Below are 55263 nucleotides of genomic sequence, written 5' to 3'. Positions count from 1 at the left end.
CGGGCGCGGCATTCGTTCGCCGAGCACGCTCGCCAGGGCCAACAACCGGTCGTGGTCGGCAGGTGCCTCGGACTGCTCGGCCGCCGGGTCCGGTTCTGAAAGATCGGACGGGGTCCGTTCCTCCAGGGCCTGGGCGAAGGCGTTCGCCCGCCGGTGCGGAGTCACGTTCGCGATCACTGGCGGCACCTCCTCTCGTCATGACGATCGACTCCCCAAGGTGTCCGGAAGGTTGCCTTCCTTGAGCACATCCACCCTTTCGAGTGAGCGGCTTCGGGCAGGGCGTGTCCACAGGGAGCCTGCATCCCGCACAACGAGCGGCGCGGCAGTTGGGTTACGGACGAAGGATGATCGGACCACAGCGTCATCGAGGGGTCACCGGTTGTGTGGATGGAGGGATTCAGCGGGCGGCGCCGTCAGCGGGCGTCGTCCGGGAGGAGGCGGGCCAGGGTGCGGACCGCCCGGTACTGGAGCGTCTTGATGGCGCCCTCGTTCTTCCCCATGACGCGCGCCGTCTCCGCGACCGAGAGGCCCTGGAGGAAGCGCAGGGTCACGCACTCCTGCTGCTGGGGGTTGAGTTTCCGTACGGCTTCCAGCAGGGCCGCGTTGGAAAGGGACTCCAGGACGGAGTCCTCGGGGGAGCGTTCCACCTCGTTCGCGTCGAGCATTTCGCCTGTGGTCACTTCCAGGCGGAACCGGCTGGACTTGAAGTGGTCGGCGACCAGGTTGCGGGCGATCGTCACGAGCCAGGCGCCGAAGTCGCGGCCCTGCCAGGTGAAGGTGGAGATGCGGCGCAGCGCGCGCAGGAAGGTCTCGCTGGTGAGATCCTCCGCGGTCGCCTTGCCGCCGACGCGGTAGTAGATATAGCGGTAGACCGTGTCGCTGTACTGGTCGTACAGGCGGCCGAAGGCCTCGGCCTCGCCGGCCTGGGCGCGTTCGACCAGGTCCATCATGCGGGCCTGGTCGCTGTCCGCGGTGGGGCGGCGGGCGGCGGGCGCGGCGGTGCCGGCGGCGCCGGTGCTCGAACCCGAGCGACCGCGTCTGCCCACCGTCGCTCCGCCGTCGGTCAGGGCATAGCAAGGACCGGCCGGACCGTGGCCGGCAGGGACCGCGGTGGCGAAGGCGGGGACGGCGTACGCGGTGGGGACGAAGCCGCGCAGGTGGTCGAGGACCGTTGCGCGCAGCGTAGCCAGGCCCGAGGCGTCAACCCCGACAGGTGGGTACACGGGACTCCCAGAGGCAGAGCTTCCATCACGTGCAGTGCGGGACCGTTCACCTGTCGTGGCGACAGATGGCCGGTGGCATGCGTTTGAGGAGAATAACGCTTCGTACAGGCGGCGCTACACCCAGTTGCTCAAATCACCGGTTCCGACACTTCTGTTGCGTGTCGAGGGCATATTCAGTCGCAGTTGGTGATCGTTTCTTGATCGGTTGGATGCGCGGAATGGCGGCTTCCAGCGCGGCTCGCGACCGAGTCGGGCATGCCCGAGTGCCGCGCCGGGGGCGCGGGTAGGGGGGAGCGAATGCCGGTGCCCCGGCTCGGCGGGCGGGAGTCCGGGCCGGAGCCGGTGCGGGGCCCGGCGCGGGGGCCGGCGCGGCTACTTGCGGCGGCGGTGCAGGGCGATGGCGGCGGCCGCGCCGCCGGCGATGGCCCCGACTCCGGCGGCTGCCGGGACGCCGACCTTCACGGCCTTGCGGCCGGTCCGATAGTCGCGCAGCCGCCAGTCGTGGGCGCGGGCATGCTTGCGCAGTTTTGTGTCGGGATTGATCGCGTACGGATGTCCGACCAGCGACAGCATCGGGATGTCGTTGTGCGAATCGCTGTACGCGGCGCAGCGTTCGAGGTCGAAGCCCTCGGCCGCGGCCAGGGCGCGGACCGCCTCCGCCTTGGCGGGGCCGTGCAGCGGCTCGCCGACCAGGCGGCCGGTGTAGATGCCGTCCACGGACTCGGCGACGGTGCCCAGGGCGCCGGTCAGGCCGAGCCGGCGGGCGATGATCGTGGCCGTCTCGACGGGCGCCGCGGTGACCAGCCACACCTTCTGGCCGGCGTCGAGGTGGGCCTGGGCCAGGGCGCGGGTGCCCGGCCAGATCCGCTCGGCCATGTACTCGTCGTAGATCTCCTCGCCGATGGCCATGAGTTCGCAGACCTTGTGGCCCTTGACGATGGACAGCGCGCTGTCGCGGGCGTCCTGCATGTGGTCGGGGTCCTCGACGCCGGCGAGCCGGAACCAGGCCTGCTGCCAGGCGAAGCGGGCGAGTTCGCGGCGGCGGAAGAACTCGCGCTTGTAGAGGCCGCGGCCGAAGTGGAAGATCGCGGCGCCCTGCATGACGGTGTTGTCGAGGTCGAAGAAGGCGGCGGCGAGGTCGTCGCCGGCCACGGGGAACTCGACTTCCTCCTCGGCCCGCGCCGCGTCGGGCGCGGCCGGCTCCTCGGTGAAGGGCGGGGCTTCGGCCTGCGCGGTCTTGCGGGCGGCCTCGGCCGAGGCCTCGCCTGCCAGCACGCTCCGCGCGGTGGCGGAGCGCCTACGGGGGGTGAGCCATCCCAGAGCGGCCATGACGCGAGCATAGCCACTGTGTTCGGGAGTTCCCGAACCGATGGGATGCGGGGGCGTGAACTCTGCGGGGCGAGGGTGTTAAGGGCCCGGCGCGGGAGAATGGGGGCATGAGCCCTTTGCTGCGCCGTAAGGAAAAGAAGCGTCCCGACGAGCGGGTGGTCACGCTCATCGGGAAGCCGGGCTGCCATCTGTGCGATGACGCCCAGGAAGTGATCGAGAGGATCTGCGCCGAGACCGGTGCGCAATGGGAGAAGAAGGACATCTCGCAGGATGCGGAGCTCTACCGGCTCCACTGGGAGCAGATCCCCGTGGTGTTGGTGGACGGCGAACAGCACACCTTCTGGAGGGTGAACCCTGACCGGCTCAAGCGGGCATTGGGGGCCTGACCCTTCCGCCGGTTATGATCATGGGCGATTTGTGGGGTTCGGGGGCGTATCGATGAGGAGTGTGTACGGTTTTGCCCCCTTCGGGATTTGAACGGGTTCGGCGTAGTTCCGGTTCCCGCGCAGGGCGGCCGGGCTGCGTGACCCCGGTCACTTTGCTCGGACAAACCGGACACAATCTTTGTGCACGCGTTCACAAAGACATAGCCTGCTTCCGACGGGGCGGTCTTGGGACAAGTGACCGCCTGCAGCCCCGCTCATCCCGCAGGAGCATCGTGGCAACTGGCCGAACTCACCGACCGGCGACCCGCAGCCGAGGTATTCCCGAGGCCACTGTCGCCCGGCTTCCGCTGTACTTGCGCGCTCTCACCGCGCTCTCCGAGCGATCGGTGCCCACGGTGTCCTCCGAGGAGCTCGCGGCCGCCGCCGGAGTCAACTCCGCGAAGCTGCGCAAGGACTTCTCGTACCTCGGCTCCTACGGGACGCGCGGCGTCGGCTACGACGTCGAATACCTCGTCTACCAGATCTCCCGCGAGCTCGGGCTGACCCAGGACTGGCCCGTCGTCATCGTCGGCATCGGCAACCTCGGCGCCGCCCTGGCCAACTACGGCGGCTTCGCGTCCCGCGGCTTCCGGGTCGCGGCGCTCATCGACGCCGACCCGGCGATGGCCGGCAAGCCGGTCGCCGGCATGCCCGTGCGGCACACCGATGAGCTGGAGAAGATCATCGAGGAGAACGGCGTCTCGATCGGCGTCATCGCGACGCCGGCCGGGGCCGCCCAGCAGGTCAGCGAGCGGCTGATCGCCGCCGGCGTCACCTCCATCCTGAACTTCGCCCCGACCGTGCTGTCCGTGCCCGAGGGCGTCGACGTGCGCAAGGTCGACCTGTCGATCGAGCTCCAGATCCTCGCCTTCCACGAGCAGCGCAAGGCCGGGGAGGAAGCCGCCGCGGCCGCCTCCGCCAGTGGCTTCGACGAGGGTTCCGACTCCGGCGCGGGTGCGGCTCCGGCCGCCGCCGTGGTGCCGCCCGCCGGGCGGGCCACCGCCGTCGCACGCAAGGGCAACCCCGAGGGTGACGTCCCGGCGGTGATGCCGGCATGAGTCTGCTCGTCGTAGGGCTGAGCCACCGCAGCGCGCCGGTGAGCGTGCTGGAGCGGGCCTCGCTGTCCGCCGACGCCAAGGCCAAGCTGCTGCACGACACGCTGGCCGCGGAGCCGGCGGCGGAGGCGGCGGTGCTCGCCACCTGCAACCGGATCGAGCTGTACGCCGACGTGGACAAGTTCCACGCCGGTGTCGCCGAGCTGTCGACGCTGCTCGCGCAGCACAGCGGTGTCGCGCTGGAGGAACTCACCCCTTACCTGTACGTCCACTACGAGGACCGGGCGGTGCACCACCTCTTCTCGGTGGCGTGCGGGCTGGACTCGATGGTGGTCGGCGAGGGACAGATCCTCGGGCAGATCAAGGACGCGCTGGCGCTGGGGCAGGAGCTCCACACGGCGGGCCGGCTGATCAACGACCTCTTCCAGCAGGCGCTGCGGGTCGGCAAGCGGGCGCACTCCGAGACCGGGATCGACCGGGCGGGGCAGTCGCTGGTGACGTTCGGGCTGGAGCAGCTGGCCGGGGCGGCCGTGCCGGTGGGGGTGTGGGCCGCGGGGAAGCGGGCGCTGGTGATCGGCGCCGGGTCGATGTCCTCGCTGGCCGCGGCGACGCTGGCGCGGGTGGGTGTGGCCGAGGTCGTGGTGGCGAACCGGACCGCCGAGCGGGCGGAGCGGTTGGCCGGGATTCTGGTTGCCTCAGGCACGGGTGTGCGGGCTTCGGCCGTGCCGATGGCTTCTGTCGCCGATGAGCTGACACGAGTCGACGTGGTCGTCTCGTGCACCGGGGCGACCGGGCTGGTGCTGACCGCCGATGACGTGCGCGCCGCCGTGTCCTGGGGCGCCGCCGATGTGCTCGCGCACGCGGGGCTGAAGGATCGGGGCTCCGCCCCGGATCCCGCGCCTCAAACGCCGGCGGGGCTGGATCTGGCTCAGGCCGGACTGGATTTGGCTGCGGCCGGGCTGGATCCGGATGTTGTGGCGCGGCTGGCCGCTGCTGCTCGGGACGGAGGCCGGTTGGCCGATGCCGGGGCCGCTCGGACGCTTACCGCCGAGCCCGACGGGTGTCCCGTGGGGCCGGAGGGGCGGGTCGCGCTGACCGGGGTGGACGCCAACTCGCTCGAACTGCACGGGACGTGGGCCGATCAGGGCGAGGCCGCCGCGCAGCGGCAGCCTCGGAAGACGGTGCGGAGCCAGGACGGTTCGCCCGTACGGCTCGCGCTGCTGGACCTGGCCATGCCCCGGGACATCGACGCCGCCGTGCACCGGGTCCCGGGCGTGCGGCTCGTCGACATCGAGTCGCTCGCCGAGGCGTCCGCGGACGCGCCGATGGCCGCCGACGTCGACGCCGTGCGCGGCATAGTCGCCGGCGAGGTGGCCGCCTTCGGGGCCGCCCAGCGGGCCGCGCACATCACGCCCACCGTGGTCGCCCTGCGCGCCATGGCCGCCGAGGTCGTCGCCATGGAAGTGGCGCGGCTGGACGGACGGGTCCCCGACCTCGACGAGCGGCAGCGGTCCGAGGTCACTCAGACCGTCCGGCGCGTCGTCGACAAGCTCCTCCACGCGCCGACCGTGCGCGTCAAGCAGCTCGCGAGCGAGCCCGGCGGCGCCGGGTACGCGGAGGCGCTGCGCGAACTCTTCGATCTCGACCCGCAGACGGTGGCTTCCGTCAGCCGGGCCGACGAGGCTGACAAGAACCACGACTCAGGACGGGCATCATGAATCCACGTCTCGACCAGCCACTGCGGCTCGGCACGCGGCGCAGCAAGCTGGCCATGTCCCAGTCCGGGCATGTCGCCGAGGCGGTACGGGCGGTCACCGGCCGGTCCGTCGAGCTCGTGGAGATCACGACCTACGGTGACGTCTCGCGCGAGCACCTCGCGCAGATCGGCGGCACCGGGGTCTTCGTGACCGCGCTGCGCGACGCCCTGGTGCGCGGCGAGGTCGACTTCGCCGTGCACTCGCTGAAGGACCTGCCGACCACGCAGCCGGACGACCTCGTGATCGCGGCCATGCCGCAGCGCGAGGACGCCCGGGACGCGCTCGTCGCGCGCGACGGCCTGACCTTCGAGCAGCTGCCCGACGGAGCCCGGATCGGTACCGGTTCGCCGCGCCGCACGGCCCAGCTGCACGCCTACGCCAAAACCCTCGGCAAGGTCATCGAGACCGTCGCCATCCGCGGCAACGTCGACACCCGGATCGGCTTCGTGCGGGCCGGCGAGCTCGACGCCGTCGTCCTGGCCGCCGCCGGTCTGAACCGGATCGGCCGCGCCGACGAAGCCACCGACCTGCTCTCCGTCGACAACGTGCTGCCCGCTCCGGGCCAGGGCGCGCTCGCCGTGGAGTGCCTCGCGTCCAACGCGGACCTGATCGCCGCGCTCGGTGAACTCGACGACCCGTACACCCGGGCCGCCGTGACCGCCGAGCGTGCCCTGCTCGCCGCCCTGGAGGCCGGCTGCAGTGCCCCCGTCGGGGCGCTCGCCGACCTGCTGGCCGATGGGCAGACTGTCAATGAAATGCGCCTGCGCGGCGTCGTCGGCACGCTCGACGGCTCGACGCTGGTGCAGCTGTCCACCACCGGTCCCGTACCCCAGTCGTACGACGAGGCCATGGCTCTCGGCCGTGAACTCGCCGACGAGATGCTGGCTAAGGGTGCGGCCGGTCTGATGGGGGAGCGGTCGCTTTGAACCCCAAAAGTCCCACCACTCCCGCTTTCGCGGCCTTCGCGGCGCACGGGCACGTCACCTTCCTCGGTGCCGGCCCCGGCGACCCGGGTCTGCTGACGCTGCGTGCCGTCGAGGCGCTCGCCGCGGCGGACGTGCTGATCGCCGAGCCCGAAGTGCTCGACGTCGTACGGGCGCATGCGCGCGCGGGCGTGGACACGCCACAGCTGACGATTGCTGACGAAGTGTCAGCAGCCGCCGGTGTACCGGTGATCCGGGACGCCGCCAATCTTGTCATGGAAGCGGCACGTTCCGGCAGGCGGGTCGTGCGTGCCGTCACGGGCGACCCCGGGCTCGACGGGAGCGCGGCCGAGGAGATGCTCGTCTGCGCCGCCGAGGGCATCCCCTTCGAGGTGGTTCCGGGCATCCCGACCGCCGTCGGCGTCCCGGCGTACGCGGGTGTCCCGCTGCGCGGCAAGCGGGGCGACGACAACGGCGTGCGGTTCGTGGACGCCAAGAGCGCCTCCGCGCGCTGCTGGACCGAGGTCGGCGCCAGCGACGGCATCCTCGTCGTCTCCGCGACGCTGGAGACGGTCTCGGCCGCCGCCGCCGAGCTGGTGAGCGCCGGGCGCAAGCCCGACACCCCGCTGACCGTGACCGTGGCCGGTACCACGACCCGCCAGCGCACCTGGAGCGCGACCCTGGGCACCATCGCCCAGGTGTTCAAGCAGGGCAAGGTGCTCCCGTCGCCCGAGGGCGCCCGGCCGGTCATAGCCGTGGTCGGTGAGCACGGCGCCGCCGCGCGGCGCGAGGAGCTGGCCTGGTTCGAGTCGAAGCCGCTGTTCGGCTGGCGGGTCCTCGTACCGCGTACCAAGGAGCAGTCCGCCTCGCTCTCCGACCAACTGCGTTCGTACGGCGCCGTGCCCCACGAGGTGCCGACCATCGCCGTGGAGCCGCCGCGCACCCCGCAGCAGATGGAGCGGGCCGTCAAGGGGCTCGTCACCGGGCGCTACGAGTGGATCGCCTTCACCTCGGTCAATGCCGTGAAGGCCGTCCGGGAGAAGTTCGAGGAGTACGGGCTCGACGCCCGCGCCTTCGCCGGGATCAAGGTCGCCGCCGTCGGCGAGCAGACCGCCGCGGCGCTGGTGGAGTTCGGCGTGAAGCCGGACCTGGTGCCCAGCGGCGAGCAGTCCGCGGCCGGGCTGCTGGAGGACTGGCCGCCGTACGACCCGGTCTTCGACCCGATCGACCGCGTCTTCCTGCCGCGCGCCGACATCGCGACCGAGACGCTGGTCGCGGGCCTGATCGAGCTCGGGTGGGAGGTCGACGACGTCACCGCCTACCGGACCGTGCGCGCGTCGCCGCCGCCGGCGGACACGCGTGAGGCGATCAAGGGCGGCGGTTTCGACGCCGTGCTCTTCACGTCCTCCTCGACCGTGCGCAACCTCGTCGGCATCGCCGGCAAGCCGCACAACGTCACCGTCATCGCGTGCATCGGGCCGGCGACGGCCAAGACCGCGGAGGAGCACGGGCTGCGCGTGGACGTGCTCTCGCCGGAGCCGTCGGTGTCGAAGCTGGCGGAGGCCCTGGCCGAGTACGGTGCCGCGCGCCGCGACGCGGCCAAGGAGGCCGGCGAGTCGGTGTACCGCCCGAGCGAGCGGCGGCCGGGGGCGCGCAGGCGCCGTACCACCTAGCGGTGGGCCTAGCGGTGGGCTGAGCGGGAACGGGCCGGGCGGCCGCGGGGCTCCGCGCCGGACCCCGCTCCTCGAACTGGAACGCCGGAGGGGCTGAATTTTCCAGCCCCTCCGGCGTTCTAGGCTGGGTGCGACTGTTCTCGGCTCGGAGAGGCGACTGAAGATGAGCGCGTACGGATCCTTCCCCGGCTCGCGGCCCCGGCGGCTGCGCACCACCCCGGCGATGCGGCGGATGGTCGCGGAGTACCGGCTGCACCCCTCCGACCTGATCCTTCCGGCGTTCGTGCGGGAGGGCATCAGCGAGCCGCTCGCGATCTCGGCCATGCCGGGCGTGGTCCAGCACACCCGTGACACGCTGCGCAAGGCCGCCGTGGAAGCGGTCGAGGCGGGCGTCAGCGGGATCATGCTGTTCGGTGTCCCGGCCGACGAGAACAAGGACGCGCTGGGCACGGCGGGCACCGAGCCGGACGGGATCCTCCAGCTCGCGATCCGCGACGTGAGGTCCGAGGTCGGCGACGACCTGGTGATCATGTCCGACCTCTGTCTGGACGAGTACACCGACCACGGCCACTGCGGGGTCCTGGACGAGCACGGGCGCGTCGACAACGACGCGACCCTGGAACGGTACGCCGAGATGGCGCAGGTCCAGGCCGACGCGGGCGTCCACGTGGTCGGCCCCAGCGGGATGATGGACGGCCAGGTCGGCGTGATCCGCGACGCGCTGGACGAGACCGGGCACGAGGACGTCTCGATCCTCGCCTACACCGCGAAGTACTCCTCCGCCTTCTACGGCCCCTTCCGCGAGGCCGTCGCCTCCTCGCTCCAGGGCGACCGCAAGACGTACCAGCAGGACCCGGCGAACGCCCGGGAGTCCCTGCGGGAGCTGGCCCTCGACCTGGAGGAGGGCGCCGACATGGTGATGGTCAAGCCGGCCGGCCCCTACCTCGACATCCTCCACCGGGTCGCGCAGGCCGTGGACGTGCCGGTGGCCGCTTACCAGATCAGCGGCGAGTACGCGATGATCGAGGCGGCCGCGGAGAAGGGCTGGATCGAGCGCGACCGGGCCATCCTGGAGACGCTGCTCGGCATCAAGCGGGCGGGCGCCGACACGATCCTGACGTACTGGGCGACCGAGGTCGCGGGCTGGCTGCGCACGCAGCGCTGACCGCCGCCGGGTAAGGCAAACACGTACGGGGGAGTACGCCGGCTCGCTTACGCTGACGCAATGGTGAAGCAGCAGCGTGGCGAGGCCACCGTCGAGCAGCTCCTGACCGCCGCACTGCGGGTGTACGCCGAGTCGGGCCAGCAGGGATTCACCGTCAACTCCGTCACGGCGGCCAGCGGTGTGAGCCTGGGCAGCCTGTACCACCACTTCGGGAGTTTCGACGGGCTCGCCGCCGCGCTGTACATCCGGTGCATGGGCCGGCTCTTCGACGGGATGATGGCCGCGCTGGAGCGCTCCCGGACGGCTCGGACCGGCGTACTGGCCCTGGTGCAGGCCTACTTGGACTTCACTCGGGAGAACCAGGACGCCGCGCTGTTCCTGCACGCCTCCGCGTACTCCGGCTACCTGGCCGTGCACGAGGCCGAGATCCGGGCGGTCAAGGAGGAGAAGCTCGCGCCGATGGCGGTGTGGATGTGGACCCGGATGGAGAAGGGCGAGATCCGGCCGCTTCCGGGACCGGTGGTGGAGGTGCTGGTCATCGGGCCGCCGTGCGAGGCCGCGCGGCGCTGGCTGTCCAACACCTACGATCTCGACCTGGACGAGGTCGCGAAGGTCCTGCCGGACGCCGTCTGGAGATCCCTGAGGCCGGAGTGATGTCCGGCCGAGACGGCCCGGTTCTAAAATTGCACTCTAGAAATGCCTCCCCAACCCGGGCTGGGCGCGCCACACTTGGCAGCGCTGGATGCGCCGTGTACGCCCACGGGGCCGCCGCCCTTCCGGGGTCCCGCAGGGGAGGGCCCGGGAAGGCTGCCGGTGGGGTTTGCGGGAGCGGGGGGTACGGGCGCACCCTGGAGGCAGGGTGACCCCCTGGAGGTGATGCACCATGTCCACGCTCGTCGGGTGGCATGCGGAGATCGAATTCACCGAGGAAGGCCACCGCACCAGTGCGGCGGCCATGGTCAGACTCGGGGACGGCTCCGAGATCAGGGCGCACGGCTACGCCATGCGTCATCCGTCCGACCCGGAGCAGCTACGGGTCGGCGAAGAGATCGCCGGCGCGCGAGCGCTGATGGATCTCGCGTCCCAGATGTTGCAGAAGGCCCACACCGAGATCGACGCGGCAACGGGCCGCCACTCCTATCCGCTGACCCATTGAGCGAGCCCCGCCCAGGCGGCGGGGCTCAGGTCGAGCACGGGCCCGTGCGGGACCTTCGAGTCCCGCACGTGGATCGTTTCGCTGCCGCTGTGCCGCGCGGGGAGGGCCACCTCGAGGCACTGGGATCCCTCATCGGCGCTGTAGCTGGACTTGAACCACACCGGTACGGCGGAGGGGGTGGTCATCGCTCTCCTAGCAAACGGTCCAACAGAGTCCGTGTCTCGTCGATGTTGAGGGCCTGGGTCCGCAGCATCGCATACCTCTGGGCGAGGATGCTGACGTCGTCGGGACCGGAGATGATGTTGCTGCAACGCTGGCCCTCGGTGTAGGCGACGTACTGGTGCTGGGCTGTCTCCAGCACGGTGAAGGAGCCTCCCCGGCCCGCGTGGTGGGACGTCCCAGCGGGCAGCACTTGGAATGTGACGTGGGGGAGCCGGGTGCAGGCAAGCAGATGCCTTAGCTGCTCCTTGTAGACCTCGTTTCCACCGAGCCGATCCCGAAGCGCCGGCTCCCATACAACGAAGCTGAGACTCGGCGGCACCTCGCGCCGCAGGATTTCCATCCGGTCCAACCGGTCGCCGGTCAGGCGACCAATCGTCTCCTCGGAGTACGCGGGTACACGGCTGGCGAAGAGCGCGCGCATGTAGCCCTCGGTCTGAAGCAAGCCGGGGATCACCGTGCACTCGAACCAGGAGAAGGTGATCGCCGTACGCTCAAGGTCCATGTACGCCTCGGACCACGGTGGCGACGGGTCTCTGTCAGGCATCTCATTGGCGGCCACGGTCAACAGGCCCGGCAGGCCGAGGTGGAAATCCATCAGCTCGGCTACGTTCGGCATCAGGGCCCGTCGGCCCTGTTCGATGGAGGCGATCGTCTCCTCGTCGAGGTTGACCAGCTCGCCGAGCTGCCTCTGGGTCAGGTTCTTGGCGATCCGGGCGGCGGCCACCTGGCGGCCCACCATCTTCATGGTGGTCGCGTTCGGCCTTGGTCGCTTCTTCGGTGGCATGACTGCGAACTCCCCACACCTGCACGCGAAATACCCCAGGCGGACCCGTACTCAGTGGTGAGTACGGGTCGGCGCTGAGGACCACGCTAGTCACTCCGCGCCACGATGGGCCGGTGAATCTCCATACTCAACCGGCACTTCTGCGGGATCAGTTCTTCCTGCGGTCACGCCAAACCGTGAGCTCAGCGCGACAGTTCACACGTGACACCTTGCACGCGTGGGGGGTGGTGGCCCGGCGGGACGACATGTTGCTCTGCGTGAGCGAGCTGGCCACCAATGCCCTGCTGCACGGGGTCCCGCCCGGGCGGGGGTACCTGCTGCGGCTGCTGACCTTCGACGCCACCGTGCGGATCGAGGTCCACGACAGTGGCCCCGGCGCCCCACGGGTCGGCGGCCGGCCGGGCGGTGAGTCCACCACCGGCCGGGGGCTCATGCTCGTGGCGGCCCTGGCGGACGAGTGGGGCGTGCTCACACGCCACCCGGGCAAGGTCGTCTGGTGCGAGTTCCGCTAGGCGGGCCGGACCGCCCGGCCGAGGCCGTGGAGGCCTTCGACCGGGCGGCGGCCCTGCTCGACGCGGTCGGCGACTCGGGAGGGTCAGGCGGGCTGCTCCGGGGCCGAGGCCGTGATGACGGAGAAGCCGCCGCCCTGGGGGTCGGCGAGGACGGCCATCCGGCCGGCCGCCATGTCGAAGGCGGGGGCGAGGACGCTGCCCCCGGCGCGGACGGCGGCGGCCTGGACGTCGTCGACGCTGTCGACGTGGAAGTACGGCATCCAGTGCGCGGGGACCCCGGGCGGCAGCTTGGAGAGGTCCATCATCCCGCCGACCGCGCGACCGGCGACCTTGAACTCCACGTAGCCCTCGGCGTCCGGCATCTGGGAGGCGGCCGTGGTGACCGGCAGCACGGCGGAGTAGAACGCCGCCGCGGCCGGGATGTCGCCCGTGGTCAGCTCGTTCCAGATGAGGGCGCCGTGCTCGTTGACGATGCCCGCGCCGTCGAAGGTGCCGGCCTGCCACAGGCCCACCGCGGCACCGGTGGGGTCGGTGATCACGGCCATTCTGCCGAGGTCCATGACGTCCATCGCGGGCATCATGACCGCGCCCCCGGCGTCGGTGACCGCCTTGAGGGTGGAGTCGAGGGAGTCGGTGGCCAGGTACGTGGTCCACACGGTCGGGGGCATCGGGTCGGGGGTGGTGCCGTCCGGGTTCATCGCCTTCATGATCCCGGCGACCGGCTTGCCCTTGAGGGTGCAGACCGAGTACCCGCCCTGTTCGGCCGGGCCGATCTCGCCCTGCCAGCCGAACAGGTCGCCGTAGAAGTCGAGGGCCGCCTGCTGGTCGGGGACCATCAGGTCGATCCAGCACGGAGTGCCGGGCTTGTAGGGGCCGTTCATGTCGGGCACGGGGGTCTCCGATGGTGCGTGGGGGAAGGACGGGCCGTCCCCTACCCGGGCCGTACGAGCCGAACCGGGCCGTAAGGGTGACGTTAGATGCGCGTCACACCCACCGTTAGGGCCCTGCGGCAGCGTTCCGACCGAGAAGCGGACCACCAGACAGGGAGACGGTCATGGACGCAACGGTGAAGCGGTACGGGCAGCGGCAGCGGACCGCGCCCGGCCGGCGGATGACGCGGTGCCTGGCCGCGGCGGGGGCCGCCCTGGTCCTGGCCGCGGTGGCGGCCGGCCCCGCGAACGCCGTGGCCCGGCCGGACGCGACGGCGGCGGGGGCGGGGGCGACAGCGACGGCGGAGCAGCAGACCGGCCCGGGGATCCTGGCGGCACGCAGCACCCACGTGAGGCTGGTCAACCTGACGGACCGGCACTGGACGTTCGGGGAGGCCTCGCTGAGCCACGGGATCTGGAGCTCGCGCCTGCCCGAGGTGATCGCCCCGTACTCCGCGGGCGACTGGCAGTCGGAGTCGAACGGGGTCATGACCGGCACCGAGGGGCGCGCGACGTACTCGACGGCCAACGGTCCCGTGGAGGTCCGCTGGAACAACCCGTTCGTCGGCAGCAACACCTATAGCTGCCGGGTGCCGGCCGGCTACTCGTGCGAGCGGTTCGCAGGTTCCGGCGACAACGCCTCGGTGACCTTCGAGGTGCGCGGGGGCTGACGCCGCTCCCCGCGGGCCGGCGCCGGTGAGGGGGCCTCCTCATCGCTGGCCCAGCGCGCGCAGGGCCTTGCCGCGGGTGTCCAGGAGCAGCTCCCGGCGCTCGTCCGACGGTTCGTCGGAGGCGAGTTCCAAGCCCCGCCGGCACAGGGCCAGCGCCTCGTCCGGGCGCCCGGTCGCGAGGCGGTGGGCGGCCAGGTGGTAGAGGGCCAGGACCTCGGTGTGGGGGTGATCGAGGTCCTGGGCCATGCGCGCCGCCCGTTCGCGCAGCTCCCCGGCGCCCGGCAGGTCGCCCGCGCGCTCCAGCGCGATGGCCCAGTTGACCAGGGCGATGACCTGGCCGGGCGGGTCCGCGGCCCGTGAGGCCAGCTCCGGCGCCCGGCTCAGGTGCTCCAGTGCCGCGGTGTGCTGCCCGTTCTCGGTGAGGACCCAGCCGAGCAGCGAGCCCAGCCGCGACTGCGCGTCCGGGTCGCCGAGTGCGGTGGCGGCGGTGAGGGCGCGCTGGAGGACCGGCTCCCAGCCGTCGTGCACCTGGCGCACGATGAGCGGCCACAGCTGTACGGCGATGCGCCAGACCAGCTCCGGATGCCCCGCCTCGGCCGCGGCGGCGACCGCCGCGGTGAGGTTGGCCCGCTCGGTGCCCAGCCAGGCCATCGCCCCGGCGCGGTCGGCGAATGCGGGTGGCGGTCCGGGCGGGAGCACTCCGGCGGGCAGGGTGCAGCAGGGCTGGCTGCCGGGTTCGGCCGCCGCCGTGGCGGCCCGGGCGGCGGACAGGTAGTGCACCAGCAGACGTCGCAGCCCCCCGGGGTCGGCGCGGTCGGCGAAGGAACGGGCGTACAGGCGGGTCAGGTCGTGCATCAGGTACCGGTCGCTGGTCCGCTCCTCGACGAGGTGGGCGGCGGCCAGGTCCTCCAGGGCCCCGCGGGCCGCCAGTGGCGGCAGGCCGCTGAGGGCGGCCGCGGCGCCGGCGTCGAGCTCGGACCCCACGTGCAGGGCGAGCTGGCGGAAGAGCAGCGCGGCGTCCGGCGGCAGCTGCTGCACGCTCATCCGCAGTGTCGCCTCGACCCCGAGGTCCTCGCCGCACAGCAGGGACAGCCGCTGGTGTTCGTCGAGCAGACCGTCGGCCATGGCGCGCAGGGCGAGCCGGGGCCGTGCGGCGAGCCGGGCGGCGGCCAGCCGCAGGGCGAGCGGAAGGCCGTCGCACAGGACGGACAGCTCCTGCGCGGCGGCGGGCTCCGCCTCCACCCGGCCGTCACCGATGACGGTGCGCAGGACCCGTACCCCCTCGGCGGGTGCCAGGCGGCCGAGCGGCAGCAGCCGCGCGCAATCGGTGGCCACGAGCCCTTCCAGGCGGTTGCGGCTGGTGACCAGCACCGTGCAGCCGGGCGTCCCGGGCAGCAGGGGACGTACCTGGACCGAGTCGCGGGCGTTGTCGAGCAGGACGAGGGCGCGGCGGCCGGAGAGCGTCGCGCGGTACAGGTTCTCCGCGGCGCGCGCCTCCGTCGGGAGGAGCTCCTCGGGGACCCCGAAGGCTTGCAGGAAGTCGTGCAGGACACCGGTCGTCTGGGGGCCGGTGCCGTCCGGTTCCCCGGCGCGCAGGTCGGCGTAGAGGATGCCGTCGGGGAAGTCGGCGGCGTGTGCGTACGCCCAGTGGACGGCGAGCGAGGTCTTGCCGACCCCGGCGGGGCCGGTGACCACGCTGAGCGGCGCCCTGTCCGACCGCGCGGCGGCGGTGAGCCGCGCCAGGTCTTCCGTGCGGCTGACGAAACCGGCCGGCGCGCGCGGTAACAGGAAGGGCGGCGCGGGCGCCGCGGGCGGCTCAGCGGCGGCGGCCACCCGCTCGGCGGGCTGTGCGGCCGGCCGTGCCGGCGCCCTGGGCGGTGCCCCCCGGGTGGGCGCGGCGGCGGCCGGCGGCTGCGGGGGCCGGCCGCGCAGCAGCGCCAGGTACGCCTCGGACAGCGCGGCGCCCGGGTCGACGCCGAGTTCCCGGGCGAGCCGGCGCTGGGTGCGGCGGTAGAGCGCGACGGCGTCGGCCTGGCGGTCCGCGTGGTGCAGCGCGCGCACGACGGCCGCGATCAGGGACTCCCTCAGCGGGTGCCGCTCGGCGGCGGGCCGCAGCAGCGCGAGCGCCTCCGCTCCCCGGCCGCATGCGTGCAGGGCGGCGGCGAACTGCTCCAGCGCGCCCAGGTGTTCCTCCGCCAGCCGGTCGGCCGCCGCCGTCATCAGCGGGGTGTCGCCCACCCCGCCGAGCACCGGGCCGCGCCACAGGCCGAGGGCGTCGCGCAGCAGTTCCGCGGGCCGCTCGCCCGGGGGCGGGGCCGTGGACCGGCGCACCAGCTCGCGGAAGCGCCACAGGTCCGCCGAGCCGGGAGCAGCGCGCAGCGCGTACCCGCTGTCCGTGGTGACGACGTCGGTGTCCCGCTCGGCGCGCAACAGGCCGCGCAGCGCGGACACATGGCCGTACACGACGGTCCGGGCGTGCGTCGGCGGCCGGTCGTCCCACAGCGCCTCGGTGATCCGCTCGGCGCCCACGGGCGCGCCGTCCGCGAGCACGAGCAGCGCCAGCAGGGCTCTGCGCTTGGGCGGCCCGAGCGGTATCTCGGCCTGCCCCGAGAAGGCCGACACCGGCCCGAGCAAACGGAAATTCATCACGCGTCCCACCCGCCCCACGTCGTTCCTTGCCGCACCTTACGAGCCCATAGGGCCCTACTCGCGGGCGAAGAGGGATAAAGGCGCGAAATGGTCCACCATGTACGCAAACACAGCCGGGATCCGCGTTAGATCGCCGTTAGGCCGCGTCGGCAAGCTCATCGCTGCGAAGCCGGAACGAGGAACAGGAGACACACATGTCGACCAACTCGCGATTCCATACAGGTGCGCGGCGCACCGTCGTGGCGGCCATGGCCGCCGCCATGGTCCTGGCCCCGGCCGTCACGGCCGCGGCCGCGACCGGGGGCCACGCCTCGCAACAGGCCTCGGTGGGGGTGCAGTCGGCGCGCAGCACCCAGGTCAAGGTCGTCAACGAGACCACGACGACGATGTACCGCAACTTCACGTCGCTCGCGCACGGGGTGTGGGACGACGCGACGCCGCCGGAGACGATCGACAGCCTCAAGTCGGCCACCTGGGGCTCGCACTCCTCGGGGATGATGACGGGGACGGAAGGGACCGCGACGTACGCCCTCGGCAACGACGGCGAGGCGACCATCTACTGGAACAACCCGTACGCGGGCAGCAACGGCTACGGCTGCACGGTGCCCCGCGGCTACACCTGTTCGCGCACCGGCGGCGGCGGCAACAACGCGTCGGCGACGTTCACCATCGGCCGCGACGGGCAGTTCTCGGTGAACGCGGCCCGCAGCACGACGGTCAAACTGCAAAACCGCACCCCCAACACGATGGACCGCACCTCGTCGGGCCTGATCCACGGCACGTGGACCGACAACATGGTCCCGCCGGACCGCGTGTACCCGATGGGCGACGGCACCTGGCAGTCGGAGTCGAACGGCTTCATGACCGGGACGGAAGGCGCGGCGGTCTACAGCATGCTCGACGTCGGCAACGTCAGCATCGGCTGGAACAACCCGTTCTCGGGCAGCAACGGCTACTACTGCAACGTCCCGAACGGCTTCGTCTGCAAGCAGGGCGGTGGCAGCGGCAACAACGCCTCCGTCACCTTCACCGTGATGAAGGGCTGACCATGAACCGACGCATCGCAGTGGTGGCGTGCGCCGCCGCACTGACCTTCGTCGCCGCGGGTACGGCCTCGGCCGCCCCCGCCCCTGCCTCCGCCCCTGCCTCCGCCCCTGCCTCCGCCTCCATCGGCGTGCAAACGATCACGCCGGGCCAGACGTACGTCATGGCGCCCCGGGACACGCCCGACCAGTGGCTCGGCGACAACGACTGGATGGGCAGTGTCGTGTGCCAGGCCAGCCGGCTCTGGTACGGCAGCCGCCACGACAACGCCGTGTGGCAGGTGACCGGACACGGCGACGGTTCCATATCGCTGGTGAACATGGACGCGGAACAGAACCGCATGAGCCTGGCGTCGGCGGGCGGCGGGATCCGCATCGACGAGGGCAACGGCGAGCAGTTCAACTGGGACGTGATCGCCGGTCCCGGCGGGACGGTCGCCCTGCAGAACAGGCAGACGAGGCGGTTCCTGTCCGTCGTGGCCGGGACGGTCGTCGGAGCCGTCCAGGCCTACTACTGGTACATGACCAACGCACGCCCCTGAAACGACGGCGGCCCCGCCTCCCGGCAAGGGAGGCGGGGCCGGCCGCCGTGCGTCAGAGCTTCTCGGGGGTGCGGATGCCGAGGAGGGACATGCCCTTGTTGAGGGTGCGGGCGGTCAGGTCGCACAGGAACAGGCGGTTCTCGCCGACGACGAGCTCCGGCTGCGGCTTGATGACCGGGCACTCGGTGTAGAACGTCGTGAACAGCGAGGCCAGCTGGTAGAGGTACGCGGCCACCTTGTGCGGGGCGTGGTCCGCGGCCGCCTCCTCGATCAGCGCGCCGAACCCGTCCAGGTGCAGGCCCAGCGCCCGCTCGGCCGGAGCCAGCTCCAGCTCCGGGTGGGCAACCGGGGAACGGTCGCCCGCGTTGCGCAGGATGGACCGGATCCGGGCGTACGCGTACTGGAGGTACACGGACGTGTCACCGGTGAGCGAGACCATCTGGTCCAGGTCGAACTTGTAGTCGCGCGCGGCGGAGGTGGAGAGGTCCGCGTACTTGACCGCGCCGATGCCGACCTGGAGGCCGTTCTCGACGATCTCCTGCTCGGTGAGCAGGCCGCGCTCCTTGTCCTTCTCCCGGACCACGGTGGTCGCCCGCTCCACCGCCTCGTCCAGCAGGTCCACCAGCCGGACCGTCTCGCCCTCACGGGTCTTGAACGGCTTGCCGTCCTTGCCGAGCACCGTGCCGAAGGCCAGCTGGACGGCCTTGACCTCGTCGTTCAGCCAGCCGGCGCGCCGGGCCGTCTCGAAGACCATCTTGAAGTGCAGGGACTGGCGCGCGTCGACCACGTAGATCAGGGTGCTCGCGTCCAGCTTGCCGACGCGGTCCCGGATCGCCGAGAGGTCGGTCGCGGCGTAGCCGAAGCCGCCGTCCGACTTCTGCACGATCAGCGGGGTCGGGTTGCCGTCCGGGCCCTTGACGTCGTCGAAGAACACGCACAGCGCGCCGTTGGAGCGGACGGCGACGCCCGAGTCCTCCAGCAGCTTGCAGGTCTCGACCAGCATGTCGTTGTAGCCGGACTCGCCGACCACGTCCTGGTCCTGGATGTCCATGTCCAGCTTGTTGAAGACGGAGTAGAAGTAGATCTTCGACTCGTCCACGAACCGCTGCCACAGCGCGAGCGTCTCGGGCTCACCGGCCTGGAGGTCCACCACCCGGGCCCGGGCGCGCGTCTTGAACTCCTCGTCGGAGTCGAAGAGCGCGCGCGAGGCCTTGTAGAGGCGGTTCAGGTTGGACATGGCCTCCTCGCCGGAGACCTCCGCGTCCGACTTGTGGTCCAGCTCGTGCGGGTGCTCCAGCAGGTACTGGATGAGCATGCCGAACTGGGTGCCCCAGTCGCCGATGTGGTGGCGCCGGACCACCGTCTCGCCCGTGAACTCCAGGATCTCGACCATCGCGGCACCGATCACGGCGGACCGCAGGTGGCCGACGTGCATCTCCTTGGCCACGTTCGGCTGCGCGTAGTCGATCACCGTGGTGCCCGGGTTCTGGGCGAGGGGGACGCCGAGCCGGTCGTCCGCGGCACGCGCCGCCAGGGTCTCGGTGATCGCGCGGTCGGTGACGGTGATGTTGAGGAAGCCGGGGCCCGAGACCTCGATCTCCTGGATCAGGTCACCGGTCGGGATGCCCTCGACCACGGTCGCCGCCAGCTCGCGCGGGTTGGCCTTGGCCTTCTTCGCGAGCGCCAGGATGCCGTTGGCCTGGAAGTCGGCCCGGTCGCTTCGTCGCAGCAGCGGGTCGGCGCCACCGGCCTCCGGCATCGCCGCCGCGAGGGCGTCCGCGACGCGCTGATGGACGGAAGAAGCGAGGGAAGGGACCGAGGCCATGAGCTGCCGTTCCTGTGAGGTCGTGCCTGAGCGTGCACTTGGTTGTTCCGACAAGAGCCGAGTATCCCACGCGGGTGCCTTCGGTTTCACGGGAGAAAACAACCCCGGAGCTCCTTGTTCCGTCTGGGAGAATGGCAGCAGCCAGCATTCGAGATAGAAGGACGTGTCGTGGCTCAGAGCGCCCAGAGCAGCACCGAGACCGACTGGGTCTCCCGTTTCGCGGACGAGGTCATCGCCGAGGCGGAGCGCCGAGCCCCGGGCAAAACCGTCGTCGTCGCGTCCGGCCTCTCCCCCTCCGGCCCGATCCACCTGGGCAACCTCCGCGAGGTCATGACCCCGCACCTGGTCGCGGACGAGATCCGCCGCCGGGGCATCGAGGTCCGCCACCTCATCTCCTGGGACGACTACGACCGGTACCGGAAGGTCCCGGCCGGCGTCCCCGGCATCGACGAGTCGTGGGCCCAGCACATCGGCAAGCCTCTGACCTCCGTGCCCGCCCCGGCCGGTTCCGCGTACCCGAACTGGGCCGAGCACTTCAAGGCCGTCTTCGTCGAGGCGCTGGCCGAGATGGGCGTCGACTACGACCCCATCAGCCAGACCGAGCAGTACACGAGCGGCGTCTACCGCGAGCAGGTGCTGTTCGCGATGAAGCACCGCGGCGACATCGACGCCGTCCTCGACCAGTACCGCACCAAGCAGAAGCCGGGCGGCAAGAAGCCCCAGCAGAAGCAGGTCGACGAGGCCGAGCTGGAGGCCGCCGAGGGCTCCGGCGCGGCCGCCGAGGACGACGGCAGCAGCACCGAGGGCGGGTACTTCCCGTACAAGCCGTACTGCGGCGAGTGCGGCAAGGACTTCACCAAGGTCACCTCGTACGACGACGAGACGACCGAGCTGACCTACGTCTGCACCGAGGACGAGTTCACCGAGACGGTCAAGCTCAGCGAGTTCAACCGCGGCAAGCTGGTCTGGAAGGTCGACTGGCCGATGCGCTGGGCCTTCGAGGGCGTGATCTTCGAGCCGTCCGGCGTCGACCACTCCTCGCCCGGCTCGTCCTTCCAGGTCGGCGGGCAGATCGTGCACATCTTCGGCGGCGAGCAGCCGATCGGCCCGATGTACGCGTTCGTCGGCATCAGCGGCATGGCGAAGATGTCCTCCAGCAAGGGCGGGGTCCCCACCCCGGCCGACGCGCTGAAGATCATGGAGCCGCAGCTGCTGCGCTGGCTGTACGCCCGCCGCCGCCCCAACCAGTCCTTCAAGATCGCCTTCGACCAGGAGATCCAGCGGCTCTACGACGAGTGGGACAAGCTGGAGGCCAAGGTCGCCGACGGCTCCGTGCTGCCCGCCGACGCCGCCGCGCACGCCCGCGCCGTCCGCGTCGCCTCGCACGAGCTGCCGCGCACCCCGCGCCCCATGCCGTACCGCACGCTCGCCTCGGTGGTCGACATCACCGCCGGACACGACGAGCAGACCCTGCGCATCCTGAGCGACCTGGAGCCGGAGAAGCCGCTCACCTCCCTCGACGAGGTACGCCCGCGCCTGGACCGCGCCGAGAACTGGATCACCACCCAGGTCCCGGCCGACCAGCGGACCCTCGTACGCGAGGACGCCGACGTCGAGCTGCTGTCGTCGCTGGACGACGAGGGCCGCGAGTCGCTGCGCATGCTGGTGGACGGCCTGGACTCGCACTGGTCGCTCGACGGGCTGACCACGCTCGTCTACGGCGTGCCGAAGGTGATGGCCGGCCTGGAGCCCGACGCCAAGCCGACGCCCGAACTCAAGGTCGCGCAGCGCACCTTCTTCGCGCTGCTCTACCGGCTGCTCGTGACCCGGGAGACCGGACCGCGCCTGCCCACGCTGCTGCTCGCGGTCGGGGCGGACCGGGTGCGCAAGCTGCTGGCCGCGTAAGGGCCGTGGACATGCGGAAGGGCCCGCACCCCCCGGGGTGCGGGCCCTTCCGCATGCGGGTCGCGACGCCCCGTGCCTACGCTGATGCGTGGAGATTCCCGTCCCCTGGTGGGAGGAGCCCGCCGTGAGCTGCTGGAACAGGCGGCTGCGCCGCACCTGGGTGGCCGCGGCGACCGCCGGGCTCCTGGTCGCACCGGTGTCGGCCGGAGCGGCGTACGGGGCCGGGACCCCGAGCCCGCCGGTGCCGTCGGCGACGGGGCGCGCCGCCGACGACACCCGGTTCCCGCAGCTGACGCCCGAGGTCGCGCGGAAGCTGGACGACGCGATCCGCAGGGTGATGCGCGAAACCCAGGTGCCCGGCGTCATCGTGGGCGTGTGGGCGCCGGGCAAGGGTGCGTACGTACGTACCTTCGGCGTGTCCGACAAGGACACCGGGAAGCCGATGTCCACCGACTTCTACTCGCGCATCGGCAGCGAGACGAAGACCTTCACGGTGACGGCCCTGCTCGAACTGGTCGACCAGCACAAGGTCGGACTCGACGACCCCATCGCCAGGTACATCGGCGGGGTACCGAACGGCGACCACATCACCCTGCGCCAACTCGCCGGAATGCGCAGCGGGTTGTACAGCTACACCACCGACGAGAGCTTCGCGAAGGACCTGTTCGCCGACCCGGGGCGCGGCTTCACCCCCCAGGAGCTGCTGGCGTACGCCTGGAAGCGCCCCGGAGTGCAGTTCCAGCCCGGCGAGCGCTTCGACTACTGCAACACCAACCTGATCCTGCTGGGGCTCGTGGTGGAGAAGGTCACCGGGCGCCCGCTGCAAGACGTCATCGAACAGGACGTCGTGAAGCGCGGCGGCCTCCAGCACACCCTCTTCCCCACGGACGCCGCCTTCCCCGAGCCGCACGCCCAGGGCTACTCCGACCAGACGGCGACCGGCAAGGTCGAGAACGTGACCGACTGGAACCCCTCCTGGGGCTGGGCCGCCGGCGCGATGATCTCGAACCTGCGGGACCTGCGCCGCTGGGCCGGTGTCCTGGCCGACGGCACGCTCCTCACCCCCGCCACCCAGGCCCAGCGCCTGAAGACCGAGCCCACCGGAATCGAAGGCGCCGGCTACGGACTGGGCATCTTCAACGTCCAGGGCTGGATCGGCCACAACGGCTCACTGCCCGGCTACCAGTCGCTGACGATCCATCTGCCCGGGCCGAAGGCCACCCTCGTGCTCCTGTCGAACACCGACATTTCGCACGACGGCTTCGAACCGAGCGTCCTCTTCGGGCAGGCGATCACGCAGATCCTCACCCCGGAGCACGTCTTCTTCCTGCCCAAGCCCGTCTCGGAGCCGAAGTCCTCGACCCCGCCGTCGTCCTAGGCGATGTGCTCGTTCTCCAGGTCGCGCTGGTAGCGCTGCTTGAGCTCCGGCATCATCTTGCGGATCATCGACGCGCTGCGCGGGTGCACCACCCCGTGGCGGTCCGAGAGGTGTATGTCCACCTGCTCCGGGGTCGGGAACTGCGAGTGCTCGTCGATGTAGGAGCGGAAGACCTCGTACGCCGTCTCGGCGAACTTGAGCTCGTCGATCGACGGGGGTTCCTCGGCGGACTCCTGCGGCGCCCGTTCCGGCGCTGCCTCCCGGCGGGGGGCCGGTACCGGCAGCTCCTCCTGCGGAGGCTGCGCCTCAAGGCCCCGGTCATGGCCCCGCTCGAAGCCCTCCGGACCCGACGGGGCCATGACCGGGGCCGGCTCCGGGCCCTCGACGTAGCGGGGGTCGTAGCCGCCCTCGTACGCCGCCTGCGGTGCGAGCGGCGCCGCGAACCAGGCGCTGTTGTGCGCCGCGGGCATGGCCGTCGGGTCCACCGCGAAGGGTGCGGGGGCGTGCTGCGGCTCGGGCTGGGGCTGGGGTTCCGGCTGGGGCTGGGGCTGGTGCTGCGGCTGCGGCTGGGGGCCGGCCTCGGGCTGCGGCGCGGCCTCGCCCGCCGGCAGGGCCGGGGCCGGTGCCGGGGCCGTCTGGACCTTGACGCCCACGCCCATGACCGCCGCCGCGGCCGGGGGCAGCAGCACCGGGTCGATGCCCGCCGCCGCCAGGCCCTCGGGCGCGGTCTGGGCGAGCGGGACACCGATCCGGGCCAGGCGCAGCGGCATCAGCGCCTCCACGGGGGCCTTGCGGCGCCAGGCCCGCCCGTACCGGGCCTGGAGACGGGCCTGGTAGATCAGCCGGTCCTGCTCCATGGCGACGGCCTGCTCGTAGGAGCGCAGCTCCCACAGCTTCATCCGGCGCCACAGCTTGAAGGTGGGCACCGGGGAGAGCAGCCAGCGCGTGATGCGCACGCCCTCCATGTGCCGGTCCGCGGTGATGTCCGCGATCCGGCCCACCGCGTGCCGGGCCGCCTCCACCGTGACCACGAACAGGATCGGGATCACGGCGTGCATGCCGACACCCAGAGGGTCCGGCCAGGCCGCGGCCCCGTTGAAGGCGATCGTCGCGATCGTCAGCAGCCACGCCGTCTGGCGCAGCAGCGGGAAGGGGATCCGGATCCACGTCAGCAGCAGGTCCAGCGCGAGCAGGACGCAGATGCCCGCGTCGATGCCGATCGGGAAGACCAGCGAGAAGCTGCCGAAGCCCTTCTGCAGGGCGAGCGAGCGGACGGCGGCGTACGAGCCGGCGAAGCCGATGCCCGCGATGACGACGGCTCCGGCGACCACGACACCGATGAGTATCCGGTGGGTACGAGTCAGCTGCATCGCGGCCACCCGCGGTCCCCTCCCCTTGTCGAGCTACGGCAGGCACAGAGTACGCGCGTACGGGTGAACGGATGCCAGCGGTCCGCCCGCCGCGACGCCGCTACTGCGACTGGGCCGGCGAGGCCTGCTGCTCGGGCTGCTTCTGCTGGTTGGCCGCGTCCACCGAGGCCACGGTCTCCTTCGCCGCCGCGATGGCGTCCTGGAGCATCCTGCTCTGGTCCGGGGAGCCGGCGCCCTCGTAGGCGGCACCGTTGAAGTCGAGGGTGACGACCACGTTCTGGGTGCGCGCGATGACCGTGCTGTTGAGGAAGTCGCCGTCCTTCTTGGTGGTGAAGGTGATCGACGTCGCCTGGTCGCCGATGCCGCCGGCCTGCTCCGTCTTCACGTCCGAGGCGCCCTCGGTGACCTTCGCCTTCTCGACCTGCTTGGTCAGCTCGTCCTCGGCGCGCTTGTTGCCGGTGCCGACCGAAGCGAGCGAGTCGTAGCGGACCAGGGAGATCGAGAGCCAGCGGTACTGCGAGCCCTGGAGGCCGCCCTCGTCCAGGCCGTTCCAGGAGCAGCTGGCGCGGCTGGTCAGGTCGTTCGACTTGGCCGACGTGCCGTTGTTGTCCTTCGCCTTCGGCACGAGCGTCTCGATGGTCTTCGTCTGGACCGCCTTGCACGGGTCCGGCAGCGTGCCGTACGCCGCCTTCTCCAAGGTGGCCGACGGCTTCGCGTTCGGCTTGGACGAAGCGGACGAGCCGGACTTCTTGCCGCCGTCGGCGTTCGAGTCCTTGCCGGAGTCGGAAGAGCAGCCGGCGAGCGTGAGGACCACCGGGACGGCTGCGCAGGCGAGAACGCGGGTGAGGCGCGAGGCTGATCGGTGCATGGTTCCTTCAGACGTTGGGGGACTGCCTAATGCGGGCGCGGGACCGGAGCAACGGTAGCCCGACCCGGCGCCCGGCTGCTGTGCGCGCCGTCACGCAGGCCCCGTACGCCCTCGGTGACCGGCGCGGCTACTCGTCGAACCGGTCGACCAGCGCCTGCGCCAACTGCCTTGTCCTGTCCTGGGTTTCACCGCTCGACGGGACCGTGCCGGGCAGCGACGGCTGCACGCTGTACTCGACGGTGACGATGACATTCGAGGTACGGAACACAATCCGCACGGTGCGCGACTGCGCGGCGGTGGCGCCGGCCGCGCTGAGCTTGTCCTCCAGGTAGGAGTCGTCGCCGAGCCCCTGCAGGACGCGGGAGCCGAGCTCGACGGGGGCGGAGGGGGAGGGGGAGGGGGAGGGGGAGCCGGACGGGGAGCCGGAGGGGCTGCCGCTCGCGGCCGGGGGTGAGGCCGGGGGTGCGGACGGGGTCGCGGCCGGCGCCGAGGAGGAGGGGGACGGGGACGGGGACGGGGAGGTCACGACCCCGGGGAAGGGCAGGTGGGCGTCGGTGAGCCGGCGCACGTACACCTGCTTGGCCTTGTCGTCGTCGCTCGCGGCGGTCCGGTCGTACGAGACCACCCGCTCGAAGCCGACCGACAGCAGCCTGGTGCCCTCGGGCGTCTGCGCGCTCCAGCGGCACCCGACGTTCCGGTCGCCGTCGTACGAGGCGTCCGCGGCGCCGGCGTAGAGCTGGTCGCGCTGCTGGTCGGTGAGCTCCTCGGCGGCCGGGAGCATCGTCCTGACCCGCTTGCCGTCGACGGCCTTGCAGGGCGAGGGCAGGCTGCGGTACTTGCCCGGCTGGGCGACGGTGCCCGCGTTGCCGCCGGCCTTCGCGTCGGAGGTCGTCCCGACGCCGCTGCCGCTGCTGCACCCGGCGAGGCCGGCCACGAGCGTGCTGAGCATCGCGATGCCGGGCAGGACTTGCCGTACTGCCTTGCGCTGCACGTCCACTGGCTCCCCTCGGGAAAAATGCGTTGCCGCGGTTCGGGCGCGGATGGACACAATGTCTATCGCACACGCTGGTGCTGGCGCCGGTCCTCTGTCGCTTATGGGGCCAAGAGCGAGGCTTTTTGCGTATTCAGATTTTTCTGTGGTTGACGGGGTATTGAGGCCTAAATGTCGTATGTAGAGGTGCCCGGGGCGAAGGTCCCGATCCGGATGTGGGCCGACCCGGCGTCGGTCGAGGACAGTGCGATGCAGCAGCTCCGCAACGTCGCCACCCTCCCGTGGATCAAGGGTCTGGCCGTCATGCCGGACGTCCACTACGGCAAGGGCGCGACGGTCGGCTCGGTCATCGCCATGAAGGACGCGGTCTGCCCGGCGGCGGTGGGCGTGGACATCGGCTGCGGCATGTCGGCGGTGAAGACCTCCCTGACGGCGAACGACCTGCCGGGGGACCTGTCGGTGCTCCGGTCGAAGATCGAGCGCGCGATCCCGGTGGGGGCGGGCATGCACCGCGAGGCGGTGGATCCGGCGCGGCTGTACGGGTTCTCCGTGGACGGCTACGACGACCTCTGGTCGCGGTTCGACTACATCACGGATGCGGTCAAGTTCCGTCATGAGCGTGCCAGGAAGCAGATCGGAACGCTCGGGTCCGGAAACCACTTCATCGAATTCTGTCTCGATGAGTCGGGCTCGGTCTGGCTGATGCTGCACTCCGGCTCGCGGAACATCGGCAACGAGCTGGCGGACTTCCACATCAACGTGGCCCGCGGCCTCGCGCACAACCAGGGCCTGGTCGACCGGGACCTGGCGGTGTTCCTTGCCGCGACGCCCGAGATGGACGCTTACCGCAACGACCTCTTCTGGGCGCAGGCGTACGCGAAGTACAACCGCGCGGCGATGATGAGCCTGTTCAAGGAGGTCATCCGCAAGGAGTTCCGGAAGGCGAAGGTCTCCTTCGACCACGAGATCAGCTGCCACCACAACTACGTGTCGGAAGAGCGGTACGACGGCATGGACCTGCTGGTCACCCGCAAGGGCGCGATCCGCGCCGGCAGCGGCGACTACGGGATCATCCCGGGCTCGATGGGCACGGGCTCGTACATCGTGAAGGGCCTCGGCAACGAGAAGTCCTTCAACTCGGCCTCGCACGGAGCGGGCCGGAAGATGAGCCGGACGGCCGCGAAGAAGCGGTTCTCGGCGCGGGACCTGGCGGAGCAGACCAAGGGCGTGGAGTGCCGCAAGGACTCGGGCGTCGTGGACGAGATCCCGGGCGCGTACAAGTCGATCGAGCAGGTCATCGACCAGCAGACCGACCTGGTCGAGGTCGTGGCGAAGCTCAAGCAGGTCATCTGCATCAAGGGCTGACGAGGAGACGGTCGACGGTCGGCGACCAGGTGGACGGGGATGCCGGCCTGGGCGTAGCAGTCGACTTTGAGGCCGAGGTCGTCGGACCAGCTCGTTCTCCTCGAGCCCGCGCCGCGAGAGTGCCGCGCGACTTCACCCGCACCTGCGGATCGGCGCGGCGGCCCCGCAGGGGCGGGGAGTTCGCGGGCGTGGTTTCATTCGGCGGGGTTTTGGCGGGTCGGTGCTGTGGGGGGATGGTTCGTGGGCGGGTTCTCGGCTGGTCGGCGGCGTGTGTGGGTGGGCGTTGTCGGGGCGGTGGTCCTCGGGGTGGGCGGGTGTACTTCCGCGAAAAGTGACGGGGAGGCGGGGGCCGTGGCCGCGGCGCCGCCGTCGCCGGCGCCCACCGCGGCGATGGTGATCGGCAAGGAGCAGGCGGAGCAGGTCTTCAACCGGTACGCGGAGGAGAGCTTCGACGCCGAAGTGCGGCGCGACGAGGAAGCGGCCGCCAAGCTGCAGACCGGGCCGCTGCTGGAGGCGAGCCGGGCCCGTTACGCGCAGCTGAAGCAAGCGTTCCCGGTCGCGGCGGAGAGTCGCTACACCCAGCCGTCGTTCCTGATTCCAGCGGAACGCGACCAGCCGGGTTACCCGCGCTCCTTCGTGGTGCTGAGCAAGTCGTCCTGGAATCCCGCCGGCCGGGAGACCGCCGTGCACTACTTCGTCCAGGAGGCGCCCGGCGGGGAGTGGAAGGCGGCCGCCGGCTCCTGGGTGAACGACGGGCCGATGAAAACGCAGAACGAGGACACGCCTTCCCGGCATGCGGGATTCGGGACGCGGGACAAGGAGATCGCCCCGGTCGGCCGGGATGCGGCGGGGGCCGTGACGCTGTCGCCGACCGCCGGTGCGGACCGGGAGGTGTGTGAGCGGTACGCGGAGTACATGACCTTCACCGCGCCGGACGGGGAGCCGCAGAGCGAGCACTTCGTTCCGGGCGATCTGACGACGGGGATCGTCAAGGCGTACAACGAGGCGAACGAGAACCTGGACTTCACCAGGAGGCGGTACCACTTCGAGGTGGTGGGCCAAGAGCTGCCGGTGGTGCGCCTGGTGGACGGCAAGTCCCTGGTCACCTGCTCCTACCGGCGGACGGACCACTGGTCGGGCAAGGACGCGGCGTTCCGCTACGGGACCGGCAGGTTCAAGGACGTGGACGCGCTGCTGGGCGGCGGGAACAAGTGGTGGCGGGACACGACCGTGCGGCGCAGTGTGACGGTGACCTTCGAGGTGCCGCAGGCCGGTCCCGCCGACGTGGTCGGCAGCAACTCCCTGAAGGCGCCGTTGCTTTCGGCGGAAGGAACTCCCCGCTAGGGGATTGACGGCCGGAGTTGGTCTAGACCAAAGTGTGCGGCATGTGGAGATCCCGCGTGCTGCTTGCCGCGTTCGTGTCGTTGTCGCTCGGTCTCGGGGCCGCCGGGGCGGCCGGGGCGGCTCAGGCCGGGGCGACTCAGGTCGGGGTGGGGCTGCCGCCCGTCGTGTCGCACGTGCCGACCCGGGAGAAGGTCTTCTTCATCACCGTCGACGACGGCTGGAACCACGATCCGCAGGCCGCCCGGATCCTGCTGGAGCAGCGGGTGCCGGTCTCGTTGTTCCTGCTGCCCGGGGCGGCCTCCTACGACACCGGCTACTTCACCCGGCTGATCGGCGAGGGCCGGGCCACCGTCGAGAACCACACCGTCAACCATCCCGACCTGACCACCCTCGACGCGGCCGGCAAGGACGCCGAGGTGTGCGGGGCCGGTGAGCAGCTGGACGCGGTCTTCGGGAGGACGCCGAAGCTGCTGCGGCCGCCGTACGGGGCCGTGAACGACGAGGTGCGGGCCGCGGCCAAGGCGTGCGGGGTGAAGGCCCTCGTGACGTGGACGTACGACTTCACCACCTGGAGCCAGACGCCTCCGACGCCACGGCTGCAGGCCGGGGACATCGTGCTGCTGCACTTCACGCCCACGCTGGCGGCGGACCTGCAGCGGGCCCTGGACGCGGCGAGGGCCGCCGGTCTGAAGCCGGCGGCCCTCATGCCGCACCTGAAGGCGGCCGGGCTCGTCTGACCGGGCTCGCCCCACCGGGCTCGCCGACCCGGGGGTCAGAGCTCGCGGTGGACCTTCGTGTTCGAGGCCTGGGCGCGGGGGCGGACCACCAGGAGGTCGATGTTGACGTGGCTGGGGCGGGTCACCGCCCAGGTGACGGTGTCGGCCACGTCGTCGGCGGAGAGGGGGTCGGGCACGCCCGCGTAGACCTTCTCCGCCTTGGCCGCGTCGCCGCGGAAGCGGGTCTTGGCGAACTCCTCGGTCTTGACCATGCCCGGGGCGATCTCGATGACGCGGACGGGCTGGCCGACGATCTCCAGACGGAGGGTCTCGGCGAGGACGCGGGCGCCGTTCTTGGCGGCGACGTAGCCGGCGCCGCCCTCGTACGTGGAGTGCCCGGCGGTGGAGGACAGGACGACGACCGTGCCGTCACCGGAGGCGGTCAGGGCCGGGAGCAGGGCCTGGGTGACGTTGAGCGTGCCGATGACGTTGACCTCGTACATCGTGCGCCAGTCGGCGGGGTCGCCGGTGGCGACGGGCTCGGCTCCGATGGCGCCGCCGGCGTTGTTGACGAGTACGTCGCAGCGCTCCAGGGAGGCGGCGAAGGCGTCGACGGCGGGGCGGTCGGTGACGTCGAGGGCGTACGCGGTCGCCTGGTGCCCGGCCTCGGTGAGCTCGGCGGCGAGGGCCTCGATGCGGTCCTTGCGGCGGGCGGTGAGGACGACGTGGTAGCCGGCCGCGGCGAGCTGCCGGGCGGTGGCCGCGCCGATGCCGCTGCTCGCTCCGGTGACTACGGCGGTTCGGGTGGCCGTGCTCATGTGCGGGGCTCCTCGCTGTTGCTCGTTCGTTCGTACGGGCGATTCCTCGCCAGCATAGGTGGGGTCAGCGCCGGGGCGTGTACATGATCACGGCCATGCCCGCGAGGCAGACGAGGGCGCCGGTGACGTCCCAGCGGTCGGGCCGGTAGCCGTCGGCGGCCATGCCCCAGACGAGGGACCCGGCGACGAAGACTCCGCCGTAGGCGGCCAGGACGCGGGCGAAATCGCCCTGGGGCTGGAGGGTGGCGACGAAGCCGTAGAGGCCGAGGGCGATGACTCCGGCGCCGATCCAGGCCCAGCCCTTGTGTTCCTTCACGCCCTGCCAGACCATCCAGGCGCCGCCGATCTCCAGGACGGCGGCGAGGAGGAAGAGGGCTGCGGAGCGGGCGATCACCATGGCTGGAAGCGTACGCAGGGGGCGCGGGCGGGTGCGTGCAGATGGAGGGCGACTCGCCCTCATTCGAATGATGGTCCGATCGGCGGACGGGTGGGCTGGCTAGCGTCCGCGCGTGGAGGTGGTCGCGGTGCGCCGAGGTGTCGTACGCAGTGTGGTGGTGGCCGGGTTGCTGGTGCTGGGCGGGGCCGGGGCCGGGCCGGCCGGTGCGTCGGCCGGGCCCGAGGCCGACGTGGCGTACCACGGGCGGGTCGCCCTGGCCCACGGGCGGCTTCGGATCTTGATGGTCCCGGAGAACGAGGGCCCGTCCGCGGTGCCGAACGCCACCCTGCGGGTGAGGGTGTCGGCCGACCTCGCGGACCGGCAGGCACTGGCCGGGGGCTGCGCCCGGGCCGGGCAGCGCGAGGTGGTCTGCGAGACGGGGTCGATGCCGCTGCACGGGCGGGGGCGGCACATCGGGCTCGTACTGGACCTGCGGGAGAGCGCGCCCGAGGTGGTGGTGCGGATCGACACGTGGTGGAACGGCGGGGCGACCGACCGGAACCACACCAACAACGAGCACGTGGTGCTGGCGCTGGACACGGGCGACACGTACGCGTTCTGAGCTACGGGGTGGCCACGCCGCCGAATTCGGCGACGGCCTCGCCGACGATGCGCTCCAGCCGGGCGTGGTGGGCTCCGCGCCAGTAGACGCGCTCGCAGTCGGCGCACTGGGCGAACACGTCGTACGAGCGGTGCGTGCCGTCTTCGAGGCGGTCGCCGACGCTGTCCTTGGTGGCCCGGCGGAGCGGGCCGTTGCAGGCGGTGCAGCGGGTCCAGGGGGCGAGGGCCGGGGCGAAGCGGCCGAGGACGTCGCGGAGCTGCTCGTCGGGGTTGTCGCTGTAGACGTACGCGCCCGCGAACAGCTCGCGGCGGCGCAGCAGTCCGCGGTCGCGGGAGAGCAGGACGCGCTGTTCGGCGGCGGAGCGGGAGGCCAGGGCCGGGTCGCCGGGGTCCTCGTTCTCGTACGCGGCGTCCACGCCGAGCAGGCGCAGGCGGCGGGCGAGGGTGCCGAGGTGGACGTCGAGGAGGAAGCGGAGCGGGGCGCCGGGGACGTGTTGGGGGCGGTCGACCCCGAGCACCTCGACGGACTCGCCCGCTCGGGGGACGTACGAGAAGGGTGTCTCGGTGCCGTCGACGAGGATGTGGCCGACCTCGGTGAGCGGGACGCCGGCCGATTCGACGACGTGGCCGAGGCTGGAGGCGCCGTCGGTCGTGGTCGGTACGCGCTCGCCGCGCCGGGCGGGCGCTGCGAAGACGTGCAGTTCGGGGGCGAGGGTGAGCTGAATGCCGGGTCCGTTCACGGGGCCAGCATGCCATTGCCCGGGCGGGCGGCGCGGGTGAATTACGGGGCGGCAGGGGTGGGGGCCACGGCTTCGTCGTAGGTCTCGCGGTGGGCGTCGACCTCGTCGAAGTGGTTCTCGGCCCACCGCCTCACGGAGCCGGGTCGTCCTGACGATGGCCTGACGGCGGCCCCCCGGGACTCCGCCCCGGACCCCGCGCCTCAATCGCCGGCGGGGCTGGAGGCGGCCTGTGCCGACGGGGCTCCGACCCGGACCCCGGGCCGCCTCAAACGGCGGCGGGGCTGGGTTGGGCCGTCGGCGTCACGGCCAGACCAGGCAGTACGGCTGGTGGCCGGCCTCGTGGAGGCGGTGGGAGAAGTCCTGCCACTCGTGGAGCAGCTGGTAGACGTTGAACGCGTCGCGGGGGCCGCCGCGGTCGGGGACGGTGGACCAGATGAAGGCGGCCGCACCGACGGACTCCTCCCCGATGCCGCGCAGCGGGTCGACCACCGTCATCGGGAGTTTGACCACCGCGTAGTCGGGGTGGAGGACGACCAGTTCCAGCGGGGGCACCTTGTGCAGGGGTATGCCCTCGATGCCGGTCAGGACCATCGCGGCCACCGTCTCCGGCTTGATCTTGGTGAACAGGCCGCCCATGCCGAGCTCGTCGCCGCCCAGCTCCTCCGGCCGCATCGTCACCGGGACGCGGGCGGCGGTGGCCCCGTCGGGGGCGCCGAAGTACTTGTACGTCACGCCCATGCCGCGGCCCTTGGGGAGGTCGTCGGAGTCCTGCGCGGGTCCCGCGTCGGGCTCGGCCGCGTCCGTGGCGCGGCGGCGGTGCTTGCCGCGGCGACGGGATTCACGGGCGCGCTGCGGGTCCAGGCCGTCCGTGCCCTCGCCCGGTCCACCACCGCGTTGCATATCTCCACCCGACTGGTCTTGCCTGCCCCGGCCCCGTGACCTCCGCCACGCAGCCTGATCATCATGGCAGTGACCTCCCCCCGGGCGGCGCGGTGAAACGCCCGTCCGCAAGTCAGTCGCGGCCTCTGAGACCATGGCTGGTGTGAGCTACCCGTACCCGTATGAAGCCAAAGTCTCGCAGACTCTCTTTGACCGCGCGTCCCTCGTGACGCCTGGCGGCGTGAACTCTCCCGTGCGCGCCTTCCGCGCCGTGGGCGGAACGCCCAGGTTCATGGTGTCCGGTACCGGTCCGTACCTGACCGATGCCGACGGCCGCGAGTACGTCGACCTGGTCTGCTCGTGGGGGCCGATGATCCTCGGCCACGCCCACCCGGCCGTGATGGAGGCCATCCAGGCCGCCGTCGCCCGCGGCACCTCCTTCGGCACGCCCGGCGAGGGCGAGGTCGCGCTCGCCGAGGAGATCGTGGCGCGCATCGAGCCCGTGGAGCAGGTCCGCCTGGTGTCCTCGGGCACCGAGGCGACGATGTCCGCGATCCGGCTGGCCCGCGGGTTCACGGGCCGCGCCAAGGTGGTGAAGTTCGCCGGCTGCTACCACGGCCACGTGGACGCGCTGCTGGCCGCCGCCGGGTCGGGGCTCGCGACCTTCGCGCTGCCCGACACGCCCGGTGTGACGGGCGCGCAGGCCGGGGACACGATCGTGCTCCCTTACAACGACCTCGAAGCGGTGCGGGCGGCGTTCGCCTCGCACCCCGGTGAGATCGCCTGTGTGATCACCGAGGCCGCGCCCGGCAACATGGGCGTCGTCACCCCCGCCGAGGGCTTCAACCAGGGGCTCGCCGACCTCTGCCGCGAGAACGGCGCCCTGTACATCTCCGACGAGGTCATGACGGGGTTCCGTACGAGCCGCGCCGGCTGGTACGGGGTCGACGGGGTCAAGCCCGACCTGATGACCTTCGGCAAGGTCATGGGCGGCGGCTTCCCGGCCGCGGCCTTCGGCGGCCGCGCCGACGTCATGGGGTACCTGGCGCCCGCCGGGCCCGTGTACCAGGCGGGCACCCTGTCCGGTAACCCCGTGGCCACCGCCGCCGGTCTCGCGCAGCTGCGGCTGCTGGACGGGGCCGCGTACGAGAAGGTCGACGCGGTCTCGAAGGAGATCCAGGGCCTGGTCACCGCGGCGCTCGGCAAGGAGGGCGTGGCGCACCGGGTGCAGACCGCGTCCAACATGTTCTCCGTCTTCTTCACCGAGGACGAGGTACGCAACTACGACGACGCCAAGAAGCAGGAGGCCTTCCGCTTCAACGGCTTCTTCCACTCGATGCTGTCGCAGGGCGTGTACCTGCCGCCGTCGGCGTTCGAGTCCTGGTTCGTGTCCACCGCCCACGACGAGCGGGCGATCGAGCGCATCGCGGCCGCCCTGCCCGCCGCCGCCCGAGCCGCCGCGGAGGCGACCGCATGAGCGACATCACCGTTGTCCACCTGGTGCGCCACGGCGAGGTGGAGAACCCGGAGGGCGTCCTCTACGGCCGCCGCGCGGGCTACCACCTCTCCGAGCTCGGCCGCCAGATGGCCGACCGGGTCGCCGAGCACCTCCAGGGCCGGGACATCACGCACGTCGTGTCCTCGCCGCTGGAGCGGGCCCAGGAGACCGCGGCGCCGATCGCGAAGGTGCACGGCCTGGACCTGGCCACCGACGGCCGGCTGATCGAGGCGGGCAACGTCTTCGAGGGCAAGACCTTCGGTGTCGGGGACGGCGCGCTGCGCCGGCCGGAGAACTGGAAGCACTTGACGAACCCGTTCAAGCCGTCCTGGGGCGAGCCGTACGTCGAGCAGGTCGTACGGATGATGAGCGCGCTGGACACGGCGCGCGACGCGGCCCGCGGCCACGAGGCGGTGGCGGTCAGCCACCAGCTGCCGATCTGGATCGTGCGCAGCTTCGCGGAGAAGCGGCGGCTGTGGCACGACCCGCGGCGCCGGCAGTGCACGCTGGCCTCGCTGACGTCGTTCACGTACCAGGGCGACAAGCTGGTGTCGGTGGGCTACAGCGAGCCGGCGCGTGATCTGGTCCCGGCGCATCTGCTGGCGGGGGCGAAGCCGGTCAAGGGGAAGTCCAAGGCCTTCGGGGCCTGAGGGCGCCTGACGGTCCGTGACGCACGTCGGCCTTGATCGACACTCTGTTACGAACCGTTACAGCTTTACCTAAATAAATACAAGTTGCGCCGGGAATCACCGTTCCAGTGCCGCAAGCCGCGAAGAATTGTCCGTTTATATGGAAATTGACGTGGGCTTCGCGAGTGACGACCGGGACGGTGACATGCGCGACTTCAGCAGGAGGGGTGTGCTGGGACTCGGACTCGGGGCCGCCGCCGCGGTGGGTATCGCGGGCTGCGGATCCCCGGACGGGTCCGAGCCCGGCAGCCCCGGACCGATCAAGAACCCCAAGCCCGGCGAGAAGCCGGCGGCCAAGGCCATCGGCGACGGTTCCACCGCCGACACCGGCCCGCAGCCCCACCAGCCGGCCGCGCCCGTGCCGCTCCAGCCGGGGGAGACCCCGCCGCAGTTCGTGGTGTTCAGCTGGGACGGCGCCGGCGAGATCGGCAACGGCCTCTTCCCGCGCTTCCTCAAGCTGGCCAGGGACCACGGCGCGGCCATGACCTTCTTCCTCTCCGGCATCTACCTGCTGCCCGAGTCGAAGAAGGACCTCTACCGCCCGCCGAACAACCCCGTCGGAGCCTCCGACATCGGGTACCTGAAGGACGAGAACGTCCGCAACACCCTCAAGTGCGTGCGCGAGGCGTGGCTGGACGGGCATGAAATAGGGACCCACTTCAACGGCCACTTCTGCGGCGGCTCCGGCTCGGTGGGCCGCTGGACCCCGGACGACTGGCAGAGCGAGATCGACCAGGCCGTGGCGTTCGTCACCAACTGGCGCACCAACACCGGCTTCACCGATCTCGAACCGCTGCCCTTCGACTACCGCAAGGAGCTGACCGGGGCCCGCACCCCCTGCCTGCTCGGCCAGGACAACCTGCTGCCGACCGCCAAGAAGCTCGGCTGGCGCTACGACGCCTCCTCGCCCGGCGGCCTCCAGCAGTGGCCGGTGCGCAGGGCCGGGATCTGGGACCTGCCGCTCCAGGCGCTGCCCTTCCCCGGGCACTCCTTCGAGGTGCTGTCGATGGACTACAACATCCTCGCCAACCAGTCCAGGAGCACAACCAAGGGCGTCCCGTCCAACTACCCGGCCTGGCGCACCCAGGCCACGGCCGCCTACCTCGGCGGCTTCAAGCGGGCGTACGAGACCAACCGCGCGCCGCTGTTCATCGGCAACCACTTCGAGGAATGGAACGGCGGCATCTACATGGACGCCGTCGAGGAAGCCCTCAAGAGCATGTCGGACAAAAGGGACGTACGGCTCGTGTCCTTCCGGCAGTTCACCGACTGGCTCGACGTCCAGGACGGCAGGATCCTCACCAAGCTGCGCGAGCTCGCCCCGGGCGAGTCGCCGACCGGTGGCTGGCACACGTACCTCGCGTAGCGCCCTGCTGTGGCTGACCAGCGGCTTAACACACCGTCGGGGGGCGCGGAAGATCCGCAAATCGCTCATGCGAAACTTTTCACATGAGCCTTAGCCGCGCCCGTGCCCGTCGGAGTAGTCGAAGAAGCTGCCGCTCGACCAGCGGCCGCGCCGCCCTGCTGACCGCGGTGGCCCTCGCGAGCGCCCTGACCCTCACGGCGTGCGGCGACTCCGGCAGCAAATCCTCCGGCTCCGCCGGCGGCAACTACGTGACGGGCCCCGGCGGCATCTCCACCGTCGCCAAGGGCGAGCGGGACGAGGCGCCCAAGCTCGACGGCGAGACCGTCGACGGCAAGACCCTAGACACCACCGCCCTCAAGGGCAAGGTCGTCGTCCTCAACGTCTGGGGCTCCTGGTGCCCGCCGTGCCGCGCCGAGGCGCCGTACTTCGCGAAGGTGTCGAAGGAGCTCGCCGACGCGGGCAAGGACGTGGCCTTCGTCGGCCTCAACACCCGCGACAACAGCAAGCAGAACGCGGCCTCCTTCGAAGAGAACTTCCAGATCACCTACCCGAGCCTCTATGACCCCGACGGCAAGCTGATGCTCCGCTTCCCCAAGGGCACGCTCAACGCGCAGTCCATCCCCTCCACGATCGTCCTCGACAAGGAGGGCAAGATCGCCGCCCGCACCCTTGCCGCGGTCAACGCGGAGCAGCTGCACAAGATGATCGACCCGCTCCTCGCGGAGCAGTGACCTCGTGGTCGAGTACGTCCTCGCCGCCGAGGCGACCGGTGTGAACGAGACCGTCCTCAACGGTGCGCTGCTGGTCTCGCTGCCGATCGCGCTGCTCGCCGGGCTGGTCTCGTTCTTCTCCCCCTGCGTGCTGCCGCTCGTCCCCGGTTACATCTCGTACGTGACCGGCGTGGGCGGGGCCGACCTCGCCGAGGCGCGGCGCGGCCGGATGCTGGCGGGAGCGAGCCTGTTCGTCGCGGGCTTCACGGCCGTCTTCGTCTCGACCGGGGCGCTTTTCGGGCAGTTCGGGAACACCCTCTCGCTGCACAAGGAGATCATCTCCCAGGTCATGGGCGGGCTGGTGATCCTGCTCGGGCTGTTCTTCATGGGCGCGATCCCCGGGCTGACGATGCGGGAGTTCCGCTTCCACAAGAAGCCGACGGCGGGCCTGATCGGTGCTCCGCTGCTCGGTGTGCTCTTCGGCGTCGGCTGGACCCCCTGCATGGGGCCGACCCTCGCCGCCGTCAACACGCTCTCCCTCGACCAGGCGAGCGCCGGCCGGGGCGCGCTGCTGATGGTCGGCTACTGCGTGGGGCTGGGCCTGCCCTTCATCCTCACCGCGGTCGCCTTCCGCAAGGCGCTCGGTGCGTTCGGCTGGGTGAAGAAGCACTATGCGTGGGTGATGCGCATCGGCGGCGGCATGCTGATCCTGACGGGTCTGCTGCTCGTCACAGGCTGGTGGGGCACCCTCATCAGCGAAACGCAGAGCTGGACCCAGGGCTTCACGGTGGGGATCTGAGGACTTAAGCAATGAGTACGACCGACAAGGCGTCCACCGAGGCGCCGCAATCCGAATCCGCCGTGGACACGGCCGCGGCCGAGGCCGCGGCGACCGCCGAGGCCACCGCCGACGCGGCGGCCGGCGCGCAGCTGTCCACCGCCCCGCTGGAGGACAGCCCCACCGGGCCGGCCGTCGGCATCGGCGTGATCGGCTGGGCCCGCTGGTTCTGGCGCCAGCTCACCTCCATGCGGGTGGCGCTGATCCTGCTCTTCCTGCTGTCCCTGGGCGCCATCCCCGGTTCCCTCGTCCCGCAGACCCAGGTCGACGCGATGAAGGTCGCGGAGTGGAAGAGGACCCACGAGTTCTGGGTGCCGCTCGCCGAGAAGCTCCAGCTCTTCGACGTCTACAGCTCGGTGTGGTTCTCCGCGATCTACATCCTGCTGTTCGTGTCGCTGATCGGCTGCATCGTGCCGCGCACCTGGCAGTTCGTCGGCCAGCTCACCGGCCGCCCGCCCGGCGCCCCCAAGCGGCTGGACCGGCTGCCCGCGTACACGACGTGGCGTACGGAGAAGTCCCCGCAGGAGGTGCTCTCGTACGCGAAGACGCTCCTGGGCGACCGCCGATTCCGCACCGAGGCGGGCGGGAACTCGGTCGCCGCCGAGAAGGGCTATCTGCGCGAGGCCGGAAACCTGGCCTTCCACATCGCCCTGATCGTGCTGCTGGTGGCCTTCGCCACCGGTCAGCTCTTCAAGTCCGAGGGCGGCAAGCTCGTCCTGCGCGGCAAGGGCTTCTCGAACACGCTCACCCAGTACGACGACTTCAAGCACGGCAGCCTCTTCAGCTCCGACGACCTGCCGCCCTTCTCCTTCACGCTCGACAAGTTCGACGCCACGTACGAGAAGACCGGCCCGCAGAAGGGCACCCCGCGCGACTTCAAGGCGTACGTCACCTTCAGCGACGGCGCGGACGGCACGCCGCAGAAGCGCGAGATCCAGGTCAACAAGCCCCTGGAGGTCGACGGCTCCAAGGTCTACCTGCTCGGCCACGGCTACGCGCCGGTCGTCTCGGTGACCGACCCCAGCGGCAAGGTGGTCTACCGGGACGCCGTGCCGATGCTGCCCCAGGACGCGAACCTCACCTCGGCCGGCGCGATCAAGGTCGCGGACGGCTACCGGAACAAGAGCGGCGAGAAGGAGCAGCTCGGCTTCTCCGCCCGGTTCGTGCCGACCTTCGCGGGCAAGGGCCAGGGCACGATGCTCTCGCAGTTCCCGGCCGCGGACTTCCCGGTGCTCGCCCTCAACGCGTTCCACGGCAGCCTCGGCGTCGACGCGGGGCTGCCGCAGAACGTGTACCAGCTGGACACGGCCAAGATGCAGCAGTTCAAGAAGGAGAACGGCGATCCGTTCTCGCAGCTGCTGCTGCCGGGCGAGACGATGACCCTGCCGGACGGCGCGGGCACCGTGAAGTTCGAAGGCATCGAGCGTTGGGCCACCTTCTCGATCACCCGGCAGCCCGGCAGCGGGCTCGCGCTCGCGGGCGCGGTGGCGGCCATCGGGGGCCTGGCCGCATCCCTGTTCATCCAGCGCCGCCGGATCTGGGTCCGCGCGGTGGCCGGCAAGGACGGAGTGACCGTCATCGAGATGGCGGGCCTCGGTCGAAGCGAGTCCGCCCGGCTCTCGGAAGAGCTGACGCTGCTCGCCGTCGCGCTCAACCAGCAGGCGCCCATGGCGCCTGATCCTGTCGAAGAAACCGTTGAAGGGGAGCGCGGATGACGCCGCTCGCAGCCGCAGCCAACGAGAACCTGGCGCACATCAGCAATGTGCTGATCTATTCGTCGATGGCGGTCTACACGCTCGCCTTCCTCGCCCACATCGCCGAGTGGATCTTCGGCAGCCGCAGCAAGGTGGGCCGTACGGCCGCCGCGCTGACCGGCGCCAAGACGGCCGACGCCCCCGCCGTGCAGGTGCGGGCGAAGGGCGGGAGCACCGCCGTCCTGGACAAGCCCAAGGTCGTCACGCGCTCCGCCTCCGGCACCCGCGACGTCCCTGACGGTCCCGGCGCGGCCGGCGGCACCGTCCAGGGCGACCTGTACGGGCGGATCGCGGTCTCGCTGACCGCGCTGGCCTTCCTCATCGAGGCGGGCGGCGTCCTCGCCCGCGCGCTGTCGGTGAACCGGGCCCCCTGGGGCAACATGTACGAGTTCTCGCTGACCTTCTCCACGGTGGCCGTCGGCGCGTACCTGATCCTGCTGGCGCTGAAGAAGAACGTCCGCTGGATGGGCCTGATCCTGGTCACCACCGTCCTGCTGGACCTCGGCATCGCCACCACCTGGCTCTACACCGACAGCGACCAGCTGGTGCCCGCGCTGCACTCGTACTGGCTGTGGATCCACGTCTCGACCGCGATCATCTGCGGCGCCGTCTTCTACATCGGGGCGACCGGCACGGTCCTGTACCTCTTCCGCGACGGGTACGAGTCCAAGCTCGCGCGCGGCGGCAAGCCCGGCCGGTTCGCGACCTCGGTCATGGAGCGGCTGCCGGCGGCGGCCACGCTCGACAAGTTCTCGTACCGGATCAACGCGGCGTTCTTCCCGCTGTGGACCTTCACGATCATCGCGGGCGCGATCTGGGCCGGCGACGCCTGGGGCCGCTACTGGGGCTGGGACCCCAAGGAGGTCTGGTCCTTCGTGACGTGGGTGGCGTACGCCTGCTACCTGCACGCGCGGGCCACCGCCGGCTGGAAGGGCCGCAAGGCCGCGTACCTCGCGCTCTTCGCCTTCGCCTGCTGGATCTGGAACTACTACGGCGTGAACATCCTGCTCAACGGCAAGCACTCGTACGCGGGCGTCTGACCGGCGGGAGTGGGACGCTGGTGTCATGCCTCCTGTGAGTCAGGGCACCAGCGAGAGCCCCTTCGGCCGTCACGGTGACGGTGGCGGCGAGGACCGCTGGCTGCTGCGTTTCGAACCGCACCTGCCGTACGCCTACGAGGCCCTGTGGCCCGCCCTCTCCACGGCGGACGGGCTGCGCGGCTGGCTGGCGGCGGCCGACGTACTGCAACGGCGCCTCGGCGGGGCCGTCACGCTGTGCTGGCTGAACACCGGCACCTCGGTGACCGGGCGGATCACGGCCTGGGACACCGAACGGGTCGTGGAGTACACGGTGAGCGAGCAGGGACGGATCCGCTTCCACCTGGAGCCGGTGGGGACGGACTCCACGGTGCTGCGCTTCGTCAACGAGCGCGGCGGGACGGAGGCGGAGCGCCTCGACTGCCTCGCCGGCTGGCACCACCACTTCGAGCTGCTGGAATCCGCCCTGGCGGGCACCCCGGCGGGCACCCCCGCGGACCGGCCCCTGTGGAACGACGCCCGCTGGGCGGAGCTGCGCGGGGCCTACGCGGCCGCCGCGGGGGCGGCAGCCTCCAGGGCGTAGCCGCCGGCCACCACACGGGCCGCAGGGCGGGCAGCTCCCCGTCGCCGTTCAGTGTCCGTACGAGCCGGGGATCCGGGTGCTGCCCTGGGCCCGGCAGGCCCGGCAGGCCCGGTAGCGCCGCGACGGCCGTCAGGCCGGCTTGTCCTTGTCGGCGTCCTTGTCCGTGTTCCGCTCCCGGTCGTTCTCCAGGGACTTCAGGAACTCCGGGTTGTCGTCCGGCGCCACCCACCGGCTCCGGTGGGTGCGCCCGCCGCCGACTGCGGACCGCTTCTTGCCCGCGAACAGCCACACCACCGGGCCGACGATCGAGAAGAGCAGGATGATGATCACCCAGATCACCTTCGGGAGGTGCTTGACCTCCTCCTCCGGCGTGTTCAGGCAGTCGATGAACGTGTAGATGGTCAGCGCGATGATCAGCAGGAAGGGCAGATAGCGCAGCACGGTGTGGGACCGACCCCCAGAAGATTGCGCGGCCCTGGACGGGCCGAGGAAGACTCCTCCAGGGTAGAGGGGCCGGGCGGCCGGTGACGATCCATCCGGAGTCGCGGGTCGGACCCCCGCCGCGGTCCGGCCCCGGAGCGGGGATGCCACAATTGCCCGCATGGCTTACGACGATCTCCGCTCGCTGCTCCGGGCCCTCGAACGGGAGGGCGACCTCAAGCGCATCAAGGCCGAGGTGGACCCGTACCTGGAGGTCGGGGAGATCGTCGACAGAGTGAACAAGGCGGGCGGCCCGGCCCTGCTCTTCGAGAACGTCAAGGGCTCGGCGATGCCGCTGGCCATGAACGTGTTCGGCACCGACCGCCGGCTGCTGAAGGCCCTCGGCCTGAAGTCGTACGCCGAGATCAGCGAGAAGATCGGCGGCCTGCTCAAGCCGGAGCTGCCGCAGGGCTTCATCGGCGTGCGCGAGGCCTTCGGCAAGCTCGGCTCGATGGTGCACGTGCCGCCGAGGAAGGTGAAGGGCGACTCCGCACCCGTCCAGGAGGTCGTCCTCACCGGCGACGACGTGGACCTGGACCAGCTGCCGGCCCTCTTCACCTGGCCCAAGGACGGCGGGTCCTTCTTCAACCTGGGCCTGACGCACACCAAGCACCCGGAGACGGGCGTGCGCAACCTCGGCCTGTACCGCCTCCAGCGCCACGACAAGCGCACCATCGGCATGCACTGGCAGATCCACAAGGACAGCCGCAACCACTACGCGGTCGCCGCCAAGCGCGGTGAGCGGCTGCCGGTCGCGATCGCCTTCGGCTGCCCGCCGGCCGTGACGTACGCGTCCACCGCGCCGCTGCCCGGCGACATCGACGAGTACCTCTTCGCCGGCTTCGTCGCGGGCAAGCGGATCGAGATGGTCGACTGCAAGACGGTCCCGCTCCAGGTCCCGGCCCATGCGGAGGTCGTCATCGAGGGCTGGCTGGAGCCGGGGGAGACGCTCCCGGAGGGCCCCTTCGGCGACCACACCGGCTTCTACACCCCGCAGGAGCCCTTCCCCGCGCTGAAGATCGACTGCGTGACGATGCGCAAGCGTCCGCTGCTCCAGTCGATCGTGGTCGGCCGGCCGCCGACGGAGGACGGGCCGCTCGGGCGTGCGACGGAACGCTTCTTCCTCCCCCTCCTCAAGATCATCGTGCCGGACATCGTGGACTACCACCTCCCCGAGTCGGGCGGCTTCCACAACTGCGCGATCGTCTCGATCGACAAGAAGTACCCGAAGCACGCGCAGAAGGTCATGCACGCCATCTGGGGCGCCCACATGATGTCGCTGACCAAGCTGATCATCGTGGTGGACTCGGACTGCGACGTCCACGACCTGCACGAGGTGTCCTGGCGGGCGCTGGGCAACACGGACTACTCCCGCGACCTCACGATCGTCGAGGGCCCGGTGGACCACCTGGACCACGCGTCGTACCAGCAGTTCTGGGGCGGCAAGGCGGGCATCGACGCCACGAAGAAGCTCCCCGAGGAGGGCTACACCCGTGACGGGGGCTGGCCCGACATGGTCGAGTCCGACCCGGCCACCGCGGCACTGGTGGACAGCCGCTGGAAGGAATACGGACTGTGAGCCCGATCGGAGTGAGCGGCCCCGAGCTCGTCATCGGCACCGACACCGCGTACGTGGCCCTGCTGCGGCCGGAGATCGACCCGGCCGAGCCGGGCGTGGTCATCGCGGCCCGGCAGGCGGGCGTGACGCCCGAGGAGTTCGCGGGCCCCGGCAACATCTGGGCGCTGATGATCGACGTGGAAGGCGAGGGAGACGGCTTCGAGCTGCCCGGCGCGCGGGACATCGAGGCGGACGACTTCGCCGAGCAGCTCCAGCGTGCCCTGGCGGCCGGCGAGCCTTTCACCGCCGAAGCCGGGAACTTCCTGCGCCTCGACGCCCGTCCGTCCGGCGACTCCTGGGTGGTCACCGCCCACGTCACCCCGCCGGAGGGCCACGACGGCGCCGCCGCCCAGGCCCTGGAACTCGGTCCCCTGCCCGCGGCGGAGCTGCTGGCCGACCTCGAAGAGTTCCGGAGGGACCTCGTATGACATCCGCCGCCGAGGGAATCCTCGGGTCCGGGTCCGGCCCCGCGCCGCAGGCGACCGGCAAGGTCAAGGCCTTCCTGCGGCTCGTGATGATCGAGCACTCGGTCTTCGCGCTGCCCTTCGCCTACATCGCCGCCCTCACCGCCATGTTCCGGCTCGACGGGGCCATGCACTGGGGCACGCTGCTGCTCGTCACCGTCTGCATGGTGGGGCTGCGGACCTTCGCGATGGCCGCCAACCGGATCATCGACCGGGAGATCGACTCCCGTAACCCCCGCACCGCCGGGCGCGAGCTCGTGACCGGCGCGGTGTCGGTACGGTCCGCGTGGACCGGGGCCGGGGTCGCGCTCGCCGTGTTCCTCGGGTCGGCCGCGCTGCTGAACCCGCTGTGCCTGGTGCTGGCGCCGCTCGCCGTGGTGCCGATGGTGGTGTACCCGTACGGCAAGCGGTTCACGAACTTCCCGCACGCCATCCTGGGCCTGGCCCAGGCCATGGGCCCGGTCGGCGCCTGGCTGGCCGTGACCGGCGAGTGGTCCTGGGAGGCGGTGATCCTCGGGGTCGCGGTGGGCGTGTGGATCGGCGGCTTCGACCTGATCTTCGGCTGCCAGGACGTCGCCGCGGACCGCGCGGAGGGCGTCAAGTCCGTCCCGGCCCGCTTCGGCATCCCGGCCGCCCTGTGGGGCGCCCGCGGCGCGCACGTCGTGACGACCGCCCTGCTCGCCTGGTACGCCCTCGCCACGGACGCCGGCCCGCTGTTCTGGGCGGGCCTGGCGATCGTCGCCGGCGCCTTCCTCTACGAGCACACCATCGTCACGCCGCACGACCTGTCCCGTCTGAACCGGGCCTTCTTCACGGTCAACGGCTTCATCGGCGTCGCCCTCTTCGTGTGCGCCCTGCTGGACCTCGCGGTCCGGGGGCTGACGCTCTAAGCGGCGCTCGTCGGCCGGGGCCCGTCCGGGCGGCGGAAGAAGAGGGCCGTCGCCACGCCCGCCGCGAGGCCGAAGAGGTGGGCCTGCCAGCTGACGCCGGAGTCGGTCGGCAGGACGCCGAGGAAGATCGTGCCGCCCCAGACCGCGGCCACCGCCAGTCCCACCGCCACGCCCAGGGCCTTGCGCTCGACGAAGCCGCGGACCACCAGGTAGCCGAACAGCCCGAAGACCAGGCCCGAGGCGCCGACCGTGATGCTGTGCGACGGGGAGAACAGCCAGACGCCCGCCCCGTCCGCCGCGATGATCAGGGCGCAGACGGCCAGGAAGCGGCGTATGCCGCCGAGCGCGGCGACGAAGCCGAGGACCAGCAGCGGGACGCTGTTGGACGCGGTGTGGTCGAAGCCGAAGTGCAGGAAGGGCGCCAGGGGGATCCCGGTGAGGCCGTCCGCCTCGCGCGCGGCGATCCCGTACGCGACCAGCGCGTGGCCGGTGGCGAGGTCGACCGCCTGGATCAGCCACAGCAGGGCCACCCACCCCAGCATCAGGCGGGCCGCCGCCTTGGCGCGGTCGGCCTGTGTCCAGTTCTGGTCCATCGTGTTCATGCCGGTCCCCGTGCTCCCCGTGCTGCGTGTCTCGCCCTCGTCCCACCCCGTGGAACGTCGGGGCACCTTACCGAGTGCCCGCGCCCTGTGGCCGGATAGTCTCGGAGGTATGACTGAGCGCAAGCGCACCCCGTGGGTGGTCGGGGTTTCCGGGGCGTCCGGGACGCCGTACGCGGCGGCGGTGCTCCGCGGCCTGTTGGCGGCGGGCGAGAGTGTGGACCTGGTGGTGAGCCGGGCTTCGAGGCTGACCCTGCTCGACGAGACCGGGATCGCCTTCCGGGACGCGCACTGGCGGGAGGACCTCGGCGAGTGGCTGGAGCGCGGGGCGGACGGGAAGCCCGCGACCTTCGTCCGGCCGGAGCTGGGGGACGTACGCCACTGGGGCGCCGGGGACCTGGCCGCCGGGCCGAGTTCGGGCTCGTACCCCGTCAAGGGGATGCTGATCGTGCCGGCGTCCACGGCCTGTGTGGCGGGCGTGGCGCTCGGGCTGTCGAAGGACCTGCTCCAGCGCGTCGCGAGCGTGACGCTCAAGGAGCGGCGCCGACTGGTGGTCGCGGTGCGGGAGACCCCGCTGAACGGGCAGACGCTGAAGCATCTGGTGTCGCTGGACGAGGCGGGCGCAATCGTGCTGCCCGCCTCTCCGGCGTTCTACGCGGGCGCGACGCACATCCAGGATCTGGTGGATTTCGTCGCGGGGCGGGTGCTGGACGCGGCAGGGGTGCCGCACCGGCTGTACCGCCGTTGGGAGGGGGAGCTGGGAGGCTCCCGCCCCCGTGACTAGCGCTTCTTGGCGCCGGGCTTGCGGGTCTTGTCGACGCGGTGGGCGGCGGCGGGCTGGTGGGCACGGGATCGGTTGGCCAGCTCCTGGAGCTGTCGCATGTGTGCGTAGGCCATCTCGATCGTGTACACGGTGAACCACTCCTGAAGATCGTCATTGATCTGTTGAAAGATTCACAGGGTGTTGACCCTGTGCGCCTTTGATTCTATACGTAAACTTGCGGGATCGCCGAATAATGGAAGGCTCCAGGTATATGGACGCGGTGGACAGGCAGCTCATCCAGGCACTCCGGGAAAACGGACGTGCCTCGTACGCGGAGCTGGGCCGGCTCGTGGGCCTCTCGGGCCCCAGCGTCACCGACCGGATCAACCGGCTGGAGACCGCCGGCGTGATCACCGGCTACCGCGCGACGGTGGCCGCGGCCGAACTCGGCCTCGGGGTCACGGCACTCATCGGCATCTCCCTCTCGGACGCCGCCGACCACGAGGACGTGGCCCGGCGGCTGCGCGACCTCGCCGAGATCGAGGACTGCTGGTTCATCGCCGGTGACGACTCCTACATGCTGAAGGTGCGCGCCAGCGACGTGGACGGCCTGGAGAGGATCATCCGCAGGCTCTCGGGCACCAAGGGCGTCTCCCGGACCCGCACCACCATCGTGCTCTCCACGAAGTGGGAGAACCGGGTCGGGGATCTGCCCGAGGAGGGCTGAGAGTACGGTTGGTGGCGGTTGCAGGCAGGGCAGGACGCACGGAGGAGACGACCGGGATGGACGCTGGGCTCAAGCGCGAGCTGGAGGAGAAGGTCCGCTCCGGCGAGCGGCTGACGCGTGAGGACGGTATCGCCCTCTACGAGTCGGACGACCTGGCCTGGCTCGGCGGCCTCGCCCACGAGGTGCGCACGCGCAAGAACGGCGACGTCGTGCACTTCAACGTCAACCGCCACCTCAACATGACGAACGTGTGCACCGCGTCGTGCGCGTACTGCTCGTTCCAGCGCAAGCCGGGCGAGAAGGACGCGTACACGATGCGCATCGAGGAGGCCGTGCGCCTAGCCCAGGCCATGGAGAACGAGAACCTCACCGAGCTGCACATCGTCAACGGCCTGCACCCGAGCCTGCCGTGGCGCTACTACCCGCGCTCGCTCTCCGCGCTCAAGGAGGTCCTGCCGAACGTCTCGCTGAAGGCGTTCACGGCGACCGAGATCCACCACTTCGAGACGATCTCCGGGCTGTCGGCCTCCGAGATCCTCGACGAGCTGATCGAGGCGGGCCTGGAGTCGCTCACCGGCGGCGGCGCGGAGATCTTCGACTGGGAGATCCGCCAGCACATCGTCGACCACCGCACCCACTGGGAGGACTGGTCGCGCATCCACCGGCTCGCGCACGAGAAGGGTCTCAAGACCCCGGCGACGATGCTGTACGGGCACATCGAGGAGCCGCGCCACCGCGTGGACCACGTGCTGCGGCTGCGCGAGCTCCAGGACGAGACCGGGGGCTTCCAGGTCTTCATCCCGCTGCGGTACCAGCACGACTTCGTGGACATGAAGGACGGCAAGATCCGCAACAAGCTCCAGGCGCGCACGACGATGGCGACCGGAGCCGAGGCGCTGAAGACCTTCGCGGTCTCGCGGCTGCTCTTCGACAACGTGCCGCACGTCAAGGTCTTCTGGGTGATGCACGGCGTGCAGACCGCCCAGCTCGCGCTGCAGCACGGCGCGGACGACATGGACGGCTCGGTCGTCGAGTACAAGATCACGCACGACGCGGACAACTACGGCACCCCGAACAAGCTGGGCCGCGAGGACCTGCTGGAGCTGATCCGGGAGGCCGGCTTCCGCCCGGTCGAGCGCAACACGCGCTACGAGATCATCCGCGAGTACCCGGGCCCGGACGCGGAGCTGCGCGAGACGCCGCAGGCGATGCGCCTCTGACTCCGTACTGATGCTCCGGGCAGGCGCTCCGGGCAGGCCCCGGTCCCCTTCGGGGGGGCCGGGGCTTTTCCGTTGCCCGGGGCTTGGTGTAATGGCTACCATGCGCCAGTGGCCATTACTTTTACGTTCGACCCGGTCGTCGACGGCGCCCTGCGCGACGGCATCACCGAGCTGTGGACCGAGGTGTCCAACGCCGGCGGAGCGGTCGGCTTCGTGCCGCCCGTCACCGTGGACGACATCCGCCCCGAACTGGTCAAGCACCTCGCCGCGATGGCCGAGGGCCGCCACCGCCTCGTCGTCGGCCGGGGCGCCGACGGGCGGGTCCTGGCCACCGCCTTCCTCGCGCTCAACACGCACCGGCTCCAGACGCACTGGGCCTGGGCCTACACCGTCATGGTCAGCCCCGCCCTCCAGGGCCGGGGCGCCGGCCGCGAGCTGATGGCCGCGGTCGCCGACGCCGCCCGCACGATCGAGGGCATCGAGGCCATCCGCCTCGGCTGCCGCGGCGGGCTGGGCCTGGAGCACTTCTACGCGGCCTGCGGCTACAAGGAGGTCGGCCGGGTCCCCGAGGCCATCCGCGTGGCCCCCGGCGACGACCGCGACGACATCACGATGCTGCTGCCGCTGCACTGACCCCGGCGGCCGTGCCCGTGGCGTCGGCGTGCTTCACTGGACGGGCACGTACCGACGTAGGACGACGAGAGAGAAGGGGTCACCGTGTCCCTCAAGCCGAGCGCGACGATCCGCTACACCGCGATGCGCCTGGGCATCTTCGTCGGATGCCTCGTCGCCGTCGCCCTCCTGGTCCGCCTGGGCTGGGTGCCCTCCAGCATCGGCGACGCCAACTTCGCCTGGATCGTGCTGCTCTCCCTCGTGATCTCCGCGCCGCTCTCCTTCGTGCTGCTGCGCAAGCAGCGCGACGAGATGTCCGTGGCGATCTCCGGACGCGTCGCGGGTGCGAAGGAGAAGCTCGCCGCGAACCGCAGCCAGGAGGACGAGGCCGACGACGCCTCCCGCGTGGCGCAGTAGAGGCCCCAAAGCGCCCAGTTGGCTTCATCACACACCGAACCGCCCCAGCAACGGGAATACCGCCCGTAACGCTGGGGCGTTCGGCGTTTTCGGGCCCGGCCGCGGGACTCTGCGGTGGCCCCCGCAGGACCCCGACTCAAAGAACTCCTTTGGGATTCCCAAAGTGGAAGTGTTAGCGTGTTCAACATGTTGACCGCAGCCGCTGCGCCCTTCGCGCACACGATGACCCCGGGCGTCCCGCTCGTGGCGCGCCTGCATGTCGACCTCTGCCGCCGCGTGTCCGCGGCCTGTTGCTGTCCGTCGAGCTGAATCGATACAGCAGCGGTCCCGCCCGCCCGGCTCCCTCCGGGTGCTGCCGCACCGCACCGCCACCCGCTGCAGATCCGCAGACCCATCCCGGAGAGTGCCCGTGTCCGCGTCACCGCAGGCCCCTGCCGTCAAGGCCAAGGCCTCGTTCAAATTCCCCTTCTGGGCCCAGATCGTCACCGGTCTCGTGCTCGGCGTCCTGCTCGGCTGGCTGTCGCGCAGCCAGGACGTCAGCTGGCTGCGGACCACGCTGGAGCAGGTGGGCGACATATTCGTCCAGCTCCTGAAGCTGGCCGTCGCCCCGCTCGTCTTCTTCGCGATCCTGGTGTCGATCACCAACCTGCGGAAGGTGAACAACGCCGCGCGGCTGGCCTCCCGCACGCTGCTCTGGTTCATGATCACGTCGCTCATCGCGGTCGGCATCGGCCTCGCGATCGGCCTGCTCACCAACCCGGGCTCGGGCACCGGCCTCACCCCGCAGGACGGCAAGCTGCCCAAGCGCACCGGCTCCTGGCTGGACTTCCTGACCGGCATCGTGCCGAAGGACATCATCACGCCGTTCACCGAGCTGAACGTCCTGCAGATCGTCTTCCTGGCCGCCGTCGCCGGCATCGCCGCCCTCCAGCTCGGCGCCAAGGCGCAGCCGGTGCTGAACCTCGCCGAGGCCGTGCTGGAACTGCTCCAGAAGGCCCTGTGGTGGGTCATCCGCCTCGCCCCGCTCGGCACCGTCGGCCTCATCGGCACCGCGATCGCCACGTACGGCTGGGACCTCATCGGCAAGTACGCGACCTTCACCGCGGACGTGTACATCGGCTCGGCGCTCGTGATGTTCGGCGTCTACCCGCTGCTGCTGGCCACGGTCGCCAAGGTCAACCCGGTCCAGTTCTTCAAGGGCGCCTGGCCCGCGATCCAGCTGGCCTTCGTCTCCCGCTCGTCGGTCGGCACCATGCCGCTCACCCAGAAGGTCACCGAGCGCCTGGGCGTTCCGAAGGAGTACGCCTCCTTCGCCGTCCCGTTCGGCGCGACGACCAAGATGGACGGCTGCGCCGCGATCTACCCGGCGCTCGCCGCGATCTTCATCGCGCAGATCTTCGACGTGCAGCTGGGCATCACCGACTACCTGCTGATCGCCTTCGTCTCCGTGGTCGGCTCGGCCGCCACCGCCGGTCTGACCGGCGCCACCGTGATGCTGACCCTGACCCTCTCCACGCTGGGCCTGCCCCTGGAGGGCGTCGGCCTGCTGATGGCGATCGACCCGATCCTGGACATGATGCGCACCGCCACCAACGTGGCCGGCCAGGCGCTGGTCCCGGTCGTGGTCGCGGCCCGCGAGGGAATCCTGGACAAGGAGGCCTACGCCACCGCCTCGTCGTCCCCGCTGGACGAGCCGGCCCCGGCCGCCGCCGCGGTGACGCCGGAGCCCGCGAAGGTCCCGGTCCCCGCCTGACCCGTTCCACACTCGCCGCAGCCCCCGCCCCGTCCGGGCGGGGGCTGTGGTGTGTCACACAGGTTCGGGTCGGCCGTTGAGCCATGCCACGGCCTCGGCGTGGTCGGCGGCGACGCCGACCGGCGCCCAAGCCCCGTTTTCCCCCTGCCGTTCGAGGAGCAGCCGCGGAGCGTGGGGGTGCAGGTGGGAAGCGCCGCCGCCGGCGAGGGGGACCGCGCGACGGGTGCCGGTGATCCAGTGGTCGGACTCCCGGCGCCGTTTCCGCCGAGCCGCCCACGCCTCAAGGGAATTGCGGCGCGGGACCTCGGGCGTGTCGCTGCTGTCCACGGCTGCTCCCTACCGCCAGCGTGCCCCGGGCACCGGGTTGCCCGGGTCGTCCACCCATGGTGCAGCGCCGTCGGCGCTGACCGTGAGTCCGAACCGGGTGAGGGACGGTCGTCCGGTGCCCTCCCACCAGTCGTAGGCGGCTTCCACGACAGGCGCAGCGCCTCACGCTGGTTGCTCATCTCCAGGTTGACGTTGATCTCGTGGATCTGGACGTTCCCCATGGAGAAAGTGAGGCTGTGACGGTCAAAGGGCATGACGCCGACGTGGGCATCCACGCGTTCGGCAGCCTCGGTGGCGTGCCGGATGCGGGCAAGGGTCTCGTCCTTGTTCCCGGAGCGGGCGGCGGAGACGGCGGAGCGCAGTTGCAGCGAGCCCCATACGCGCAGGGCGAGCGGGTCGCCGCCGTCGTACTGGTCCTGGACGGTGGCGAGAGCCTTGTCGGCCAGGGCGAGGGCGTCGGCGTAGTCGGCTGTGGCCCACATGTCCCACACCCGCATCCAGTCGGCGACGGCGGGCAGCAGCGGGTCACCGGACCGCTGCGCGGCCCACACGGCGCGCTCGCAGGCGAGTGCTACGAGCTCTGGCTGTCCAAGGGTGTGGGCTGCGGTGTGGGCGAACTTGCACGCCACCGCGTAGACGGCGAACGCCTTCTCCTGCTCATGGCCGTCGGCGTGCTCTGCGAGTGCCCGGGACTCCCGCAGCAGGTCGGGGATTTCGCGCAGGATCGCGGTGTTCGCGGCGGCGTCTCGCAGCCGGTGAAGGCGGCGCGTGGCCCGCCACAGGTCGTCGGCCGTTCGCGGCATGCCGTCGAACACGGGGGTGAGGTCGTAGCGGCGCAGCTCCCGCATGATCGACGCGGCAGCCGCGTGCCAGCCGGCATTGGGCTCGGCGCCGCCGCCGTATGGTCGCTCGATCAGTACGTTCGGGTGGCAGTGCAGGGCGGCGGCAAGGGCGTTGATCAGGGCGGCCCGGTCCAGTTCGAGCCTGCCCTTCTCGACCTTCGACACCCACGCCTGTGTCTTGCCGACCGCGGCAGCGAGGTCGGCCTGTGTCATGCCGACCTTGAGCCGCTGCCGCCGGACGCGCTGGCCGATGGCCTCTTGCTCCTCAAGCTGGTGGGGCATCATGAACTCCGTCCTTGGCTCGACACCTTGGACGGTACTCGTGCGGGCCCTGCGTGTGTCGGTGAGTTGGGTGCCGAGGCGGGCAAGGTTGGGCGCGGCGTCGGAGCAGGCGAAAGTCCCGGTCACCGTCTGACCTGCCCAACGCTCAACGCTCGCCGCAGCCCCCGCCCCCGTCCGGGCGTGGGCTGCGACGCGTCATGCGCCTGTATGCGCCACGAAGCCGGCCCAAGCGCGGGGTGCGAAGGCGAGGTGGGACCGGCGGAGGTCCTTGGAGTCGCGAACGTGGATGGTGGCGGGCGTGAGGGCTACCTCGACACAGTCGTTGCCGTCGCTGCTGTCGCTGTAGCTGCTCTTGAACCAGCCCAGCTCGGGGTTGTGGATCATGTTTCTCCCAATAGTTCCTCGACGAAGGCCAGCGACTTCCGCGGCGTGAGCGCCTGAGCCCGGATGATGCCATAGCGCAGTTCGAGGATTCGGAGCTGTTTCGGGTCCGAGACCGGTCGCCCGAAGAACATTCCGTCGGATCGGCCCACTGCTGTACCGTCCTCGAACTTCAGCACCTGGATTCGTCCCGCCATGCCTGCGTGTTCCTCGACGTCGGTCGGCATGACCTGGAACTCGACATTCGGCAACTGGGCCACCTCCACCAGGCGTTCAAGCTGTCGGCGCAGGACCATTGTCCCTCCGATGGGGCGGGTTAGAGTCACCGCTTCCTGGACGAAGCTGAGCGTCGGGGAGGGGGACCGTTCGTAGATCGATTGGCGTGCCATCCGGGCCGCCAGCATCCGTTCCATTTCGTCCGGCGTGTAGACCGGCCGCCATGTTCGGAACAGTGCCCGCGTGTACTCCGGGGTCTGCAACAGGCCATGGATGTTGTGGTTGTTGTACGTGCCGATCTCGACGGCCCGACCCTCCAGCTTCGCCAGGTCCCGCACCTTCTTCGGGTAGCGGACCTGTTCCATGTCCGCCTTCATCGAGGCGATCTTGCCGCCCGCCCGGAGCACCTCGTCCGCCTTGTCCAGGTACTCGGGGCGGGGGATCCGCTTGCCCGCCTCGACCTTGCGGACGAGGTCCTCCCCGTACCCGATCGCCGTGCCGAACTCGGCGGCCCGCATGCCCGCCTCCTCCCGCCACGCCTTGAGCTGGCGGCCGAGCGCGGCCAGTACCGCGACCCCCTGCTCGTCCTCGGGGTCGACGTCCCAGCCCGCGTCTTCCGTACCGTCGCTGTCCACGCTCATGCGCGCCCACCTCCGCCGCACCGAATTCCTCAACGCCCCGTTCCCGGGGCCTGGTCAGGACAGCCGGGACAGCACCGGACAGGCCCCGGACAAAAGCCGGACGCGGGGGCGTTGCCGCTTCTCACGGTAGGCATCCACCGCCACGCTCAGTGACGTGAATACCGAAATCCGTGACTCTGAGAGCCAGTTCGTGGCCCGGCTCGCCGCCACGCCCTTCGGGGCCCGCCAGGCCCGTCGGCTCGCCGTCGAGAAGCTCGACTCGTGGGGGCTGCCCTCCGAGGGGCCCGCGCTCATCGTGGCCGAGCTGGCCGCCAACGCCGTGACCCACGGCCGGGTGCCCGGGCGGGACTTCCGGATGGGGCTCGCCCTCGCCGACGGCGTGCTGCGCATCGAGGTGGTGGACGTGCGCGGCGACCGGGTCCCGGGTGTCCGGGACGCGGGCGCGTGGGCGGAAGCCGGGCGGGGGCTGGTGCTGGTGGACGCGCTCGCGGACCGCTGGGGCGTGGACCGGGGGTTGCCGCCGTGCAAGTCGGTGTGGGCGGAGGTGGATGTGCGAGGGGGGTCGGGCGGACCGTGACGCGGGGGTCCCGGACCCGGTGCGGCCCGGCCCAACCCCTATAAAGAACGAGGTAAAACCAACCCAACCCCACCCCTCCGGCTCCCCGTCACCCGCATGGGTGAACTGTGCCAACTGGGCTGGATTTCGGCCTGGTCGCCTGGCATATGCTCGCCCCACAACCCCAGACATGAGACGGCCCCCGGCGGGACTGGCATCCCGGACGAGGGCCTGACCAAACAGGAAGCAAACCCTTCCCAATGGCTCTTGAGCACTTTAGCGCGGCCTCGCCCGCCCCGTCCCGTCTTCGCGGCGGGACCGCCCGATCCGGTGTCGTTCACGTCAACGACCCGCACCCCAGTCACTACACCGTGGTCGGCAACCACCTCGCCCAGCACCGCTCGCTGTCGCTGGTGGCGATCGGGATCGCGGTCCACATCCAGTCGCTGCCGGACGGCGCCCCCGTCGGCATCAAGGCGCTGGCCAGCCGGTTCCCCGAGGGGGAGGTACGCGTCGCCTCCGCCCTGCGGGAGTTGGAGGCGTACGGGTACCTGGAGCGCAGCCGCGTCAAGCTCCCCAACGGGCAGTTCATCACCCGGACGGTGTCCTACAACCGGCCGGGCGCCGTGCCGCCGGAGCCGCCCACCCCGCCCCCGCCCCCGCCGTTGGGCCGGGCGCCCGTACCGGTGCCGGTGGCGGTACCGAAGCCCGTGCCTGCGCCCGCGCCCGCGCCCGTGCCACCGCCC

General features: G+C 71.1%; 57 protein-coding genes and 2 pseudogenes (1 of these 59 only partly in view). 37 read left to right on the top strand and 22 right to left on the bottom strand.

The window, feature by feature from the left end:
• The 3 genes from ACFWB8_RS20165 to ACFWB8_RS20155 form a co-directional block, all read right to left on the bottom strand.
• Positions 1-177 carry the 5' end (the start) of a DUF5667 domain-containing protein gene (locus ACFWB8_RS20165; RefSeq protein ID WP_385228488.1) on the bottom strand. The gene continues 1014 nt to the left of window position 1, outside the view, so 177 of the gene's 1191 nt are visible here — the first part of the coding sequence; its start codon is at positions 175-177; its stop codon lies off the left edge, out of view.
• Positions 178-413: 236 nt separating this feature from the next.
• Entirely contained in the window at positions 414-1223 is an 810-nt protein-coding gene (locus ACFWB8_RS20160; protein WP_385228484.1) for an ECF subfamily RNA polymerase sigma factor, BldN family, read from the bottom strand.
• Between the two features lie 372 nt (positions 1224-1595).
• Positions 1596-2552, bottom strand: a complete 957-nt coding sequence (locus ACFWB8_RS20155; RefSeq protein ID WP_385228481.1) for an HAD family hydrolase — start codon at positions 2550-2552, stop codon at positions 1596-1598.
• Between the two features lie 107 nt (positions 2553-2659).
• Here ACFWB8_RS20155 and ACFWB8_RS20150 point away from each other — a divergent pair, with 107 nt between their 5' ends.
• The 8 genes from ACFWB8_RS20150 (at position 2660) to ACFWB8_RS20115 (ending at position 10706) form a co-directional block, all read left to right on the top strand.
• On the top strand, positions 2660-2938 hold the full coding sequence (locus ACFWB8_RS20150) for a glutaredoxin family protein (protein WP_385228478.1): 279 nt from the start codon (positions 2660-2662) through the stop codon (positions 2936-2938).
• Positions 2939-3210: 272 nt separating this feature from the next.
• Positions 3211-4035, top strand: coding sequence for a redox-sensing transcriptional repressor Rex (locus ACFWB8_RS20145; protein WP_385228475.1), 825 nt, complete (start codon positions 3211-3213; stop codon positions 4033-4035).
• Positions 4032-5750: a glutamyl-tRNA reductase gene (locus ACFWB8_RS20140; RefSeq protein WP_385228472.1), complete on the top strand. Its 1719-nt coding sequence runs from the start codon at positions 4032-4034 to the stop codon at positions 5748-5750. The genes ACFWB8_RS20145 and ACFWB8_RS20140 overlap by 4 nt, the downstream gene beginning before the upstream one ends.
• A complete protein-coding gene (gene hemC / locus ACFWB8_RS20135) occupies positions 5747-6715 on the top strand; it encodes a hydroxymethylbilane synthase (RefSeq protein ID WP_385228469.1) in 969 nt (322 codons plus the stop codon). Before ACFWB8_RS20140 ends, hemC begins: the two co-directional genes overlap by 4 nt.
• Positions 6712-8385 (top strand): uroporphyrinogen-III synthase, encoded by a 1674-nt coding sequence (locus tag ACFWB8_RS20130; protein WP_385228466.1) that lies wholly within the window; start codon positions 6712-6714, stop codon positions 8383-8385. Before hemC ends, ACFWB8_RS20130 begins: the two co-directional genes overlap by 4 nt.
• A gap of 163 nt (positions 8386-8548) precedes the next feature.
• Entirely contained in the window at positions 8549-9550 is a 1002-nt protein-coding gene (gene hemB, locus ACFWB8_RS20125; RefSeq protein WP_385228463.1) for a porphobilinogen synthase, read from the top strand.
• 60 nt (positions 9551-9610) lie between these two features.
• Positions 9611-10204 (top strand): TetR/AcrR family transcriptional regulator, encoded by a 594-nt coding sequence (locus tag ACFWB8_RS20120; protein WP_385228461.1) that lies wholly within the window; start codon positions 9611-9613, stop codon positions 10202-10204.
• A 229-nt stretch (positions 10205-10433) separates the two neighbouring features.
• Positions 10434-10706, top strand: coding sequence for a DUF1876 domain-containing protein (locus ACFWB8_RS20115; protein WP_385228458.1), 273 nt, complete (start codon positions 10434-10436; stop codon positions 10704-10706).
• On the opposite strand, the gene ACFWB8_RS20110 is transcribed toward ACFWB8_RS20115, so the two are convergent.
• Both ACFWB8_RS20110 and ACFWB8_RS20105 read right to left on the bottom strand, forming a co-directional pair.
• Positions 10688-10891 carry a DUF397 domain-containing protein gene (locus tag ACFWB8_RS20110; RefSeq protein WP_385228455.1) on the bottom strand — a complete coding sequence of 68 codons (204 nt, stop codon included), beginning with the start codon at positions 10889-10891 and terminating at the stop codon, positions 10688-10690. The genes ACFWB8_RS20115 and ACFWB8_RS20110 overlap by 19 nt on opposite strands.
• Positions 10888-11712, bottom strand: coding sequence for a Scr1 family TA system antitoxin-like transcriptional regulator (locus tag ACFWB8_RS20105; protein ID WP_385228452.1), 825 nt, complete (start codon positions 11710-11712; stop codon positions 10888-10890). The genes ACFWB8_RS20110 and ACFWB8_RS20105 overlap by 4 nt, the downstream gene beginning before the upstream one ends.
• Positions 11713-11825: 113 nt before the next feature.
• Between ACFWB8_RS20105 and ACFWB8_RS20100 the strand changes: the two genes are divergently transcribed.
• Positions 11826-12224, top strand: coding sequence for an ATP-binding protein (locus ACFWB8_RS20100; protein ID WP_385228449.1), 399 nt, complete (start codon positions 11826-11828; stop codon positions 12222-12224).
• Between the two features lie 83 nt (positions 12225-12307).
• On the opposite strand, the gene ACFWB8_RS20095 is transcribed toward ACFWB8_RS20100, so the two are convergent.
• Complete coding sequence (locus ACFWB8_RS20095) at positions 12308-13105, bottom strand: VOC family protein (RefSeq protein WP_385228518.1); 798 nt, start codon at positions 13103-13105, stop codon at positions 12308-12310.
• Positions 13106-13278: 173 nt separating this feature from the next.
• On the opposite strand from ACFWB8_RS20095, the gene ACFWB8_RS20090 reads away from it, so the two are divergent.
• Complete coding sequence (locus tag ACFWB8_RS20090) at positions 13279-13824, top strand: hypothetical protein (protein WP_385228446.1); 546 nt, start codon at positions 13279-13281, stop codon at positions 13822-13824.
• A gap of 39 nt (positions 13825-13863) precedes the next feature.
• Here the strand turns inward: ACFWB8_RS20090 and ACFWB8_RS20085 are convergent, their stop codons facing one another.
• Positions 13864-16470 (bottom strand): BTAD domain-containing putative transcriptional regulator, encoded by a 2607-nt coding sequence (locus ACFWB8_RS20085; RefSeq protein ID WP_385228443.1) that lies wholly within the window; start codon positions 16468-16470, stop codon positions 13864-13866.
• 197 nt (positions 16471-16667) lie between these two features.
• Here ACFWB8_RS20085 and ACFWB8_RS20080 point away from each other — a divergent pair, with 197 nt between their 5' ends.
• Both ACFWB8_RS20080 and ACFWB8_RS20075 read left to right on the top strand, forming a co-directional pair.
• Entirely contained in the window at positions 16668-17519 is an 852-nt protein-coding gene (locus ACFWB8_RS20080; protein WP_385228440.1) for a Crystal protein ET79, read from the top strand.
• A 2-nt stretch (positions 17520-17521) separates the two neighbouring features.
• Positions 17522-18058 (top strand): hypothetical protein, encoded by a 537-nt coding sequence (locus ACFWB8_RS20075; protein WP_385228438.1) that lies wholly within the window; start codon positions 17522-17524, stop codon positions 18056-18058.
• Between the two features lie 52 nt (positions 18059-18110).
• Here the strand turns inward: ACFWB8_RS20075 and argS are convergent, their stop codons facing one another.
• Positions 18111-19883, bottom strand: a complete 1773-nt coding sequence (gene argS / locus ACFWB8_RS20070; protein WP_385228435.1) for an arginine--tRNA ligase — start codon at positions 19881-19883, stop codon at positions 18111-18113.
• A 168-nt stretch (positions 19884-20051) separates the two neighbouring features.
• Between argS and lysS the strand changes: the two genes are divergently transcribed.
• Both lysS and ACFWB8_RS20060 read left to right on the top strand, forming a co-directional pair.
• Positions 20052-21788 (top strand): lysine--tRNA ligase, encoded by a 1737-nt coding sequence (gene lysS, locus ACFWB8_RS20065; RefSeq protein ID WP_385228432.1) that lies wholly within the window; start codon positions 20052-20054, stop codon positions 21786-21788.
• A 124-nt stretch (positions 21789-21912) separates the two neighbouring features.
• Positions 21913-23166 (top strand): serine hydrolase domain-containing protein, encoded by a 1254-nt coding sequence (locus ACFWB8_RS20060; RefSeq protein WP_385228429.1) that lies wholly within the window; start codon positions 21913-21915, stop codon positions 23164-23166.
• On the opposite strand, the gene ACFWB8_RS20055 is transcribed toward ACFWB8_RS20060, so the two are convergent.
• The 3 genes from ACFWB8_RS20055 to ACFWB8_RS20045 all read right to left on the bottom strand — a co-directional run bounded on the left by ACFWB8_RS20055 (position 23163) and on the right by ACFWB8_RS20045 (position 26395).
• Positions 23163-24545 carry a DUF2637 domain-containing protein gene (locus tag ACFWB8_RS20055; RefSeq protein ID WP_385228426.1) on the bottom strand — a complete coding sequence of 461 codons (1383 nt, stop codon included), beginning with the start codon at positions 24543-24545 and terminating at the stop codon, positions 23163-23165. The genes ACFWB8_RS20060 and ACFWB8_RS20055 overlap by 4 nt on opposite strands.
• Positions 24546-24636: 91 nt before the next feature.
• The gene (locus ACFWB8_RS20050; RefSeq protein WP_385228423.1) at positions 24637-25404 is read right to left on the bottom strand and encodes a DUF3558 domain-containing protein; all 768 of its coding nucleotides are present in this window, start codon (positions 25402-25404) and stop codon (positions 24637-24639) included.
• Between the two features lie 127 nt (positions 25405-25531).
• On the bottom strand, positions 25532-26395 hold the full coding sequence (locus ACFWB8_RS20045; RefSeq protein WP_385228420.1) for a DUF3558 domain-containing protein: 864 nt from the start codon (positions 26393-26395) through the stop codon (positions 25532-25534).
• A gap of 171 nt (positions 26396-26566) precedes the next feature.
• Here ACFWB8_RS20045 and ACFWB8_RS20040 point away from each other — a divergent pair, with 171 nt between their 5' ends.
• The 3 genes from ACFWB8_RS20040 (at position 26567) to ACFWB8_RS20030 (ending at position 29841) form a co-directional block, all read left to right on the top strand.
• Positions 26567-27760: an RtcB family protein gene (locus ACFWB8_RS20040; protein WP_385228417.1), complete on the top strand. Its 1194-nt coding sequence runs from the start codon at positions 26567-26569 to the stop codon at positions 27758-27760.
• A gap of 351 nt (positions 27761-28111) precedes the next feature.
• On the top strand, positions 28112-29104 hold the full coding sequence (locus tag ACFWB8_RS20035; protein ID WP_385228414.1) for a hypothetical protein: 993 nt from the start codon (positions 28112-28114) through the stop codon (positions 29102-29104).
• 41 nt (positions 29105-29145) lie between these two features.
• Complete coding sequence (locus tag ACFWB8_RS20030) at positions 29146-29841, top strand: polysaccharide deacetylase family protein (protein ID WP_385228411.1); 696 nt, start codon at positions 29146-29148, stop codon at positions 29839-29841.
• A gap of 35 nt (positions 29842-29876) precedes the next feature.
• On the opposite strand, the gene ACFWB8_RS20025 is transcribed toward ACFWB8_RS20030, so the two are convergent.
• Both ACFWB8_RS20025 and ACFWB8_RS20020 read right to left on the bottom strand, forming a co-directional pair.
• The gene (locus ACFWB8_RS20025; protein ID WP_385228408.1) at positions 29877-30638 is read right to left on the bottom strand and encodes an SDR family oxidoreductase; all 762 of its coding nucleotides are present in this window, start codon (positions 30636-30638) and stop codon (positions 29877-29879) included.
• 64 nt (positions 30639-30702) lie between these two features.
• Positions 30703-31035, bottom strand: a complete 333-nt coding sequence (locus ACFWB8_RS20020) for a YnfA family protein (protein WP_385228405.1) — start codon at positions 31033-31035, stop codon at positions 30703-30705.
• A 112-nt stretch (positions 31036-31147) separates the two neighbouring features.
• On the opposite strand from ACFWB8_RS20020, the gene ACFWB8_RS20015 reads away from it, so the two are divergent.
• Complete coding sequence (locus ACFWB8_RS20015) at positions 31148-31636, top strand: hypothetical protein (RefSeq protein WP_385228402.1); 489 nt, start codon at positions 31148-31150, stop codon at positions 31634-31636.
• A 1-nt stretch (position 31637) separates the two neighbouring features.
• On the opposite strand, the gene ACFWB8_RS20010 is transcribed toward ACFWB8_RS20015, so the two are convergent.
• Together ACFWB8_RS20010 and ACFWB8_RS20005 are read right to left on the bottom strand one after the other, a co-directional pair.
• Positions 31638-32375 carry a Mut7-C RNAse domain-containing protein gene (locus ACFWB8_RS20010; RefSeq protein ID WP_385228399.1) on the bottom strand — a complete coding sequence of 246 codons (738 nt, stop codon included), beginning with the start codon at positions 32373-32375 and terminating at the stop codon, positions 31638-31640.
• A gap of 300 nt (positions 32376-32675) precedes the next feature.
• Positions 32676-33113, bottom strand: coding sequence for a hypothetical protein (locus ACFWB8_RS20005; RefSeq protein ID WP_030161262.1), 438 nt, complete (start codon positions 33111-33113; stop codon positions 32676-32678).
• Between the two features lie 295 nt (positions 33114-33408).
• Here ACFWB8_RS20005 and hemL point away from each other — a divergent pair, with 295 nt between their 5' ends.
• The 8 genes from hemL to ACFWB8_RS19965 all read left to right on the top strand — a co-directional run bounded on the left by hemL (position 33409) and on the right by ACFWB8_RS19965 (position 41729).
• Complete coding sequence (gene hemL / locus ACFWB8_RS20000) at positions 33409-34731, top strand: glutamate-1-semialdehyde 2,1-aminomutase (RefSeq protein WP_385228396.1); 1323 nt, start codon at positions 33409-33411, stop codon at positions 34729-34731.
• Positions 34728-35402 (top strand): histidine phosphatase family protein, encoded by a 675-nt coding sequence (locus tag ACFWB8_RS19995; protein WP_385228393.1) that lies wholly within the window; start codon positions 34728-34730, stop codon positions 35400-35402. Before hemL ends, ACFWB8_RS19995 begins: the two co-directional genes overlap by 4 nt.
• A gap of 184 nt (positions 35403-35586) precedes the next feature.
• The gene (locus tag ACFWB8_RS19990) at positions 35587-36807 is read left to right on the top strand and encodes a hypothetical protein (protein WP_385228515.1); all 1221 of its coding nucleotides are present in this window, start codon (positions 35587-35589) and stop codon (positions 36805-36807) included.
• An 83-nt stretch (positions 36808-36890) separates the two neighbouring features.
• Complete coding sequence (locus ACFWB8_RS19985) at positions 36891-37538, top strand: TlpA family protein disulfide reductase (protein WP_385228390.1); 648 nt, start codon at positions 36891-36893, stop codon at positions 37536-37538.
• A 4-nt stretch (positions 37539-37542) separates the two neighbouring features.
• A complete protein-coding gene (locus tag ACFWB8_RS19980; RefSeq protein WP_385228387.1) occupies positions 37543-38316 on the top strand; it encodes a cytochrome c biogenesis CcdA family protein in 774 nt (257 codons plus the stop codon).
• A gap of 11 nt (positions 38317-38327) precedes the next feature.
• Entirely contained in the window at positions 38328-40070 is a 1743-nt protein-coding gene (locus tag ACFWB8_RS19975; RefSeq protein WP_385228384.1) for a cytochrome c biogenesis protein ResB, read from the top strand.
• Positions 40067-41149 (top strand): c-type cytochrome biogenesis protein CcsB, encoded by a 1083-nt coding sequence (ccsB, locus tag ACFWB8_RS19970; RefSeq protein WP_385228381.1) that lies wholly within the window; start codon positions 40067-40069, stop codon positions 41147-41149. The genes ACFWB8_RS19975 and ccsB overlap by 4 nt, the downstream gene beginning before the upstream one ends.
• A 25-nt stretch (positions 41150-41174) precedes the next feature.
• On the top strand, positions 41175-41729 hold the full coding sequence (locus tag ACFWB8_RS19965; RefSeq protein ID WP_385228378.1) for an SRPBCC domain-containing protein: 555 nt from the start codon (positions 41175-41177) through the stop codon (positions 41727-41729).
• Between the two features lie 129 nt (positions 41730-41858).
• Here ACFWB8_RS19965 and ACFWB8_RS19960 read toward each other — a convergent pair whose 3' ends face one another.
• On the bottom strand, positions 41859-42170 hold the full coding sequence (locus ACFWB8_RS19960; RefSeq protein ID WP_385228375.1) for a PLD nuclease N-terminal domain-containing protein: 312 nt from the start codon (positions 42168-42170) through the stop codon (positions 41859-41861).
• A 160-nt stretch (positions 42171-42330) separates the two neighbouring features.
• Here ACFWB8_RS19960 and ACFWB8_RS19955 point away from each other — a divergent pair, with 160 nt between their 5' ends.
• From ACFWB8_RS19955 to mqnP, 3 genes are read left to right on the top strand one after another with little or no spacing between them, the layout of a single operon-like run.
• On the top strand, positions 42331-43788 hold the full coding sequence (locus ACFWB8_RS19955; protein WP_385228372.1) for a menaquinone biosynthesis decarboxylase: 1458 nt from the start codon (positions 42331-42333) through the stop codon (positions 43786-43788).
• Positions 43785-44255: a hypothetical protein gene (locus ACFWB8_RS19950; RefSeq protein WP_385228369.1), complete on the top strand. Its 471-nt coding sequence runs from the start codon at positions 43785-43787 to the stop codon at positions 44253-44255. Before ACFWB8_RS19955 ends, ACFWB8_RS19950 begins: the two co-directional genes overlap by 4 nt.
• The gene (gene mqnP, locus ACFWB8_RS19945; RefSeq protein WP_385228366.1) at positions 44252-45181 is read left to right on the top strand and encodes a menaquinone biosynthesis prenyltransferase MqnP; all 930 of its coding nucleotides are present in this window, start codon (positions 44252-44254) and stop codon (positions 45179-45181) included. The genes ACFWB8_RS19950 and mqnP overlap by 4 nt, the downstream gene beginning before the upstream one ends.
• Here the strand turns inward: mqnP and ACFWB8_RS19940 are convergent.
• Positions 45178-45783, bottom strand: coding sequence for a rhomboid family intramembrane serine protease (locus ACFWB8_RS19940; protein WP_385228363.1), 606 nt, complete (start codon positions 45781-45783; stop codon positions 45178-45180). The two genes, mqnP and ACFWB8_RS19940, sit on opposite strands and share 4 nt — an antisense overlap.
• Before the next feature lie 109 nt (positions 45784-45892).
• Between ACFWB8_RS19940 and ACFWB8_RS19935 the strand changes: the two genes are divergently transcribed.
• On the top strand, positions 45893-46564 hold the full coding sequence (locus tag ACFWB8_RS19935; protein ID WP_385228360.1) for a UbiX family flavin prenyltransferase: 672 nt from the start codon (positions 45893-45895) through the stop codon (positions 46562-46564).
• Here the strand turns inward: ACFWB8_RS19935 and ACFWB8_RS19930 are convergent.
• On the bottom strand, positions 46561-46692 hold the full coding sequence (locus ACFWB8_RS19930; protein WP_385228357.1) for a hypothetical protein: 132 nt from the start codon (positions 46690-46692) through the stop codon (positions 46561-46563). The two genes, ACFWB8_RS19935 and ACFWB8_RS19930, sit on opposite strands and share 4 nt — an antisense overlap.
• Before the next feature lie 122 nt (positions 46693-46814).
• On the opposite strand from ACFWB8_RS19930, the gene ACFWB8_RS19925 reads away from it, so the two are divergent.
• The 5 genes from ACFWB8_RS19925 (at position 46815) to ACFWB8_RS19905 (ending at position 51272) form a co-directional block, all read left to right on the top strand.
• Positions 46815-47270 carry an Lrp/AsnC family transcriptional regulator gene (locus tag ACFWB8_RS19925; RefSeq protein ID WP_385228354.1) on the top strand — a complete coding sequence of 152 codons (456 nt, stop codon included), beginning with the start codon at positions 46815-46817 and terminating at the stop codon, positions 47268-47270.
• 56 nt (positions 47271-47326) lie between these two features.
• Complete coding sequence (gene mqnE, locus ACFWB8_RS19920; protein ID WP_385228351.1) at positions 47327-48490, top strand: aminofutalosine synthase MqnE; 1164 nt, start codon at positions 47327-47329, stop codon at positions 48488-48490.
• Positions 48491-48598: 108 nt separating this feature from the next.
• Positions 48599-49123, top strand: a complete 525-nt coding sequence (locus tag ACFWB8_RS19915; protein ID WP_385228348.1) for a GNAT family N-acetyltransferase — start codon at positions 48599-48601, stop codon at positions 49121-49123.
• Positions 49124-49246: 123 nt separating this feature from the next.
• A complete protein-coding gene (locus tag ACFWB8_RS19910) occupies positions 49247-49519 on the top strand; it encodes a DUF4229 domain-containing protein (protein WP_385228512.1) in 273 nt (90 codons plus the stop codon).
• 409 nt (positions 49520-49928) lie between these two features.
• Positions 49929-51272, top strand: coding sequence for a dicarboxylate/amino acid:cation symporter (locus tag ACFWB8_RS19905; protein WP_385228345.1), 1344 nt, complete (start codon positions 49929-49931; stop codon positions 51270-51272).
• Between the two features lie 54 nt (positions 51273-51326).
• On the opposite strand, the gene ACFWB8_RS19900 is transcribed toward ACFWB8_RS19905, so the two are convergent.
• The 4 genes and pseudogenes from ACFWB8_RS19900 to ACFWB8_RS19885 form a co-directional block, all read right to left on the bottom strand.
• Positions 51327-51599, bottom strand: a complete 273-nt coding sequence (locus tag ACFWB8_RS19900; protein ID WP_385228509.1) for a DUF6087 family protein — start codon at positions 51597-51599, stop codon at positions 51327-51329.
• A 146-nt stretch (positions 51600-51745) separates the two neighbouring features.
• Positions 51746-52723 (bottom strand): annotated as a pseudogene (locus ACFWB8_RS19895) (helix-turn-helix domain-containing protein); the annotation flags it as partial.
• Between the two features lie 195 nt (positions 52724-52918).
• Complete coding sequence (locus ACFWB8_RS19890; RefSeq protein ID WP_385228342.1) at positions 52919-53107, bottom strand: DUF397 domain-containing protein; 189 nt, start codon at positions 53105-53107, stop codon at positions 52919-52921.
• Positions 53104-53961, bottom strand: a complete 858-nt coding sequence (locus tag ACFWB8_RS19885; protein WP_385228339.1) for a helix-turn-helix domain-containing protein — start codon at positions 53959-53961, stop codon at positions 53104-53106. The genes ACFWB8_RS19890 and ACFWB8_RS19885 overlap by 4 nt, the downstream gene beginning before the upstream one ends.
• A 154-nt stretch (positions 53962-54115) precedes the next feature.
• Here ACFWB8_RS19885 and ACFWB8_RS19880 point away from each other — a divergent pair, with 154 nt between their 5' ends.
• A complete protein-coding gene (locus ACFWB8_RS19880; RefSeq protein ID WP_385228336.1) occupies positions 54116-54538 on the top strand; it encodes an ATP-binding protein in 423 nt (140 codons plus the stop codon).
• 239 nt (positions 54539-54777) lie between these two features.
• Positions 54778-55263, top strand: a pseudogene (locus ACFWB8_RS19875) (helix-turn-helix domain-containing protein); the annotation flags it as partial.

Source organism: Streptomyces sp. NPDC060031, from assembly GCF_042736805.1.
GTDB lineage: Bacteria > Actinomycetota > Actinomycetes > Streptomycetales > Streptomycetaceae > Streptomyces.
Note: the sequence above shows the minus strand (reverse complement) of the source record. Positions and strands in the feature narration are given on the sequence as shown.

Coding starts and splice junctions, on each gene's coding strand:
- ACFWB8_RS19955 (WP_385228372.1), top strand. CDS start 42,331: ATGGCTTACGACGATCTCCGCTCGCTGCTCCGGGCCCTCGAACGGGAG.
- ACFWB8_RS19990 (WP_385228515.1), top strand. CDS start 35,587: ATGCGCGACTTCAGCAGGAGGGGTGTGCTGGGACTCGGACTCGGGGCC.
- ACFWB8_RS20040 (WP_385228417.1), top strand. CDS start 26,567: ATGTCGTATGTAGAGGTGCCCGGGGCGAAGGTCCCGATCCGGATGTGG.
- hemB (WP_385228463.1), top strand. CDS start 8,549: ATGAGCGCGTACGGATCCTTCCCCGGCTCGCGGCCCCGGCGGCTGCGC.
- argS (WP_385228435.1), bottom strand. CDS start 19,883: ATGGCCTCGGTCCCTTCCCTCGCTTCTTCCGTCCATCAGCGCGTCGCG.
- ACFWB8_RS20005 (WP_030161262.1), bottom strand. CDS start 33,113: ATGGGCGTGACGTACAAGTACTTCGGCGCCCCCGACGGGGCCACCGCC.
- ACFWB8_RS20095 (WP_385228518.1), bottom strand. CDS start 13,105: ATGAACGGCCCCTACAAGCCCGGCACTCCGTGCTGGATCGACCTGATG.
- ACFWB8_RS19985 (WP_385228390.1), top strand. CDS start 36,891: ATGAGCCTTAGCCGCGCCCGTGCCCGTCGGAGTAGTCGAAGAAGCTGC.
- ccsB (WP_385228381.1), top strand. CDS start 40,067: ATGACGCCGCTCGCAGCCGCAGCCAACGAGAACCTGGCGCACATCAGC.
- ACFWB8_RS19995 (WP_385228393.1), top strand. CDS start 34,728: ATGAGCGACATCACCGTTGTCCACCTGGTGCGCCACGGCGAGGTGGAG.
- ACFWB8_RS19935 (WP_385228360.1), top strand. CDS start 45,893: ATGACTGAGCGCAAGCGCACCCCGTGGGTGGTCGGGGTTTCCGGGGCG.
- ACFWB8_RS20115 (WP_385228458.1), top strand. CDS start 10,434: ATGTCCACGCTCGTCGGGTGGCATGCGGAGATCGAATTCACCGAGGAA.
- ACFWB8_RS20030 (WP_385228411.1), top strand. CDS start 29,146: ATGTGGAGATCCCGCGTGCTGCTTGCCGCGTTCGTGTCGTTGTCGCTC.
- ACFWB8_RS20150 (WP_385228478.1), top strand. CDS start 2,660: ATGAGCCCTTTGCTGCGCCGTAAGGAAAAGAAGCGTCCCGACGAGCGG.
- ACFWB8_RS19975 (WP_385228384.1), top strand. CDS start 38,328: ATGAGTACGACCGACAAGGCGTCCACCGAGGCGCCGCAATCCGAATCC.
- mqnE (WP_385228351.1), top strand. CDS start 47,327: ATGGACGCTGGGCTCAAGCGCGAGCTGGAGGAGAAGGTCCGCTCCGGC.
- ACFWB8_RS19910 (WP_385228512.1), top strand. CDS start 49,247: ATGCGCCTGGGCATCTTCGTCGGATGCCTCGTCGCCGTCGCCCTCCTG.
- ACFWB8_RS19925 (WP_385228354.1), top strand. CDS start 46,815: ATGGACGCGGTGGACAGGCAGCTCATCCAGGCACTCCGGGAAAACGGA.
- ACFWB8_RS20105 (WP_385228452.1), bottom strand. CDS start 11,712: ATGCCACCGAAGAAGCGACCAAGGCCGAACGCGACCACCATGAAGATG.
- ACFWB8_RS20155 (WP_385228481.1), bottom strand. CDS start 2,552: ATGGCCGCTCTGGGATGGCTCACCCCCCGTAGGCGCTCCGCCACCGCG.
- ACFWB8_RS20080 (WP_385228440.1), top strand. CDS start 16,668: ATGTCGACCAACTCGCGATTCCATACAGGTGCGCGGCGCACCGTCGTG.
- mqnP (WP_385228366.1), top strand. CDS start 44,252: ATGACATCCGCCGCCGAGGGAATCCTCGGGTCCGGGTCCGGCCCCGCG.
- ACFWB8_RS20025 (WP_385228408.1), bottom strand. CDS start 30,638: ATGAGCACGGCCACCCGAACCGCCGTAGTCACCGGAGCGAGCAGCGGC.
- ACFWB8_RS19885 (WP_385228339.1), bottom strand. CDS start 53,961: ATGAGCGTGGACAGCGACGGTACGGAAGACGCGGGCTGGGACGTCGAC.
- ACFWB8_RS20075 (WP_385228438.1), top strand. CDS start 17,522: ATGAACCGACGCATCGCAGTGGTGGCGTGCGCCGCCGCACTGACCTTC.
- ACFWB8_RS20050 (WP_385228423.1), bottom strand. CDS start 25,404: ATGCACCGATCAGCCTCGCGCCTCACCCGCGTTCTCGCCTGCGCAGCC.
- ACFWB8_RS20020 (WP_385228405.1), bottom strand. CDS start 31,035: ATGGTGATCGCCCGCTCCGCAGCCCTCTTCCTCCTCGCCGCCGTCCTG.
- ACFWB8_RS20140 (WP_385228472.1), top strand. CDS start 4,032: ATGAGTCTGCTCGTCGTAGGGCTGAGCCACCGCAGCGCGCCGGTGAGC.
- hemC (WP_385228469.1), top strand. CDS start 5,747: ATGAATCCACGTCTCGACCAGCCACTGCGGCTCGGCACGCGGCGCAGC.
- ACFWB8_RS20085 (WP_385228443.1), bottom strand. CDS start 16,470: ATGAATTTCCGTTTGCTCGGGCCGGTGTCGGCCTTCTCGGGGCAGGCC.
- hemL (WP_385228396.1), top strand. CDS start 33,409: ATGGCTGGTGTGAGCTACCCGTACCCGTATGAAGCCAAAGTCTCGCAG.
- ACFWB8_RS20110 (WP_385228455.1), bottom strand. CDS start 10,891: ATGACCACCCCCTCCGCCGTACCGGTGTGGTTCAAGTCCAGCTACAGC.
- ACFWB8_RS19940 (WP_385228363.1), bottom strand. CDS start 45,783: ATGAACACGATGGACCAGAACTGGACACAGGCCGACCGCGCCAAGGCG.
- ACFWB8_RS20120 (WP_385228461.1), top strand. CDS start 9,611: ATGGTGAAGCAGCAGCGTGGCGAGGCCACCGTCGAGCAGCTCCTGACC.
- ACFWB8_RS19890 (WP_385228342.1), bottom strand. CDS start 53,107: ATGATCCACAACCCCGAGCTGGGCTGGTTCAAGAGCAGCTACAGCGAC.
- ACFWB8_RS19965 (WP_385228378.1), top strand. CDS start 41,175: ATGCCTCCTGTGAGTCAGGGCACCAGCGAGAGCCCCTTCGGCCGTCAC.
- ACFWB8_RS20090 (WP_385228446.1), top strand. CDS start 13,279: ATGGACGCAACGGTGAAGCGGTACGGGCAGCGGCAGCGGACCGCGCCC.